Genomic DNA, 56,239 nt, shown 5'->3' on the forward strand with positions numbered 1-56,239 from the left:
AACGCCGAGTTCGCCGACCAGGCCAGCGACCACGACCCGCAGATCGTGCGGTTCCGGCCGTCGACGGGGAACAAGCTGCAGGACCTGGCTTACGACCTGCTGGACTACCTGGACCAGCTGCTGGGGCGGACTGCTCCGCGTAAGTAGTTCTCTCGTAACGCTGAAGGCCACCATTCTCCGCGAATGGTGGCCTTCAGCGTGTCCGGGGACGCGGTGATCTGGAACAAGTAGCCGATCGGCGCGATGCCCGTAGCCGAAAGGCGTACGTGGTGATCACTCCGGCGAGCGTTGTCCGGAGTGGGCCGGGATTCGTACGTTCGGACCAACCGATGAGGAGGTCCGAATGCGCAGGATGGTGACCGTGGCCGCGGCTGTTCTGGTGGCCGGCACGGTGGTGGCGGCGCCCGCCATGGCGGTGTCCGGTGGTGAGCCCACGCCCGAGGGTGCGGCGCCGTGGATGGCGACGGTCGTGTTCAAGGGCGACGAGCCCCTGGTGCAGCGGGAAAGCTGCGGTGGGGCGTTGATCGCGCCGGATCGGGTGGCGACGGCGGCGCACTGCCTCGACCACGTGGACCCGACGCATTTCGAGGTGCACCTCGGGGGTGGGACGCTGTCGACCGATCCCGGGCGGATCGTGCCGATCGACGGGTGGTCGATCGACCCGGGGTTTCGGCTGATCCCGTCGCCGCTGGCGCCGGAGGATTACTCGAAGGCCAGTGCGGCCGACGACGTCGCCGTGATCAAGCTGGCGCGTCCGGTGTTCGACGTCCCGACGTTGCCGGTGGCCACCCGGGCGCCGAAGCCGGGGTCCGCTGTGGACGTGTACGGGCACGGGCTCACCAAAACACCGGACCCGAAGGATCCGTTGCCCGCGCTCGGTGACCAGCTCGCGCACGCGCAGCTCAAGGTCATCGACGACCAGGCGTGCGGACGGTCGTTCGGGAGCTCGGACGTGGTCGACGGCCCGTCGGTGCTGTGTACGCAGGCCGCGGCCACGGTCTGTCCCGGCGACAGCGGTGGCCCGCTGGTTCAGGACGGCCGGCTCGTCGGCGTCGTCAGCTTCGCCGGTGAGGTCGCGGGCAAGCAGTGCGGTGAGCCGACCGCAAACGGGTTCGCCGATGCGGTCGCGTTGCGGAAATTCCTGACGCAGCCGAGGCCGCCGCTGGCGCCGATGACTGAGCACGAGCCGACGATCACCGGCACCAAAGCCGCAGGCAACACGCTCACCTGTGACGCTCCGAAGTGGACGAACGGCGAACCGGCCAAGGTGGACTACGCTTGGTACTCCAACCGGGTCGACCCCGCCAACGGCTTCGAGTTCTACGTCCCGGTCGAGGGCGCCACGAACCCGCAGCTCACGATCACCCCGGACCTCGCGGCCCACAAGCTGAACTGCGGCGTCACCGCCAGTACCGCGGGCGGCACCGTCGTGCTCTACACCGACGTCGTCTGACGCATCAGCGTTTCGCTCGCCACCCCAGCGCCAGCACCGCCTGCACCAGCTCCTGGTACGACGGCTTCACTTCCTCGAGATACCGGTCCAGGTACTGCGGCCGCGCCGTCGACACCGGCTGCGGATCGTCGGCCGGCTCGAGGAAGTTCAGCCGGGCGACGTTGTGCAGGGCCATCTTCCACCAGCGCGACGCGCGTTCCGCCGCCTTCTCCTCGCGTTCCTTCGCGGCGGAGACGGCGGCGTGCGCGTCGGCGAGCTGGTGGTCGATCTCGTCGGCGCGGGCGAGCTCCCAGGCCCGCAGGTTGTCGGCGGAGCCGCGGGCCAGGCCGACGATCTCCTTGTAGCGCATGGCCGCGCTGGCATCGTCCGTCATGACGGGTCTCCGGAGGTTTCGGGGCGCTGGAAGGGGATGATCACTTCGGGGGCGCCGTGCGTGGTGCGGTCGAAGAACAACGCGCGGCCCTGGCGCGGCGACCAGTGCACGACCTGGCCGGCGGCGAACGGCGAAAGCTCGTTGCCCTGCACGTCGAGCGCCGCCCACGTGCCGATGTCGTCGGTGCCGCCGAAGCCGAGCGTGTCCTTGAGCCGCGCGATGCTGCGCCACCAGCCGATGGTGTGCACGCCGTGGCCCGGGCCGGTCTTGAGCACCGTGCGCAGGTGGTCGAGGCCGCTCTTGAGCTGGCCGGGTGCCTTGGTCTCCAACGCGGGCAACGCGGCGTCCACCCCGTACAGCAGCAGGATCCGCGACGGACCGCCGAGCTCCCCTTCGACGATCGAGGTCAGCAGAGCCGACAGGTCGTCGATCAGGTCCGCGATGTGCCCCTCGGCGCGCAGCCGCTCCGTCAGCTCCAGCACGGCCGGTGCGCACGCCTCGATCGGGCAGAACAGCACGAACTCGACCTCGCCGATCTCGTACTGCCGCGCGAGCGACCGAGCCGCGGAGTCCATGATGGACAGTGCCTCGGCCGACGCGCCGCCCAGCACGGCGACGTTGCGACCCGGCGCACGCGGCAGCTCGACGCCCTGCGCGGCCTCCGTCACGTCGATCGACTGGCCCAGCAGCGCGCGCGGGCGCGAGGTGGGCTTGAGCTCCGTGTACGCCGGGAACTGTTCCAGTACCGGCGAATGTGCGCCGTCGAACAGCCGGGGGCGCGGGAAGCGTCCGGAGTAGAGCTCCCACAGCTTGTGCTGCAGGTCGACGAACACGTTGCGGCTGCTCGCGTCCGGGATGTGCGCGAGCAGGTTTCCGTGCGCCACACCGGAGTCGTGGTTGATCACGGCGTGCCACTTCGGCGCGGACACGGCCGCGTTGTTCGTCTCCGCCAGCACGCGCCGGGCCTTCGGCATGGCGATGCGCAGCGTGCACTGCTCGAACACCGCCGGCTTGCCCCAGAACGCCTCGATGCCCGCGACGTCCTGGCTCGCGAGCACGAGGTGGATGCCCTGCGAACGCCCGCGCCGCGCGATGTCTTCCAGCAGCTGCGTGGCCGTGGCCGTGACCTGGTCGCGCCCGGCGAACAGGTACTGGAACTCGTCGATCACGGCGACGATCCGCGGCCAGTGCCCGCCCGGGTCCTGCTCGCGCAGGTCGGCCAGGTTCGTGACCTCGTGTTCCTTGGCGGCGGCCGAACGCCGGCGCAGCTCGTCGGCGAGGAACCGCAGCAGCGCCAGGCCGAACTCGCGGTCGGTGTTCACGTTGACACCCACGAGCTTCGCGTGCGGCAGCCAGCTCGCGTCCTTGCGGCCGGGCGCCAGGCCCGCGAACGACACGCCTTCCTTGAAGTCCAGGAGGTACAGCGCCAGCTCGTCCGGTGTGTAGCGCGCGGCGAGGCTGCCCAGCAGCGCGTACAGGAAGTTCGTCTTGCCGGACCCGCTCGGCCCGCCGATCAGCGCGTGCGGGCTGGCGTCGCCGATCACGACCTCGACGGCCTCGCCCTCGTAGAACCCGACGGGCGCGCGCAGCTCCCGCGCCGAGCTCTCCTGGCCGAACTCCGTGGGCAGCAGGTCGGCGAACGACCGCGGCCCGCCCTGCTTGGCGATCAACGCTTCCGCGATCCGCCCGGCCGCGCGGATGACCTGCCCGGACGGCAGCGGCGGGTCGAGGTCGACGACGAGGTCGGTGCCCGTCATGCTGCTGATCGCGCGCCGTTCGTCGAGCAGGCTCAGCGATTCGACCGACGCGCTCACGGCCGTGGGCACGTCGATCAGGATCAGGCAGATCCCCGCGGCGAGCGCGCCGCTGGCCACGCGCTTGAGGTCGCGCGCGAGCTCGGGTTCCAGCGTTTCGCCGTTGCCGTAGAGCACTGCGATCCGGTACGGCTCCACGCGCTGGTTGCCGGCGCGGCGCAGCTCCCGCAACGACGTGTGCCCGGCCTGCATGCCGGTGGCGTGGATGCGGCGGATGTGGCCGGCGAGCTCGTCGAGGAGGTCTTCCAGCCGCGTCGGGTCGTACAGCGACAGCGCGCTGGTGCGGCTGATCGGGTACAGGTCGGGCAGGATCGCGGTGAGCTGCCCGATGTCCCACAGGTGGATCTTCACGGCGCCGGGCTCGAACGTCGAGAGCACCCGCATCAGCAGGTTCTGCACGATCCCGTCGATCACCGGCCGCGTTTTGGGCGCCGAGGTGATCTGCAGGTGCGACTCGTCGAGCAGGGGCACGGCGACGTCGAACGTCCGCGAGATGTCGCGGCCGGCCGCCGTCGCCGAGCCCACGCGCCACAGCCCCGGCGCGATGATGCCGGGGTTGGTCCCCACCCGGCCGAGCCATTCGCTCGGCGGCCGCCCCGCGGGGCCCGGGGCGTTGGCCGCCACCAGATCCCGCAGGGCGCCCGGGCCCGAGCTCCAGTCGGTGTAGAACGCGTTGCGCACGCCGCCGAGCGAAGCGAACACCTCGTGCGCGGCCGGGTGCCGCGCCCATTCGGTCTGCTGCTCGGCATCGGCGTGGTTCATGCCGACCCGCACGATTTCCTGTTCGAGAGCGAGCCGCGCGACGTCGGCCTCCGCGGCCTCGCGGGCGCCGGCGGCGGCACCGAGCACGAGCCCGATCTGGTGCCGGACCCGGTCCAGCGCCGTCTGAACGCGGTTGCGCTGCTCGGCGGATTTACTGGCCATCGGTGCTGCTCATAGCGCGGTCGTCCCTACAGACGTGACTGATATCCGCTCACCAGGTCGTCGGCGGCGGCTAGGCGGGTGAGGAGGTGGTCGAGTCCCTCGTCGGCCTGGTCCAGTTGCGTCGGCAGCCAAGGATCGGCTTTCGCCTGTGCGTCGACGAGCGCTCTGCGGGCGTCCCCGAGCAGGGACTTGGCCCGCTCGGCGTGGGCGCGCCCGTCGGTGAGGCCCGTCATCGCGGCGGTGAGCAACTGGTGGATCTCGGCGAGTCCCGACATGCGGTTACAACCGGGCCGAGTAGGAGTCGGCCGACGAAATACTGGCCTGGATGGTGCTTTGCATCCCGGTGATTCCGTTCAGCGCTTCGGCCAGCAGACCGTGGGCCTGGTTGACCTCGTGCTGACTGCTGCCCTGCGTCGCCTGGGAAAGCGACAACTGGGCTTCTTCGAGAGATTGCGCTGCCTGCTGCAGGGCGGCGATGCTCGCGGACGCCTTCTCGTTCGCGAGCGCGATGCCAGCGCGGATCTCTTCCACTCCGGGCATGGGGGCGGACTCCTCGGTGCGTCGGGGCTGGAACGACCACGTACAAACTTAGCGTGATCAGGTGTCTTCGGTAAGTGAGGAACTGGGGGAGAATCGACAAGGCCCCGGACGTGGGTGACGTCCGGGGCCTCGCGGGCAGCGGTCGGTAACGGGACCCCCGAACCGTGTTCCAGCCATGGTGACCTGCGGTTTTCGAGGCTCGCGCGCGAGTGGCCGCGCCCAGGTCAGGCCGGTATTCGTGACACCGATGAACCTCTCCGAACTTCTACGATCGAGTCTGCGGAGGAGACTAGCGCGTGGGTTCGGGGTGGGTTCCGGAGGTCCTCGGCTAGCCCCGTGGCCTGCACGGGTGTCGATCAGCAACGCTTCGGCAACGGCCCAACGGGCCGTAGACCGACCAGCCGAGCGCGGCGCGAACCGGCGAAATCGGGGATGTGGAAGGAAATTCGGGTTTTCGGACGGGCGTGCCGCGGCGGGCCCGGAGGCGACGCGATGGTGGGCCGGTTCGGGGCCTTCGACCGGGCCGCGTCGCACCGGGCGCTCGACGCGCAGCGCGCCGGGCGCCGGCGCGGCCTGAGCCGGACCGCGGGGGCCGCGCAGTTCTGGACCTCGACGCCGACCTCGACCACAGCCGCCCCGGCGACCACCTGTTCGCGGCAACCATCCGGAGCGTCCGGTGGACGGGCCATCCGTTGTCGCAGTTCCTGCGTCTTGCGCGTGGTGAGTCTCGGGATGGCAATTGAGACGGGAATTGAGACTGCAATGACAAAACGCCGGGCTGCTCGTGAAAGCTGCCCGGCGTTTCGCCTGCTATTGCGGCGGAGGATACAGGATTCGAACCTGCGAGGGCGTGAACCCAACACGCTTTCCAAGCGTGCGCCTTAGGCCGCTCGGCCAATCCTCCGTGGAGAAGGGTACCGGATGGGGTGGTGTGGTCCCGCAGGTGGGCCGGGGGTGGGGATCAGGCCGGGACGACGTCGGCGACGACGATGGTGATGTTGTCGGGGCCGCCGCCGTCGTTGGCGAGGGTGATGAGGGCGGGGACGGCTTCGTCGGGGGTGCCGGCGGCCAGGGTTTCGGCGATGGCGGGTTCGCCGGCGCCGGCGGTGAGGCCGTCGGAGCAGAGCAGGAGGCGGTCGCCGGCCAGCGGGGTGAACTCCCAGACGTCGGGGTCGCCCGAGCCGGTGCTCTGGAGGGCCTTCATGAGCAGCGAGCGGCGCGGGTGGTCGATGGCGTCGGCCTGGGAGATGCGGCCGTCTTCGACCAGGGCCTGCACGAGGGTGTGGTCACGGGTGATGCGGTGCAGCTCGCCGTCGCGCAGGAGGTAGCCGCGGGAGTCGCCGATGTGGGCGGCGGCGAAGCGGACGCCGTCGAAGAGCAGGCTGGTGAGCGTGGTGCCCATGCCGTGGGTGGCGGGGTCCTGCTCGGCGACCTCGGTGAGGCGTTCGCCGATGCGCCGGACGCCGTCCGCGAGGGTGCTCTGGAGGTCGATCGAGGTGAGGTCGAGCGAGCGCAGCTCGGAGTCCAGGCTCGCGAGCACGCCGACCGCGGTGGCACTGGCCACTTCCCCGTGGGGCTGACCACCGATACCGTCGGCCACGGCGAGCAGGCGTCCGCTGGCGTAGACGGAGTCCTCGTTGATCGAGCGTCGTCGCCCGGTGTCGGAGCCCGCGGCGTAGCGCAGGGTGAACCGGGTCTGGTTGGTGGCCATGCCACCATGTAACCATTGGTTGACTGAGTTAACAAGCAAAACGATGGAAACTCCAGTCATCAGCTATCGTGCTGGCCATGGACGACACCGCGACGGTCACCGCCGCCGACATCGCCCGGCTCGCGGGGGTGCGCCGCGCCGCGGTGAGCAACTGGCGGCGGCGCCACGACGACTTCCCGCGCCCGGTGGGCGGCACCGCGTCCAGCCCGCTGTTCTCGCTGCCCGAGGTGCAGGCGTGGCTGGCCGGCCGCGGCCGGCCCGTGGAGCTCGCGCCGATCGACCTGGCGTGGCAACGGCTGCGCGCCCTCGGAGACGACCTGGAGCTGGGCACCCGCGTCGCCGACGCCGGTGAGTACCTCACCCACGCCACCGAACGTCCGACGGACGACCCCGAGCTGCTCACCCTCCTCGCCCAGGCGGCCACGGTGAACGGGGCGACCTGGACCTTCGAGCAGCTCTGCGAACGCTACTTCGAAGCCCACGCGCGGCGCGTCTCGCCGACGACGCCCGCGTACGCGAGCCTGATGGTCCGCCTCACCGGCGCGAAAGAGACCACCGTGCTCGACCCGGCGTGCGGCTTCGGCTCCCTGCTCCTCGCCGCCGACGCCGCCCGCGCCCAGGGCCAGGACAGCGACCTCACCACCGCCCGCATCGCCGCCCTGCGCCTGCGTCTCCACGGCGCCGACACCGAGATCCACGCCGGAGACTCCCTGCGTGAAGACGCCTTCACCGGTCAGCAGGCCGACGTCGTCCTCTGCGACCCGCCGTTCAACGAACGCGCCTGGGGCCACGAAGAGCTGGTCGGCGACCCGCGCTGGGAGTACGGCCTGCCGCCGCGCGGCGAGTCGGAGCTGGCGTGGGTGCAGCACTGCCTGGCGCGCGTGAAGCCCGGCGGCACCGTCGCCGTCCTGATGCCCGGCGCCGCGGCCGGCCGGCGCAGCGGCAAACGCATCCGCGCCAACCTCCTGCGCGCGGGCGCGCTTCGCGCCGTGCTCACCCTCGCCCCGGGCACCGACCTCTGGCTGCTCACCAGACCCGAGCCCGGCACCCGCGCGCCCGCCACCGCGCTGATCGCCGAGACGACCGTCGACGACGCCGAAGCCCTCTGGCACGACCACCTCGACAACGGCACCGGCGAACGCATCATCGACCTCCTCGACGACGACGTCGACCTCACGCCCGCCCAGCGGCGCACCGCCCGGGAAGACCTCGGCGAGGCTTTCCTTGCCGCACAACGGCTTTTCAGCCGCGTCGGCCTCGATCTCCCGCCCCTGCAGCCGACGGGCGAGGAACCGGCGCACACCACCGTCGGCGAGCTGGTGAAGGCCGGCGCGCTGGAGATCCACCACGCGCCCACGCGGACCGGCGACGGCGACGAACCCGTCCTGACCCCCGACGACGTCCTGGCCGGCCGCGCCCCCACCGGCTACGCGGCCCCCGACGGCGCGGCCGTGATCGCGCACGAAGGCGACGTGATCGCGTCCGTCACCGGCGCCGTCAAGGTCCACAGTGGACCGCCCGTGCGGCTCGGCCCCGCGCTTTCCCTCTACCGCGTCGATCCGGACCGCCTGGACGCCGATTTCCTCGCCGGCTGCCTGCGCGCCGCCGATTTCCCCGTGCACAGCGCCTCCACCCGCATCGACGCGCGGCGCCTCAAAGTGCCGCGCTACCCGCTCGCCGAGCAACGCTCGTACGGCGCCGCCTTCCGTGCCCTCGCCGAGTTCGACCGGGCGCTGCGGGAGACGGCGGAAATCGGCCGTGACCTGGTCCGGCTAGGCTTTGCGGCGCTCGCCGAAGGACGGCTGCGGCCCGGCGCCTGAAGGGAAACCATGCTCATCGCCGATCGCTACGAGGTCGACGAGCTGCCGCTGGGCCGGGGCGGGATGGGCGCGGTGCACCGCGGGCACGACCGGCGGCTCGACCGGCGCGTCGCCATCAAGCTGCTGCGCCTGCCCGGCCGCGACGAAGAGCTCGAAGAACGCTTCGCCCGCGAAGCCCGCATCCTCGCGACGCTCGACCACGCCGGCGTACCCACGCTGTACGACTTCGGCACGTACGACGACCGGTTGTTCCAGGTCATGCAGTTCGTCGACGGCGTCACCGTCGCCGATCTCCTCGCCGAGCACGGTCCGCTGCCGGTCCCCTGGGCGGCGGCCATCGCGGCCCAGACCGCCGCCGTGCTCGCGGCGGCCCACGCCCGGTCCGTCTGCCACCGCGACCTCAAGCCCGCCAACCTCATGCTCTGCCCCGACGGCAGCGTGAAGGTGATGGACTTCGGCCTCGCCGTGCTGCGTGAAGCCGACGTCGCCCGCTTCACGCGGGCCGGCCAGCTGCTGGGTACGCCGTCGTACATGGCGCCGGAGCAGATCCAGCGCGGCCTCGCGGAGCCGCGAAGCGACCTGTACGCGCTGGGCTGCGCGTTGCACGAGATGCTCACCGGCCGTCAGCTCTTCACCGGTCCCACCGCGTACGCCGTGTTCGAGAAGCAGGTGAAGGACGCGCCCGCCGCCGTGCCGGGGGTCCCCGCCGCGCTCAACGCCCTGCTCGCCGCGACCCTCGCCAAAGACCCGGCCAACCGACCCTCCGGCGCCGACGCGTTGTACGCGGCGCTGGGCCCGTTCGTCCGTGATCTGCCGCCGTTGCCGGGGTTCCTGCATGCGCTGCCGAGTCCCGCGCGGATGTACGCGCGCGTGGTGGCGCAGGTCCGGGGATGACTAAGTCCTCCCGACCGGGTGCGGTCGGGAGGACTTCGCGGTGGATCGTCAGGCGCGCACCGCCGGCCGGCTCTGCTCGGCCAGCGGGAGGCCGCGCTGCTGGATGCGGTAGTAGGTCAGCGCGTTCTGGACCCCGATGCTCAGGCCCAGCGTCAGCAGGATCGACGCCGAGGTCAGGCCGCTGCCGAAGCCCAGGTAGCCGCCGAGGAAACCGAAGCCGACGCGGGCGCCGATGGTCGCGAGCCACAGCACCAGCGTCAGCGCCGAGCCCTTCTGGAACGTCGTGGTGCCGCGCGCCGTGAGCGTGGTGCTCGCGCTGCGGGCGAGGCCGAGCACGATCAGCACCGCGATGTCCGCGCCGAGCAGCACCAGCTCGCCGGTGCTCGCCTTCGGCAGCGCCTGGGCCGCGGTGAACACGCCGATGGCGGTGAGCACGAGCGGCATCGTGACCAGCGACTTCCGGCTCAGCAGCGTGCCGCGCAGCTGCTTGTAGACCACTCGGTAGAGGACGAGGGCCGCGATGGCGAAGTAGGCGAGGAGGGTCAGCGGGTTCATCGGGGGCTCCTTGGTCGGTGGTGACACCCAGATTCGTCCTTTCGACCTGCCGTTTCGTCGGCTCACGGGCGGGTTCCGGGTGGATTCTCGCGTCCACCCGGGGGTGGAGCCGCGCCGAAATCGTGACCTTCGGGCCGCAACCACCACCGGGGGACGGTCGTCTATCCCCGTGACAAGTTCGACCTGATCGAGTTCCCTGGGGGTACCGGATCGTGAAGAGGCTTCTGGTGGGGATCGCGGCCGTGGCCAGCGCGTTCGTGCTCGCCGCGTGTTCCGGCGGTGGTGCGTCGCCCGCCAACGTGACCGGTGGTGGCGCGGTGGAGGCGGGTGCCGGCGGCGGTGCGCCGACGACCTCGGCGACGACCTCCGCGGCGACGTCGAGCAGCGCGCCCGCGACCACGAGCAGCGCCCCGGCCACCACCAGCTCGCCGGCCACGAGCACGTCGAAGCCCAAGCCGACGACCACCAAGCCGAAGCCCACCACGACCAAGCCGAAGCCGCCGGTGACCGCGGCCGCCGACGTGCCGTGCGCCAAGGCCGCCGCCGCGTCGGGCACGGCCGCGTGCGTGGACATCTCGGCGCACAAGGCGTGGCTGCTGCAGGACGGCAAGGTGATCTACGGCCCCGTCTCGATGCTGCCGGGCCGCAAGGGCAACGCCACGCCGACGGGCTCGTTCCACGTGCTGTCGAAGGAGAAGATGCACTACAGCCGCGAGTTCGACAACGCACCCATGCCGAACTCCGTGTTCTTCTACCCCGGCGACGCCTTCCACACCGGCAGCCTGAAGACGTACTCGCACGGCTGCGTGCACCTCTCGGCGACGTCGTCGCTGAAGTTCTTCAACACCCTCCACGTCGGCGACGTCGTGCAGGTCGTGCCCTGACGCCCTGACGGGTGGGTGAAACGCGAAGTGGGGGCGCCGGTCGGAACCGGCGCCCCCACTTCTTTTTCGTCCTTACGCAGGTTGAGGTCGTGCCCCCGGTGCCCGGGATCGCGCCGAGGGAGAGCTTGTCGTAGCGGTTGATGAGCCCTCGCATCAACCATCCGGGGTGGGCTCAGGTGTTCGAATGTGCACAGCGTTCGCAGGTCCGGGTGACATCCGCCGGTGCTTAACGAAATTCACCCGGATGCGGTAACAACGTCCTCTTCGTGAGCGATAACCGATCACTCACGAAGGGGCACACCGCATGGCCTGGAACAAACTCCGCTCGCTGCTGACGGCCGCCGTGCTGGCCGTGGCGCTGGTCCCGATCACCGCGTCCGCCGCGGCGGCCGATGACGCGGCGCCGACGTTGCCCGCCGGCTTCGTGCTGCGGGACACGCCCACCGGGCTCTCGCCCTACGACTTCACCGACTTCGCGTGGCTGCCCGACGACAGCGTGCTGGCGCTGGGCAAGAGCGGTGCCGTCAACTGGGTCCCGGCCAACGGCTCGGGCGAACCCGTGCGGATCGCGAACTTCCCGGTCGAGACACAGGGCGACATGGGGCTCACGAGCGTCGCGCTCGCCCCGGACTACACGACCTCGCACCAGATCTACCTCAACCGCGCCGTGAGCACGGGCGGCGGCCAGTACGTGCTGCGCGCCGCGCGCTTCACCGTGACCATCGACGGTTCGGGCCACCCCTCCGGCCTCGCCGACGAGAAGGTGATCTTCGAGCTGCCCGGCAGCCAGTACTACATCCACGGCCTCGACACCGTGATCCCCGCGCCCGACGGCACGCTGTGGTACTCGGTGGGCGACAACGGTGACGCGGGCAAGACCAACGAGGTCGCTTTCGTGGCGCTCGACCTCGACTCGCCCCACGGCAAGATCCTGCACATCACGCCGGACGGCAAGGGCGTGCCGAGCAATCCGTTCTACGACCCTTCGGCCCCGGACTCCACGCGCAGCAAGGTGTTCGCGAGCGGCTTCCGCAACCCGTTCCGCTTCACGCTCGATCCGAAGAGCGGCCTGCCGGTGGTGGGCGACGTCGGCTGGTACCTGTGGGAAGAGATCGACGTGGTGCAGCCCGGCGCGAACCTCGCGTGGCCGTGCTGGGAAGGCAACCACCCGACGCCCGGCTACAGCACCGACGCGCGCTGCGCCCACGTCGTGAACACGCCGCCGCTGTGGGAACACCAGCACGGCGACGGGCCGGCGAACGGCAACAGCGTCACCGGTGGCGTTGTCTACAGTGGAACGACCTACCCGGCCGCGTACCAGGGCGCGTACTTCTTCGGTGACTACGCGGGCCAGAAGATGTGGACGCTCAAGTACAACGCACAGGGCGCCCTCACTCAGGCTCCGGTGAACCCGCCGCCGTTCGCGAATATCGGCGGCGTCACGCGGATCTCCTCGGCGCCCAACGGCGACATCGTGTTCGCCGACCTCAACGGCAGCCGCCTGCGCCGCCTGAGCTACTCGACGAACAACGCGGCGCCGGTCGCGGTGGCGACATCGTCGACCGACCCCGGCACGCGCACGGTTTCCTTCGACGCCAGCGGTTCCTACGACTTCGACGGCGACGCGCTCACCTACACCTGGGACTTCGGCGACGGCACCACGGCGACGGGCGTGACGGCGAGTCACCAGTACGGCACCGGCGCGTCGTTCACGACCACCCTCACCGCCCAGGACCCCTTGGGCGCCAAGGGGACCACGACGGTCGCGGTGGCTCCGGGCAACCACTCGCCCGACCTCGAACTGTCCACTCCGGACAAGACCTTCGCCGTCGGCGAGCCGGTTTCGCTGACCGCCACGGCCACCGACGAAGAGGACGGCACGCTGCCCGTCACGTGGACGTCGCTGATCCGGCACTGCCCCGACCTCGGCGCGTGCCACGTGCACCCCGACGACGGCGCGACCGGCCCGTCGCTGTCCGTGCCGTTCACCGACCACACCGACTCGCGCATGGAGTTCACCGCGACGGTCACCGACAGCGCCGGTGTGAAGGCGAGCAAGACCTACGTCGCCCTGCCGCGCCAGCACCGGCTCACGCTCGTGAGCACGCAGCCGGCCGCGTTGAGCATCCCCAGCGAGGGCGGCGTGAGCAGCGCGATGGTCACCGAGGGCGCGACGTTCGACGTGACGGCGTCGACGCTGGGCAGCGACGGCGCGTCGAAGTTCACCGGCTGGCAGGACGGGCCGGCCACCGCGTCGTGGTCGATCACCGTCGGCGCGAGCGACACGACGCTGACCGCGAACTACGCCACCGCGATCGACCAGCGCTACGCCGCCGAACCCGCGCTGCGCACACTCGCCGGCGCGGCGACCGGTCCCGAGGTGGTCGACGGCCCGGTGCACTACCGCCCGTACGCCAACGCCCGCCTGTACTGGACCGCGGCGACCGGCGTGCGCGAGATCGGCGGCCAGATCCTCGCCGAGTACCTCGCGATCGGCGGGCACCAGGCCTACGGGCCGCCGGTGACCGACGAGACGCCGACTCCGGACGGCGTCGGCCGCTACAACCACCTGCAGGGCACGCCGGGCACGCAGGCGGCGTCGATCTACTGGACGCCGTCGACGGGCGCGCATTCGATCCAGGGCCAGATCCGGGCGAAGTGGGCGGCGCTGGGCTGGGAAAAGACCATGGGCTACCCGATCAACGACGAGGCCGGCACCCCCGACGGCGTCGGCCGCTACAACCACTTCAGCGGCGGCGGCTCGATCTACTACACCGTGGCCACGGGCGCGCACCAGATCGGCGGGGCGATCAAGCAGAAGTGGGCCGCGTACGGCTGGGAACGGGGCCTCGGTTATCCGACCACCGACGAATCGGTGACCCCGGACGGCGTCGGCCGGTACAACCACTTCACCGGCGGCGCTTCGATCTACTGGACACCATCGACCGGTGCGCACGAGATCGGCGGGGCGATCAAGCAGAAGTGGGCGGCGTACGGCTGGGAACGCGGCCTCGGCTACCCGACCACGGACGAAACCGCCACGCCCAACGGGGCCGCGCGCTACAACCACTTCAGCGGCAATGCGTCGATCTACTGGAGCCCGGCGACGGGCGCGCACAACGTGAAGGGCGAGATCCGCAAGCGCTGGGCCGCGCTCGGGTGGGAGAAGTCTTACCTGGGGCTGCCGACGTCGGACGAGTACCGCTACGGCGCCAACGGGTTCCGCAGCGACTTCCAGGGCGGCTACATCGTGTGGACGCCGGCGGGGGCGGTCGACCACCGCTGGTGAGTGGCCCGGGTCACCCACGTCGGCTCCGGCGTGGGTGATCTGTCCATTGTGGGCGTTCCCGGCGGGTGAGAAGTGCCCGTGTGGACGGTAAGTCGGGAACTTTCAGACAACCGTTAGTGGGGTAACTTCACGGAAGATCATCGAGAAAGGTCTTCCATGCGCAAGCTCGCCACGGTCGCCGTCGCCGGCGTTGCCACTCTCGCCACCCTGCTCGTGCCGTCCGTCGCGTCGGCCACGCCCGGTCGTGGCGTCAGCGCGACCCTGATCTCCCAGTGGACGGCCGGCAACACCGACTTCGTCCTGCGCGAGATCACCCTCGCCCCGGGCGGCTCCACCGGCTGGCACACCCACGAGGGCAACCTCTACGGCTGGGTCCGCTCCGGCACGCTCACCCACTACGAATCCGACTGCGCCGTCGACGGGGTCTACCACCAGGGCGCCCCCATCATGGAACCGGCAGGCGCCGACCACGTCCACATCGGCCGCAACGAGGGCACCACGCCGATGGTCCTCGACGTCCTCTACGTCCTGCCCCACGGCGCGCCGCTGTCGGACGACGCGCCGAACCCGGGCTGCAGCTTCGACTGACGCTTTCGGAGCCGGGGGCGCCGCGGTCGGGGCGGCACCCCCGCGGTTCCGGTGGCGTCAGAGCAGATCGGCGGGCCGCGTGCCCTTCGCGGTGAGCGGCAGGCCGAGCGCGACGCGTTCCACGAGCCAGCTGCTCGGCCGGTAGCGCGGGTCCCCTGTGGACTGGTGCAGGCCCGTGAGGACGCGCAGCACCTTGTCCGCGCCGACGAGGTCGCCCCATTCCAGGGGGCCGCGCGGGTAGCCGAGGCCGAGGCGGACGGCGGTGTCGATGTCGGCCGGCTCGGCGAGGTTCTGGGCGGCGATGTAGCACGCCGTGTTGACGATCGAGGCCAGCAGGCGCTGCGCGACGGGCGCGGGGCCGTCCTGCACGATGGTCACCGGGCGGCCCGTGGCGGCCAGCGCGCCCCACGCGGCGCGGCCCGCGGCGGGGTCGAGTCCCGGGTGGACGGACAGGGTGAGGCGGCCTTCGTAGCCGCCCAGGGCGTCGACGCCGCAGACGCGCGAGGCGGGCAGGCCGGCGCGCGCGGCGGCGTCCAAAGTGGACTCGCCGCGCAGTGACACCAGCAGCACGGCGTCGGGGTACGCGTCGGCGACGACCTGCACGCCGGCGGCGGTGAGCAGGCGGCCGAGGCGTTCCTCGGCGGTGAACACGGGCTTGTCCGGGGCCGGCGGCGCGGCCGGCTCGGGCGCGACCTCCTGCTTGCCGTCGACGTAGCGGTAGAAGCCCTCGCCGTTCTTGCGCCCGAACAGCCCCGCCGCCACTCGCGGGCGCGTCAGCCACGACGGGCGCAGCCGCGGCTCGGAGTGGAAGCCGCTCCAGATGCTTTCGAGCACGGCGTGGGAGACGTCGAGACCGGTGAGGTCGAGCAGCTCGAACGGTCCGAGCTTGAGCCCCAGCACGTCTCGCGCGATGCGGTCGACGTCCGCAGGCTCGGCGACCGACTCGGACAGGATCTGCAGCGCCTCGGTGTTCAGGCCGCGCCCGGCGTGGTTGACCAGGAAGCCCGGCGCGTCCTTCGCGAGCACGGGTTCGTGGCCCCAGCGGCGCACCAGTTTCAGCGCCTCTTCGGGCAGCCATTCGACCGTGCGGACGCCGGGGACGACCTCGACCAGCCGCATCAGCGGCACGGGGTTGAAGAAGTGCAGGCCGACCACGCGCGTCGGGTCGGTCAGGCCCGCGGCGATCTCCGTGACCGACAGCGAGCTCGTGTTGGTTGCGAAAACCGTGTCGGGCCGGCAGACCTGCTCGAGCTTGCCGAACAGCACGCGCTTGGCCTCGAGGTCCTCGCGCACGGCCTCGATCACGAGGTCCACGTCCTGGGCCGGCGCGGACGGCGCGTCCACCATCACCAGGCGCTCCTTGGCGGCGCGCCCCTCGGCCTCGGACAGGCGGCCCTTCGCGACCAGCTTGTCGAGCATGCCGTGCACGTAGTCGAGCGCGGAGCGCACCGCGTCGAGGTCGAGGTCGGCCAGCTCGACCGTGACCCCGCCGGTCGCGGCGAGCTGGGCGATGCCGCGCCCCATCACGCCGGTCCCGACCACCCGGACCCTGCTGACCCGCTCGGCCCATCCCGCCACGTCGAACCACCTTCCCCGCGAAGTCGTCACGCGCGAACGTACCGTCTCTCCGCCGTCGGTGAACCGTCCCGAGAGGGCTAGTTCACAGCCCCACGAAGTCGGCCATCTGTCCGGTCAGGTGCTCGAAGTAGGCGTCGGACGGGTCGACGCTGCCCACGTACTGCCCGAACAGCTCGAAGCTGATCGCGCCGAACAGCTGCGTCCACGCGCCGATCAGCCGCGTCACGACCTCGGCCGGCGCGTTCGCACCCAGGGCCCGGGCCAGCCGCTCGGCCTGTCCGCGCAGCTCGGCGGACATCGGGGCCGTGACGGCCGGCTCGTGCGGATCGGCCTCCAGCAGCACCTTCGCCATCGCCTGCGCCACGCGCGCGGCGGGCACGATCGTGTCCTGCGGCGCCTGGTAGCCGGGGATCGGCGAGCCGTAGATCAGCGCGTACTCGTGCGGGTGCGCCTTGGCCCACGCGCGGGTGGCCTGCCAGACGGCGTGCCAGCGCTCGCGCGGGTCGCCGGTGCCCGGGTCGGCCTTCTCCGCGGCCTCGCCGACGGCGTCGTAGGCGTCGATGATCAGCTCGGTGAACAGGCGGTCGCGGCTGGGGAAGTAGCGGTAGAGCGCCGAGGACACCATGCCCAGCTCGCGCGCGACCGCGCGCAGCGACAACCCGTGCGCGCCGACCTCGGCCAGCTGGCGGCGGGCTTCGTCCTTGATCTCCTGCGTCAGTTCGGCGCGGGCACGTTCGCGGGCGGTCCTGGTGGCGGTCATGGGGACCAGTGTGCCACTTCGAGAGCGTTGCACAAAATGGAGAGCACTGCTCTTGACTCTAAGTGCGGATTGGTGTTCACTGATCTCAACGGAGAGCAGTGCTCTCGAAGAACCTGGAGGTCCTGAGATGAACACCGAGAAGCGCTACATCAAGCCCGCCAAGGCCACCAACTCGTTCAACAACTTCGTGCAGTGGCTGACCAAGCGGGGCGTGAGCGTGGTCGGCAGCCGCGTGCTGATGGTCCGCGGCCGCAAGACCGGCGAGATCCGCGAGGTGCCGGTGAACCTGCTGCCGTTCGAGGGCGGCCGCTACCTGGTCGCGCCGCGCGGCGAGACGCAGTGGGTGCGCAACCTGCGCGTGGCCGGCAAGGGGCAGCTGCGCGTCGGCAAGCGCGTGGAGGGTTTCACCTACCGCGAGCTGGCCGACGACGAGAAGCCCGTGCTGCTGCGCGCGTACCTCAAGCGCTGGAAGTTCGAGGTCGGCGTGTTCTTCGACGGCGTGGACGCCAAGGCGCCGGAGGAGAAGCTGCGCGAGATCGCGCCGGGCTACCCCATTTTCGAGCTGATGCCCGCCTGAGCTACTTCTTCGTGGACCGCCGAGCTGTGGCGGCGACGGCCACGACCCCGACGAGGACCGCGACCAGCCCGATCAGGAACCACAGCTTCTGACCGGTCATGAAACTGCCGGTGATGACGCCGGCGCCCTGCAGGACCCAGACGGCCCCCACCAGCACCAGCACCGCGCCGATGGCCAGCGTGATCCAGCGTTTCACGGGGGTTCCTCCTAGGTGGCCTCTTTCGCGACCAGGTCGTTGCGGTAGGCGTAGACGACGGCGTGCACGCGGTCGCGCAGGCCGAGCTTCGCGAGCACGCGCGAGACGTGCGTCTTCACAGTCTCCTCGCCGACGTGAAGCTGGCGTGCGATCTCCGCGTTGCTGCGCGCGTCGGCTATGAGAAGCAGCACCTCGCGCTCGCGGGACGTGAGCCGCGCCAGCTCTGGCGGCTCGGCCGCGCGGGGCTCGAGGCTGGTGGCGAAGCTGGCCACGAGCCGGCGCGTGACCGACGGGTCGATCAACGCGTCACCCCGCGCCGCGACGCGCATGGCTGCCACGAGCTCTTCGGGGGCGAGGCTCTTGAGCAGGAAGCCGCTGGCGCCGGCGCGCAGGGCGCGGTAGACGTACTCGTCGGCGTCGTAGGTGGTCAGGACCAGTACGCGGGTGTCGTTGCCGGGGGTCGCGAGGATGGCCTCGGTCGCGGCGAGGCCGTCGAGGCGGGGCATGCGGACGTCGAGGACCGCGACGTCCGGCTTGAGGCGCCGGGTTTCCGCCACGGCTTCGCGCCCGTCGGCCGCTTCGCCGACGCACTCGAAGTCGGGCTGCGTGTCGAGGAGGGCGCGCATGCCGGAGCGGAACATGGCGTGGTCGTCGGCGAGCAGCACGCGGATCATGCGACCTCCTGTTTCTTGCGGGGCGATTGGCCGGCGGGGTGAGCGGGCGGGCGCGATGGTGTGCTCATGCCACCTCCAGGGGGAAGCCGGCCTTGACCTGCCAGGTGTTGTCCTTTTGGCCGTACGTGACTTCGCCGCCGAAGAGCGTCACGCGCTGGCGGATCCCGGCGAGGCCGCGGTGGGCTCCGTCGCGCTGCGGGACCGGGCGGCCGGCCTCGTTGGTGACGGTCAGGATGATCTCCGTGCGCCGGTGGTCCAGCTCCAGCTCCACGGGTCCGGTGCCGTGGCGCAACGCGTTCGTGAGGGCTTCCTGCGCGATGCGGTAGAGGGCGACGTCGAGCGAGCCGGGGACTTCGCGGACGTCGCCGTGCACCGTGAGACGCACGGGCAGGCCCGCGGCGCGGACGGTGTCGAGCAGCTCGTCGAGGTTGTCCAGCCCGGGCTGGGCGGCTTCGTCGCCGCGCGCGTGCAGCAGATCCAGCAGGCGGCGCAGATCGGCCATCGCGGAGCGGCTCGCCGACTCGACCGCTCCGAGGGACTTGTGGACCTGGCTTTCCCCCTTGGGCAGCCCGAGCCGCGCGGCGCCGGCGTGGACGCCGATCGCGCTGACGTGATGGGAGATCACGTCGTGCAGATCGCGCGCGATGGTCTCGCGCTCTTCGAGAACGGCCCGCCGCACTGCTTCGGCTTCGTGCCTTCGGCGCTCTTCGGCTTCCCGCTCGAGGTCGGCAATGTAGGCGCCCCGGGCCGTCGTGTACCGGCCGACGAGCCACGGCAGCACCGCCGACACGGCCATGCTGATCGCGACGAGCGCCGGATTCGCGCCCCGGCCCCCGCCCAGCAGCTCGCCCGCCCCGACCCCCGCCAGCATCGCGACGAGCGCCACCACCGCCGGCCCCACCCGCAACCACGCCCCGGCCCGATACCCGGCGACGAGGATGCCCGCGTTGTTGCCGACTACGAAGCCGGTGCAGGTGCAGAGCAACAGCGGGGCCGCGACGAAGAGTGCGGCGTGTCCGGCCGCCACCCAGCCCGAATACCGGGCCGCCCCGGCCAGGGCTGCGTCCACGATGACCGCTCCGGCGAGCACCACCCAGCCCCGCCACCCGGCCTCGGGCAGCGGCCCGCGCAGGGTGAACAGGGCGACGTCGCACACCAGACAGACGAGCGCCACCAGCAGCGACTGACGCGCCAGCGACCCGTTGATGTCCCGCACCCGGCCAACCTACGCACCGACGGCGGGGTTTTGGTGCGCTTTGGGAAGGGGGCGCACGTTTGGTTGAGCGGGGCGGCGGTGAGCCGTTTCGGTGTGGGCCGGGGTTGGCCGCGCGAGGGGACCGGTGGGTTCGGGTGGGTCGCGCGAGGGGACCGATGGGTTCGGGTGGGCTGCGCGAGGGGACCGGTGGGTTCGGGTGGGCTGCGCGAGGGGACCGATGGGTTCGGGTGGGCTGCGCGAGGGGACCGATGGGTTCGGGTGGGCTGCGCGAGGGGACCGATGGGTTCAGGTGGGCTGCGCGAGGGGACCGGGCCGGACCTCGCGAGTGGACCGATGGTGCCTAATTTGCTGCGCGAGTGGACCGGTCGTGCCGAGCTGGTTTCGTGAGAGGGCCGGTCGGGCTCGGAGGCTGGTGGGGCTTCACCTCGCGAGTGGACTGGTCGTGCCGTCGCAGTGGCGCGAGGGGACCGGTCGTGCCAATTCGCGCAGGCGAGTGGGCTGGCCGGGTCGGGTCGGCGACGCGGCTGGACCGGTCGTCGTGTGCTGGCGCGTCGCGATGGGACCGATCGTGCCGAGCCGGCTCCTGCGATGGGACCGATCGTGCTGCGCGGTGGTGCGACTGAACCTGTGATGCCGGGCTTGCCGCACGAGGTGTCATGGTGTGGTCGTCGCGCGAGTGAACCTTTCGCGCCGTGCGTCGCGAAGGGACCCGTCGCCCGGGGCGCGGTGATACGAGGGGTCCAGTCGCGCACAACTTCTGCGGAAGAGGACCCGTGGGTGGGGTTGTTCGCGTTGGAGTCGGAGGCGCGAGTGGACCGGTCGTGCGCGGTCGGCGGGGCGAACGGGCAAGAGGGGCGAAGCCCAGCACCGCGAGTGGACCGGTCGTGCCCGAAACGACGACGCCGGCGTCACCGTCCAATGGTGGTCGGGGCGACGACGCCGGCGTCGGGGGAGCCCGGTCAGTTGCCGTAGCGGCGGCGGCCCTGGCCGGGCTGGCCGGTGCCGCCGGGGGCGCGTTGGGTGGCGGTGGCGGACTGCAGGGAGGTGGCGGTGGCGGTGGTGCCGTTGAGTTTGGCGATGACGGTGACGTTGTCGCCGGTCTTGGGGGTCGTCGCGGATTTCTGGGTGGACGAGTCGAGGACGTAGGTCTGTTTGTAGCCGTCCTTGCTGGTCAGGGTGACGGAGGTCGCGCTGATCTCGGTGATGGCGCCGGTCTGGAGGCGTTCGGTGACGTAGCCGCCGTTGGGGTCGGTGACGACGAAGTCGCCGTGGAGGGCGTCGCGGAGGGCGGCGCCGCCGCCGCCGAAGCCGCCGAAACCACCGCGGCCGGCGAAACCGCCAGGGCCGCCCTGACCGCCAGGGCCGCCGAAGCCGCCGGGGCCGCCGGGGCCCTGCTGCGCCGAGGCGTCGTTGGAGCTGGTCCCCGCCCAGATCGCGAGGCCGCCGCCCACGGCGATGACCACCGCGACGCCCGCGGCGATCGCCGTTTTGCGGCCCGACCACGACTTCTTCGGGGCCGCCGGTGGCTCGCCGCCAGGGGCGCCCCACGTGGCGCCCTGTGCTGGATCGGTCGTCATGGTGTTTTCCTCCGGGTCTTGACTGTCGGACCGAGAGTCGCGGCCGCCGCTGTGCGGGAGCTGTGTCCGGAGTGGGTTGAGGCTGTGCAAGAAGGCCACGAACGGCTGACCACCGCACAGGAAACGCACAGTCGCCGCACAGCTCGGCCTGAACACCGGCCCCGAGGATGGCACCATGAGCAGTATGAACGCGACGTCGCCCGGCCGGGGCAAGGACGAGTTGCGCCGCGCCGACGGCAGCCCGGTGCGGGTGCTGGTGGTGGACGACGAGTCGACGCTGGCCGAACTCGTCGCCATGGCGCTGCGCATGGAGGGCTGGGAGGTGCGCAGCGCGGGCGACGGCACGGAAGCCGTCCGCGTGGCGCGCGACTTCCGGCCCGACGCCGTGGTGCTCGACGTGATGCTGCCCGACTTCGACGGCCTCGAGGTGCTGCGCCGCATGCGCGCCGAGGCGCCGTTCCTGCCGGTGCTGTTCCTCACCGCGAAGGACGCCGTCGAAGACCGCATCGCCGGACTCACCGCGGGCGGCGACGACTACGTCACCAAACCCTTCAGCCTCGAAGAAGTCGCGCTCCGTCTGCGCGCCCTCCTCCGGCGTGCCAACGGGGTGACGGGCGCCAGCGGTTCGCAGCTCGTGGTCGGCGACCTGACCCTCGACGAGGACAGCCGCGAGGTCCACCGCGGCGGCGACCTCGTGCCGCTCACCGCCACGGAGTTCGAGCTGCTGCGCTACCTCATGCGCAACCCCAAGCGCGTGCTGAGCAAGGCGCAGATCCTCGACCGCGTGTGGAGCTACGACTTCGGCGGCCAGGCCAACATCGTCGAGCTCTACATCTCCTACCTGCGCAAGAAGATCGACGCCGACCGCGAGCCCATGATCCACACGATGCGCGGCGCGGGGTATGTCCTCAAGCCCGCCGGCTGAGGTGCCCGCGCGCCGGCCGTGGTCGCTGCGGCGCCGGCTGATCGTGCAGCTGGCGGCGCTGCTGGCGCTCGTCTGCCTGGTCGTCGGCGTGGTCACGGAGTTCGCGCTGCAGGACTTCCTCGTCGGCCAGGTCGACAAGCGCCTCGCCGCGGCGACCGACCGCGGCTTCCGCAGCGGCGACCGGCCACCGTGGATCTACGGCGACAAACCGCCCCCCGACCCGCTGCGCGTGCTCGGCCAGGGCGACGGCACGCTCGCCGTCCAGGTCCACAACGGAGCCGTGCGCGCGGCCGTGCTCAACTTCGGCTCCGCGACGCCGTCGAAGGTCAAGCCGCCGCTGCAGTCGGTCTCCACCGCGCAGCAGAAGCTCCTGCTCGGCCTCCCGCCCGACGGCCACCGCCGCACCATCGACCTCGGCGGCGACCTCGGCGACTACCGGGTGATCGCGTCGTTCTCCCCGTCCGGCGACTTCTCCGTGGTCGGCCTGCCGCTCTCGGACGTCACGGACACGTTGTGGCGCTTGGGATTCATCTTCGGCGGGGTCGCGCTCGGCGGCATCATCGTGGCCGGCGTCGCGGGCGCGGTGACGATCCGGCGCACCATGGCGCCGCTCGACCGGCTGGCCGCAACCGCGTCGCGCGTGTCGGAACTGCAGCTCGACCGCGGCGAGGTGGCGCTGTCGGAGCGGGTGCCCGAAGTGGACACCGACCCGCGCACCGAGGTCGGCAAGGTCGGCTTCGCGCTCAACCGCATGCTCGGCCACATCGCCAACGCGCTGAAAGCCCGCCAGGCCAGCGAAAGCCGCGTGCGCCAGTTCGTCGCCGACGCGAGCCACGAGCTGCGCACGCCGCTGGCCGCCATCCGCGGCTACGCGGAGCTCACGCGGCGCAGCAAAGAGCAGGTGCCGCCCGACGTCGCGTTCGCCATGAACCGCGTCGAGTCGGAGTCGGCACGCATGACGACGCTGGTGGAGGACCTGCTGCTGCTCGCCCGGCTCGACTCCGGCCGCCCCGTCGTGCCCGAGCCGGTGGACCTCTCGCGCCTGGTGGCCGACGCCGTCGCCGACTCCCACGTGGCCGGCCCCGACCACAAGTGGCGGCTCGAGGCTCCCGGCGAGCCGATCAGCGTGCTCGGCGACGCCGGCCAGCTGCACCAGGTCGTGCTCAATCTCCTGGGCAACGCCCGTACCCACACCCCGCCCGGCACCACCGTGACCACGGCACTGTCCACACAGGACGGCTGGGTGCGGCTCTCGGTGCTCGACGACGGCCCCGGCATCCCGCCGGAAATCCTGCCGGACGTGTTCGAACGCTTCGCCCGCGGCGACAACTCGCGCTCGCGCGCGGCCGGCAGCACGGGCCTCGGTCTTGCCATCGTCGCCGCAGTCGTGGCCGCGCACAGCGGCCGCGTTTCGGTGTTCAGCGAGCCTGGTCGAACCGAGTTCGTCGCCATGTTCCCGGAATACCGTGACCCGGCTATCACCCGGTCGTGAATGTCTCACAGGACGCGCACAGGAAGCGCACAAGGAGCCCACAAACCGCGTCGTGAGCATGGCCGCATGACGAGTGCCCTCACCGCGCCCGGACCGACCACAGTGGACCCGACACCCGCGGCCCCGCCGACGGAGCGGCCCAGATGGGTACGGCCGGCGGTCGCGGTGCTCCTGATCGCGACGGCTGCGCTGTATGTCACCGATGTCGCGATTTCGGGCTGGGGCAACGACTTCTACGCCATGGCTGTGCAGGCCGGCACCGAGAGCTGGAAGGCGTGGTTCTTCGGCTCGCTCGATCCGGGCAACGTGGTCACGGTCGACAAACCGCCGTTCTCGCTGTGGGTCATGGGGCTCTCCGGCCGGATCTTCGGCTTCTCCAGCTGGAGCATGCTGGTGCCCGACGCGCTGGCGGGCGTCGCGTCCGTCGGCCTGCTCTACCTCGCGGTGCGGCGCCTCTCCGGGCCGGGCGCCGGGTTGCTCGCGGGCTCCGCGCTCGCGTTGACGCCGGTGGAGGCCCTGATGTTCCGCTTCAACAACCCCGACGCGTTCCTCGTGCTGCTCCTGGTCGCCGGTGGCTACTGCGTGGTGCGCGCGCTGGAGCACGCGAGCACGAAGTGGCTGCTGCTCGCGGGCGTCGCGATCGGGTTCGGGTTCCTCGACAAGATGCTGCAGGCCTTCCTGGTGCTGCCGGCGTTCGTGCTCGCCTACGCGGTGGCGGCGCCGACGTCGCTCGGCCGGCGCGTGTGGCAGCTGCTCGCCGCGGCCGGTGCGGTGCTCGTGTCGGCGGGGTGGTGGGTGCTGGCCGTCGCGCTGTGGCCCGCCGCCGACCGCCCGTACATCAGCGGTTCCACGAACAACAGCGTGCTGGAGCTGGCCTTCGGCTACAACGGGCTGGGCCGGATCTTCGGCCAGGGCCACGGCGGGGGCGGTGGCGCCCGGCCCGAGCTGCCCGCCGGCTTCGAGCTGCCGGACCGGGCCGCCGCCGGCGGCGGTGGCGGTGGCGGTTTCCGCGGCTTCGGCGGCGGAACGGGCCTCACGCGGCTGTTCACCGAGCAGTTCGGCGGCGAGGCGTCTTGGCTGCTGCCCGCCGCATTGATCGGGCTCGTCGCCGGGCTGTGGTTCACCCGCCGCGCCCCGCGCACCGACCGCACGCGCGCCGCGCTGCTGCTGTGGGGCGGCTGGATGGTCGTCTCGGTTGTGGTCTTCAGCTACATGAGCGGGATCATCCACCCGTACTACACGGTCGCGCTCGCGCCCGGCATCGCGGCGACGATCGCCATCGCGGCCCGCGAGCTGTGGCGCGGCCGCGCGCACTTCGCCCCGCGCGCGGTGCTCGCCCTGATGCTCGCGGCCACGGCCGTGTGGGCCTTCATCCTGCTCGCCCACACGCCGGAGTGGCAGCCGTGGCTGCGCTACACCGTGCTCGTGCTGGGCGCGCTCGGCACGGCGGCCGTGCTCTTCGGCGCCGGCTCCCTGCGCCGCGCGGCCCCGGTGGTCGCCGTGCTCGGGCTCGTGGCGGCGCTGCTCGGCACGGCGTCCTTCACCGTCGTCACGGCCGCGACCGCGCACACCGGCGGCCAGCCGTCGTCGGGGCCGGCGAACCAGCGTGGCGGGGGATTCCGCGGCGGCTTCGGCGGGACGACCGCGTCCACAGTGGATCTTGATCGACTTCTCCAGGCGACCACCACGAAGTGGGCTGCCGCGCAGACCGGCGCCATGCAGTCGGCCGGCCTCGCGCTCAGCAGCGGCAAGCCCGTGATGGCCATCGGCGGCTTCAGCGGCAGCGACCCGGCGCCGACGCTCGCGCAGTTCCAGCAGTACGTCGGCGCCGGCGAGGTGCACTACTTCGTGGCCGGCCGAGCCGGTGGTCGCGGCGGGTTCGGTGGCTTCGGCGGCAGCCGTGGCACGGCCGGGCAGATCACCACCTGGGTCGAGCAGAACTTCCCCGCGACGACCGTCGACGGCACGACCGTCTACGACCTCACGCGAAAGTAACGCTCGTGTTCGCTCCACAGAGGACGAAACAGGGCCGCGCGGCGGGCACGCGACCGGCGAGCCACGCCGCGAGCGGGACCGCCGCGGCCGGCTCCACGGCCAGGCGGAACTCGGCCCACAACCGGTCGCGCGCGGAGAGCAGCTCGGCGTCGCTGACCAGCACGGACGTGACGTTCGGGGCGTTCAGGATCCGGAAGGGCACTTCGCCCACGCGGGTCGCGCCGAGTGCCGACGCGGCCACGGAGTCGAGCGTGACGTCCACCGGCTGACCGGCTTCGAGCGCGGCGTGCAGCGCCTGGCAGCGCTCCGGCTCGACGGCGAACACGCGCCGCCGGTCGGCCGCCAGCGCCGTGCCCGCGGCGAGCCCGCCCCCGCCGACGGCGACCACCACGGCGTCGACGTCCGGGTCGTCCGCGACGATCTCGGCGGTCACCGTGCCCTGGCCGGCGACCACGTCGGGGTCGTCGTAGGCCGGCAGGTAACGCGTGCCGGGTTCATCGCCGACGGCCAGCGCGGCGGCCGCCGCCTCCGCGTACGTGGCGCCGTGGCGGATCAGCTTCGCGCCGGCGGCCTCGATCCCGGCGGCCTTCGCGGGCGGCACGGACTCGGGCACGTACACGACGGCAGGCAGGCCGAGCGCCTGCGCGGCCGTCGCGACACCGAGGCCGTGGTTGCCGCCCGAAGCCGTGACGACACGGCGTGGAGCGGGGCCGGCGAGCAGTGCGTTGACGGCGCCGCGCAGCTTGAACGAACCACTGCGCTGCAGGTGCTCCAGCTTGAACACCACGGGCCGACCGTCGATTTCGGTCCGTAGCTGCGGCGTCCTCCGAACGTGTGGCCGGATGCGGTTCGCGGCTGCGGCCACGTCGGCGGGCGTCGGTGTACGCGGTGGTGTGCTCATACCGTCCATCTTTGTCGTGGGACACGCGGTCTTGAAGCGTTGTCGGGATCTTGTGCCAGTCGCTAAGCTCTCGCGCGGAAGAGCCAGGGGCCGGCCACCCTTGTCCGTTACGGTACGGGTCTCACTGTGCGTGTCGGGTTCTCTGTATGGGTCCCCCTTCGTGGTGTCATCCGTTCGGTCTTGCTCCTTTGTGTACAGATGTCCGCCCGCGGTGCCGTGAGCGGAGGAACGGGAAGGTGACGCTGATGCGCCACGGCAGGACCCGGCCCCGGTGGGCCGGTGCGCGGGTGCTGTCGAGACTCGGCATCCGCGGCAAGCTCAACCTGTTGCTCCTGCCGCCGCTGGCCGCCGTGCTGCTGGTCTCCGTGCCCTTCGTGGTCAAGCAGACCGGCAGCGTCGCCTCGGCCGACGACACCGTCCGCGCCGCGTGGAACACCCAGGAGCTCAGCGGGCTCGTCTGGCAGGTGCAGCGCGAGGGCGTGCTCGCCGCCGCGTTCGTGGCCGCGCCCTCGACGCCCGACTCCGACCTCGTGCACCAGCAGCAGACCGTCGACGCGACCGTCGGCCAGCTCCGCACCACGCTCGGCGCCGGGGCGCCGGCCGAGCTGAAGACGGCGCTCACGCGCGTCGCCTCCCTCGGTGACGAGCGGCAGAACACCTTGCACCGCAGCATTTCCGCCGAACGCATCGCCCGCACGTACGACACCGTGGTGAGCGCCCTGATCGACGGGCTGCAGCTCGTGCCGCGCACGGCCGCCGACGCCGAGGGCGCTCGTCAGCTCTCCGCGCTCGAAGCGCTCCTGCGCGCCGACGAAGAGGAGTCGCTGCGCGTCACCGCGCTGGTCGTGGCGGCCCAGTCGCAGTCGGCCGGACAGTCCCTCCTGGACGAAGCGACGCAGCGGGCGCAGGTGCACGCCGACCGCTTCACGCAGCTCGCCGGCCACGACCAGGCCGCGATCCTGGCGGACGTCGACTCCGGCGAGGCCGCCCACCGCGTCGACCAGCTCGCCACGCAGCTGCCCGAGCCGGACGCGGCGCCCGAGCCCTACGTCCACGACGTCGTGGCGGCCGGTCAGCAGCAGGCCGCCGAACGCCGCACCGCGCAGGACCGCGTGACGGCCGAGATCAACGCCGCGGCCGGCGACCGCGCGGCCGCCGCGACGCGGCTGGCCTGGCTGGTCGGCGGCGGCGCGGCCGTCCTCTTCGGACTCGTCGCGTTCCTCGCCATCGCCGTGAGCCGCTCGATCGCCGAGCCGCTGCGCCGCCTCACGTCGGCCGCCACCTCCGTCGCCGACCTGGCCGACGCCGAGCTCGTCCGCGTCGGCGACACCGAGACCGACGACGACCAGACACCCCGCCTGGCGACCATCGACGTCGCCTCCGACGACGAGCTGGGCGAGCTCGCCACCGCGTTCAACCGGGTCCAGACCACCGCCGCTGCCCTGGTCGAGCGGCAGACGCTGACGCGGCGCAACACGAGCCTGATGTTCGCGAACGTCGCGAAGCGCACGCAGAACCTCGTTGGCCGCCAGCTCGCGCTCGTCGACGAGCTCGAACGCCACGAGCAGGATTCGCGCGCGCTCGCGGGGCTGTTCCGGCTCGACCACCTGTCCGCGCGCCTGCGCCGCACCGCCGACAACCTCCTCGTCATCTCCGGCACCCACGACGAGAACCCGATCGCCGGCCCGATCCAGCTGTCCACCGCCGTGCGCGCGGCGCTGGCCGAGATCGAGGACTTCCCCCGCGTGCGGCTGGGGGAGCTGCCCGACGTGCAGCTGACGTCCTCGCTCGGCGCCGACCTCGTCCGGCTTTTCGCGGAGCTGCTGGAGAACGCGACGTCGTTCTCCGCACCGACCACGAGCGTCGAGGTCGAGACGGAGTTCCTGGAGTCCGGCGACCTCGTCGTCGCGATCGTCGACCACGGCATCGGCATGGCCGAGGAAACACTGGCGCAGGAGAACCGCCGCCTGCTGGAACGCGAACGCCTCGAGCTCGCGCCGACGAGCGTGCTCGGCCTGTTCGTGGCCGGCCGGCTCGCGCGGCGGCATTCGCTGGGAGTCGAACTCACCTCCACTCCGGACACGGGCGGGGTCACCGCGCGCGTCACTGTGCCGGCCGCGCAGTTCGACCGCATGGACGCGCCGGTCGAGGACAAGCCGGTGGAATCGGCGCCGGCGGCCGAAGCCGCGGGCCTGTTCGACGCGGGCCGCGCGCCCGAACCCCTGCCGGCGCCCGCGATCGCGGTCCTGGAAACGGCGTCGCTCGGCTTCACGTGGTTCCGCGACCCGGAACCCGAGCCCGAGCCGGAACCCGGGCCCGAGTGGCCCGACGCCGAACCCGACGAGCCGCCCGCGTCCGGCTTCATCCTCGACGGCGACGACCTCGCCACCTCGCTGTCCGCCGACCCGCCGGTGCCGGCTCAGCAGACGGTGGAGACCGCCGTCGCCCGCGCGAAGGAGCTGGCGGCGAAGCTGGAACGCACGAAGTCCGCCGTGCACGCCCTCACCACGCAGCGGTTCGCGCCGCTGGACCAGGAGCTGACCCGCCGCGTCCCCGGCGCTCAGCTGGCCCCGGGCCTCAAGGCGCAGCAGACCATCCGCACCCCGCTGCGCGCCGTCCGCCGCGGTTTGCGTGATCCGGCCGCGGAACGGGCAGTCTTCGATTCGTACTCCGACGGCGTGGCCAAGGCAGACGCGTCGCGAGCCACCGCCACCGCCAACGCAGGAGGAGAGACATGACGATCCCGGAAGTCAGCGCCGAAGCCCAGAACTTCAACTGGCTGGTCAACCGCTTCGCGCTCCACACCGCCGGCGCGATCGCCGCCCTCGCGGTGTCGTCCGACGGCCTGCTCATCGCCATGTCCCAGGAGCTCGAACGCGCCAACGCCGACCGTCTCGCCGCCATCTCGTCCGCGATGCTGGGCCTCGCCCAGGGCGTCGCCGACAGCCACCCGCTGGGCTCGCCGGACAAGGTGATCGTCGAGCTCGAGCGCGGTTACCTGCTGGTCTGCACCATCAGCGTCGGTTGCTCGCTCGGCGTGCTGGCCAACAAACAGGCCAGCCTGGGCACCATCGCGTACGAGATGGCGATGTTCGCCAACCGTGCCACCGAGGTCCTGACGCCGGCGCTCATCGAGGAGCTCAAACAAGCGGTCGGCAGCTAGGCGCCGGGTCGCCTCCGCTACACTGGACAACGGACCCCGCGCGGCGTCCACCCTGTGAACCTCCCCAGGGCCGGAAGGCAGCAAGGATAAGCAGGCTCTGACGGGTGCGCGGGGTCCCCTTTGTTTTCGGGGCTGTTTTCGGGGGCCGGTTTCCGGGCCGGTTCAGAACAGCCCGAGCACGTCCTCCGGCGGCACCGGCGACGCGACCGGCTCGGCGTCCCGCACCGGCAGCGCCTTCCCGCGAAGCTTCCCCAGCTCGTCGCCGGACACGCAGCGCGCCGGGTACGCCGACGAAGCCGCCCTGCGCGTCAGGACGTCCACCGGCAGCTCGGCGCGCGAAGCCGCCACCACGACGTTGCCGAACCGCCGCCCGCGCAGCACCCCGGGCTCGGCCAGCAGCACGACGTGCGGGAACACCTCGCCGACCGTCGCCAGGAATCGGCGCACGAACGCCAGCCCGGGCCCGTCGGTGATGTTCGCCAGCATCACGCCGCCGCCGCGCAGCACGCGCGCCACATCGGTCACGAACTCCACCGTCGCCAGGCCGCCCGCGAACGACGCCCGCTCGAACGCGTCCACCACCACGAGGTCCGCCGACGCGTCGTAGCGGGACGCCACGCCCTCGCGCCCGCCCTCGATCCGCACCTTCAACCGCGGCACGCTGCGCAGGTCGAGCTGCTCGCGCACCAGCTCGATCAACGGCCCGTCGGCGTCGAACACCAGCTGGCGCGACCCCGCCCGCGTCGCCGCCACGTACCGGGCAAGGGTGCACCCGGCGCCGCCCACGTGCAGCGCGTCGAGCGGCCCTTCGGGCAGGCAGTCGACGACATCGCCGAGCCGCCGCACGTAGTCGAACTCCAGGTTCGTCGGATCGTCGAGGTCGACGTACGACTGCGCCACCCCGTCGACCGAGATGAGCCACGCGCCTGCCCGATCGGCGTCGGCGAGCAGCTCGGCCGTGCCGAACCGCACCGGGTACTTCCCCGGCCGCGGCCCACCCTTGTCACGGCTGCGGGCAGAACGGCTCACGGGGTTCCTCTCTTCGGACGAGTCTGTCCGAGCGTACTTGTGACGGTTTCGGGTGAACCTGAAACGCCTTCGCGTCCCCGGCGATAAGGGCTCGGAAGATCCTTTACCGATGTGGGGGAAACCGTTGAACGGGACAAGACTGCTCGTCGCCGGCGCTGTGCTGGCGCTCGGGCTGGGGATCGCCACGCCGGCGAGCGCCGACGTGTTGAGCGACCGCGCGCAGGCCGTGGCGCTGTACGAGACCGGCGGCCCGACGATGACGAGCGAGGCCCGCAAGGCCCTGCTCGGCACCGCCGACGAGTTGCGTGAGTTCCTCGCCACCGGCCGGCAGAACGCGCAGGACAACGACGAGCGCCTGCTCGTCGACCAGGCGATGGCCGCGGGTGGGCCGATCGTGAAGCGGGACGCGCAGAAGGCGCTCGACGGCACGCCCGACGACATCCGGGCGTTCCTGGCCACCGGGCTGCAGGTTTCGCGTGAGATCGACGAGGACCTGCTGGTCAACCAGGCCATGTCCGCGGGCGGCCCCGGCGTGAAGCGGGCGGCGCAGATCGCGCTCGACGGCACCCCGGCCGACCGGCACGAGTTCCTGCAGACCGGCCTCGCCCAGGCCCAGGCCGACGACGACCGTGTGCGCGCCACGCAGGTCATGTCCGCCGGCGGGCCCGAGGTCCACGCGGCCGGCCAGCAGGCCCTGAACGGCACGATCGAGGACGTTCGCTACTTCCTGTCCCTGTGGAGCGGGGTCGCCGCGGCGGGCGACACCGAGATCGCGGCCGTGACGCACCAGCGCGACCTCGCGCGCAAGGCCGCGGACTTCCACTTCAAGGCCCAGGCGCAGGCGGCGGCCGACTCGGCGGCGAAGCTCGCGAGCGACGCCCGCAAGGCGAACGCCGACCGGCTGGCCAATCAGCTCGCCGCGGGGCAGGCGGCCGGGCAGAAGGCGGCGGCTGACGCCGCGAAGGCCGAGGCCGACGCCCAAGCGAAGGCCGACGAAGCGGCGAAGCTCGCGGCGGAGAAGGACCGGCAGCTCGCCGAGGCCGTCGCGCCGGGCACCGACCCGGCGCTCGCGCTGACCGACGGCCGCTCGGCCGCGCTGTACCTGCTGCGCAACGCCAGCACCGCCGTCCGCACCGCGGCCCGCGCGGCGCTGAGCGGCACGGACGAGAACCTCACCGCGTTCGTCCGCACCGGCCTCGACACCGCGCAGGAGGCCGACGACCGCGCGGCCGTCACGGCGATCGCCAACGGCGACGGGAAGCCCGCGCTGAAGCAGGCCGCGGCCGACGCGCTGGCCGGCACCTGGGCTCAGGTCAAGGAGTTCCTGCGCACCAAGAACTACCCGGGCAAGGACGTGGACGAACGCGTGGCCGTGGACCAGATCATGGCCGCCGGTGGTCCCGCGACGAAGGTACGGGCACAGGAAGCGCTCGACGGCACGCCGGCGGACATCACCGCGTTCCTCGAGAAGGGGCAGTACCAGGCGAAGGAGATCGACGCCCGCATCTTCGTCGGCCGGGCCATGTCCGCCCCCGGGGCCGACGAGGTCAACGCGGTCGCGCAGGGTGCGCTCGACGGCCCGGACTCGGCGCTCGAGGCGTTCTTCGCCAACGAGGTGCCGCGCGCCCAGCAGCGTGACGCCACGACCGCCGCACACGTCGCCGCGGTGAACGCGCTGGTCGCGGACGCGGCGAAGGCGGCCGCCTCGGTGCGCTGACCTGGCCAGGCGAAGGTTGTCGGTCGGTGCCGGTACTCTCGCGGAGTGGCTCTCGCGCTGTACCGCAAGTACCGTCCGGCGACCTTCGCCGAGGTCGTCGGCCAGGAGCATGTGACCGAACCGCTGCGGACCGCTCTCGCGGCGGGCCGCATCAACCACGCGTACCTCTTCTCCGGGCCGCGCGGCTGCGGCAAGACGTCGAGCGCGCGCATCATGGCGCGCTCGCTCAACTGCGTCGAAGGACCGACGCCGGACCCGTGCGGCAAGTGCAACTCGTGCCGCGCGCTGGCACCCGAGGGGCCCGGCAGCGTCGACGTCACGGAGCTCGACGCGGCCAGCCACGGTGGTGTCGACGACGCCCGCGAGCTGCGCGACAAGGCCTTCTACGCGCCCGCCGAGTCGCGCTACCGCGTGTTCATCATCGACGAGGCGCACATGGTCACCACGCAGGGCTTCAACGCCCTGCTGAAGATCGTGGAAGAGCCGCCCGAGCACCTGATCTTCATCTTCGCGACGACCGAGCCGGACAAGGTGCTCACCACCATCCGCTCGCGCACGCACCACTACCCGTTCCGCCTGATCCCGCCGAGTTCGATGCGCGCGCTGCTGGAGCGCAACGTCGCGGCCGAGGGCGCGCAGGTCGAGCCCGCCGTGTACCCGCTGGTGATCCGCGCGGGCGGCGGCTCGGCGCGTGACACGCAGTCGGTGCTCGACCAGCTGCTGGCCGGTGCGGGGCCCGAGGGCGTCACGTACTCGCGCGCGGTGTCGCTGCTGGGCGTCACCGACGTCGCGCTGATCGACGACATGGTCGACGCGCTGTCGGCCGAAGACGCGGCCACGGTGTTCAGCACGGTCGAGAAGCTCGCCGACGCCGGCCACGACCCGCGCCGCTTCGCGACCGACCTGCTCGACCGCCTGCGTGACCTCGTGCTGATGCGCTCGGTGCCCGAGGCCGGCGAGCGCGGTCTGGTGTCCGCGCCCGCCGAGGAGCTGGGCCGGATGAGCGCGCAGTCCGAACGCATCGGTCTCGGCACGCTGTCGCGCTACGCCGACATCGTCCACAATGGACTTCTCGAGATGCGCGGCGCGACTTCGCCGCGGCTCGTGCTCGAACTGCTGTGCGCGCGGATGCTGCTGCCTTCGGTCACGGAGTCAGAAAAGGCTTTGCTGGCAAGGATCGAGCGGCTCGAACGCCGTGCCGTCGTCGCCGGTGGTGGCGGTGAGGCGGGGGTCGAGCCGCAGCTGCGGTCGGCTCCCGCGCCGGAGCGAGAGTTCCAGCGCCCTTCGCAGCGCCCGGCTTCCGCGGCGCCTGCTGCTCCGGCCGCCGAGCCGCCGGTGCGGGCTCAAGCGCCCGCGGCGGCACCGTCGCGGCCTGCGGCTCAGCCGCCGGCTCCGGCGCGTCCGGCGGAAGAGCCCGTCGCATCCGCGGCCCCGGCCCCGTCCGACGACGGCTGGGGCACCCCGCGCCCGCCGGGCGGCACCGCGGCGCCCGCGCCCGCCGCCGCCCCCGAACCGGCTCCCGAACCGTCGGCCCCCGCCGCCGCGTCCGAAGGCGGCCTCGACGCCGCCGCGATCCGCAACGTCTGGCCGCAGCTGCTGGCCGCGCTGCGCAAGCTGGCCGGCGGCCGCAGCCTCGAAGCGATGCTCACGCAGGCGACTGTCGCCGACGTCGACGGCACGAGCGTCACCCTCACGCACAAGTCCGAGCCCCTCGCCCGGCGCCTGTCCGACCAGGACAACGCGCGCAAGATCGCCGGCGCGTTGTCCGACGTGCTGGGTGGCGAGTGGCAGGTTCGCTGCGTCCACGGCGCCGCCGCGGCCGCCGCTCCGTCCCGCGCCGCCGCGCCCCAGCGTCAGCAGGCCGCGCCCGCGCCGGAGCGCTCGTTCACGCGCCCATCAGCCGCTCCGTCCGCCCCCGCCGCCGCGGCCCCCGCGCCGCAGCAGCAACAGGCCGCACCCGAGCCCCCGCGCGCCCCGGAACCGCCGGCGCGCCCGAAGGTCACCACCGCCGAGCCGGACATCCCGCTCCCGCCCGAACCCTCGGACGAGGACGACGACATCTACTCGGAGGACTCGAGCCCCGTCCCGCCGCCGCCCCCGCCGGCTCCGGACGAGGACCCGGACGAGATCGCCCGCAAGCTCATCTCCGACCACCTGGGCGCGCGTCCGCTCGACTAGCCTCACCCGCGCGTCACGCGAGATAGGCCTCGATCGCTTCGGCGATGGTGGCCGCGTACTTCACGCGCCCCGCGGCCGACGACATCAGCGCCGCCTCCGCGGCGTTGCGCATGTTGCCGCACTCCACCAGCACTGTCGGGCGGGTCGAGAGGTTCAGCCCGCCGAGGTCGGAGCGCGCGGACAGGCCCGCGCTGCCGATGTAAGTGGACGTGGTGAACCCGTCGGCGCGCAGCCCGTCGCGCAGGGCGCGGGCCAGCCGCGTCGACGGGGCGCCCTGGGCCGCGTTCAGCGGCGGCGACGAGTACGCGACGTGGAACCCGTGCGCGCCGGCGGAGGTGGAGCCGTCGGCGTGGATGGAGACGACCGCGTCGGCCTCGGCTTCGTTGCCGATTTCCGCCCGGCGGTCGACGCACGGGCCCACGCCGGTGTCGTTCGTGCGGGTGTAGACGACCTTGATCCCCTTGGCCGCCAACGCGTTCCCGACTTCCTGCGCCACCGCGAAGTTGAACGCGTGCTCGGAGTACCCCGCGTTGGTGGCCGTGCCGGTCGTGTTGCACGGCTTCATCTCGCCGCGTCCGGCCGGGACGCTGCGGTTGATGTCCTTCGGGTGCGACGCGTTGCCGCCGTTGTGCCCGGGGTCGAGCACCACGACCTTGCCCGTCACCGCGGGCCCGGCGGGCTTGGCCGAGGACGTCGACGGCACCGGTGGGGGCGAAGTCGCCGAGGAGGAAGCCGCCGAAGACGTCGTGGTCACGGGCGCCGACGTACTCGGCGCCGGAGCCGCGGCCGGCGTCCCGCCGCCACCGGAACACGCCGTGAGCAGCACCAGGCCGGCCAGCAGCGGGAGAGGGTTCACGCGCACGGCGACCACCGTGCCACAGGCGTGCGCGTGGCGCTTGGGCAGGCAGCGCGGCGACGCGGCTACGCTGGGGAGGAACACCCAGTGGCGGAAGGATCGAGAGCGATCATGGTGCAACCCGGCGGCGGCTTCGACCTGTCGCAGATCATGCAGCAGGCGCAGCAGATGCAGCAGAAGCTGGTCGAGGCGCAGGAGGAGCTCGCGAACACCGAGGTCACGGGCACTGCGGGCGGCGGCCTGGTCACCGCGACGGTGTCCGGCGACAGCCAGCTCAAGAACCTCGTGATCGACCCCAAGGTGGTCGACCCGGACGACGTCGAGACCCTGGCCGACCTCGTGGTCGCCGCGGTGCGCGACGCGTCGGCGAACGCGCAGAAGCTCACCGAGCAGAAGCTCGGCCCCCTGGCCGGCGGCCTCGGCGGTGGCGGTGGGATGCCGGACCTCGGCGCCCTCGGGTTCGGCGGCTGACCCTTGTACGAGGGTGTGGTCCAGGACCTGATCGACGAGCTCGGGCGGCTGCCCGGGGTCGGGCCGAAGAGCGCCCAGCGCATCGCTTTCCACCTCCTGGCAACGGATCCCGCCGACATCGGGCGGTTGCAGGACGTGCTCGGCAAGGTCAAGGAAGGCGTGCAGTTCTGCGAGATCTGCGGCAACGTCTCCGAGCAGCAGACCTGCCGCATCTGCCGGGACGAGCGCCGCGACCTCACGGTGATCTGCGTGGTCGAGGAGCCGAAAGACGTCCTGGCCGTGGAGCGCACGCGCGAGTTCAAGGGCCGCTACCACGTCCTGGGCGGGGCGCTCGACCCGTTGTCGGGCATCGGGCCGGAGCAGCTGCGCATGCGTGAGCTGCTCAAGCGCATCGGTGAGGCGGACGTCAAGGAGATCATCATCGCGACGGACCCGAACACCGAGGGCGAGGCCACGGCCACCTACCTGGTCCGCATGCTGCGCGACTTCCCCGGCCTGTCCGTCACGCGGCTGGCCTCGGGCCTGCCCATGGGCGGCGACCTGGAGTTCGCCGACGAGCTGACCCTCGGCCGCGCGCTGTCCGGCCGGCGAGCGCTGTAGCCGACAAACGCTGTAGCGACAAAAACGGCCCCTTCACCGCGGTGAGGGGGCCGTTTCGCGTTGCCGTGGTTCAGCAGTAGCCGAGCTGCGCCAGCGTGTCGACGATGATGTCGGACGGGTGGTACTTGTCCATCCAGGACTCACCGCGGCGGTTCTGGTACGTGTCCAGGAAGTTCTGCAGCTTGTCGCCGCGCATCTCCGTCAGCACCACGGTTTCGCCCAGGTGCTGCGGGGTTTCCGTGCGCTCGCGGTGCACCGCGCAGGGCAGGCCGAGGTAGTAGCACTCGGCCGAGAGGCCGCCGGAGTCGGTGACGACGTACTCGGCCTTCGCGACCAGCGGCAGAAACTTCAGGTACCGCATCTTGGGCTGCGCGATGAACTTGTCGTCGAACAGGTTGTCCAGGCCCAGCGACCGGATCTTCTCCCGCTCCGGCGCGCCCGCCATGTACAGGATCGGCATCTTGCGGCTCTGCTCGCGCAGGATCTCCAGCGCCTCGCGGTACTTGTCCGCGCGCGAGACGAGCTCGAAGCGGTGCAGCGTGGCGAGGCCGAACTTCTCCGGCAGGTTCGGCACGTCCAGCGGTTGGTTGATCGCCAGGCGCATCGCGTCGATCGCGGTGTTCGCCTCGGTGTCGACGACGACGCCGCGCGCGTGGCGCAGGTTGTTGACCTCACGCGAAGTGGGCGCGAAGTGAATGTCGACGATCTTCGCGGCGATCTTGCGGTTCAGCTCCTCGGGCAGCGGCGACAGGATGCTGCCCGACCGCGCGCCCGCCTCGACGTGCCCGACGCGCGACTTCAGGATGCGCTTGCCGATCAGCGACCCGTACGGCGTGGTGAACGTGTCGCCGTGCACCAGCACCAGCGGCGGCCGCCCGTCCTCGACGAGCGCGGCGCGCAACTCGGCCCGCCGGCCCCACGCGGTGCGCAGCACCTGCGCCGCCCAGCCCGGCACCTGCGCCGGCGACTCCAGGTTGTGGGCCTTGTCCCGCGGCATGAGCCAGACGTCGGGCTCCGGCAGCTTCAGGTCGGACAGCGCGTCCGCGACCTCGTCCACGTGCTGCGCGGTGAACCAGATCTTCGGCCGCACCCCGCGCTCCGCGATCCCGTGGTAGACCGGCGCGATCTTGATCAGTTCCGCGGTGGTGCCGAGAATAAAGGAAATCACCGGAAGGCCCGTTTCTGGTCGGTATGCGGTGTCCGAAGGATACTGGGCACGTCCGGCCCCGGGGCACAGGGTAGCCTCGCCCCGTGAGTGCGAACCCGCTCCTCCCCTCGCTCAGCGTCGTGATTCCGGTCTACAACGAGCAGGACTGGATCGAACGCAGCGTCGGCGCACTGGTCGCGGCCGCGGAGGCCGCGGGCTGGCCGGCGGAGATCGTCGTGGTCGACGACGGCAGCACCGACGGAACGCCCGAGAAGCTGGCCGCACTCCAGCGGCGCCACGGCATCACCGTGCTGGCCCAGCCCAACAGCGGGCGCTTCGAGGCCCGTCGCGCGGGGCTCGCCAAGGCCTCCGGGCAGCAGGTCGTGCTGGTCGACAGCCGGGTGATCGTCGACGAGACCGCACTCGTGTTCCTGCGCGACCAGCTCGTGGCGCATCCCGAGCGCACGGTGTGGAACGGCCACATCAACGTCGACTCCGAGCGCAATCCCTACGCCGGCTTCCTCGCCGGCATGGTGAAGATTCCGTGGCGGCGCTACTGCGCGAATCCGCGACTGATGTCGTTCGGGATCGACGAATTCGACGTGTTCCCCAAGGGCACGGGATTCTTTTCCGCGCCGCGCGAAGTTCTGGAGAACGCGAGCGCCGCATTCGAATCGTTGTTCGACGATTCCCGCTTCGCGAGCGACGACACCGGCGTGCTGCGCTGGATCGCCGAGCGCCACCGCATCTTCCTCGCGCCGGACTTCTCCGCGACCTACCACGGGCGCGACTCCTTCAAGAAGTTCACGGCGCAGTCGTACTTCCGCGGCACCACGTTCGTGGACTCCTACCTCGCCTCGCCCGGCCCCGCGCGCAACGGCCTCTTCGCCGCTTTCGCCGTCGGCCTCGTCGGTGTCGGGTTGGCCGCGCGCCGCCCGAAGACGGCCGTGGCGCTCGCCGCCGCCGGTTCGGTCGCCGCGGGCGCCGCCGTGACGCGCTTCGGCGCCACGAAGTCCGAAGCACGCGCAGTCGCCCTGCTCGCACCGGTGTTCGGCGCCGGGTTCGGTGCCGGCGCCGTGCGCGGTCTGGTCATGGCACTGCGCTCCCGCCGCCGGTCCGCCCGATGAGCACACCGAGCACACCGGTGACCGACGAGGGACAGCGCGAGCTGGCCAAGGAAACCGGCAAGTCGGCGGGCAAGATCGGCGTCTCCCTGCTGGTCGCCATCGCCCTGGGCTACGTCTTCTCCTTCCTCACCCCGCGCCTGCTGGGTCCGGTCGACAACGCGGTGTTCGCCTCGTTCTGGGGCATCCTCATGGGACTCGGCAGCGCGCTTTCACCGCTGGAGCAGGAACTTTCCCGTCAGTCCGCGGTTGCGTCGATGGACGGCGGACGGGTCGGCAAGCCGGCGCTGCGCGCGCTCGCCGTCGGCGCCGCGGCGATCGCGGTGGTGGCCGCGGTGACGATCGCCGTTCCGGTGCTCAACCAGCGGCTGTACTCCGGGCACCTCGAGCTCGGGGTGATCGCGCTGTGCGGCGGCATCGCCTTCGCCTGCCAGTTCGCCATGCGCGGCCTGCTGGTCGGGCACAACCGCATCCGGCCCTATTCCTGGCTGGTCGTCGCCGAAGCGGCCGTGCGCGCGGTGCTGCTGGGTCTCGTCGTCGTCGCCGGGCTCACCGGTGTGGTGTCGTTCGCGATCGCGGCGGCGGTCGGGTCGTTCGCCTGGCTGCTGTTCGTGCGTTCGGCGCGCGGGATGATCGACACCAGTGTCGAAGGCGACGGCTGGCGGCCGATCACCTCTCGCATCCTCTTGCTGCTGCTCAGCGCGGGTCTCACGGCCAGCGTGATCACGGGTTACCCGGCGCTGGTCAACGTGCTCGCGCCCGGCGGCGACGCCACCCGGGTGGGCGTGCTGTTCGCAACGCTGCAGGTTTCGCGGGTCCCGCTGCTGCTGCTCTCGCCGTTGCAGGCGCTCGCGGTGCCGACGGTCGTGCGGCTCTCCGGCTCTGCCGACGGCATGCACCGCCTGCGGCGGCTGCTGGTGCTGGGCACGCTCGGCACGCTCGTGCTCGGCGTCGTCGGCGCCCTGGTCGGCCTGGTGATCGGGCCCTGGGTGGTGCAGCTGCTCTTCGGCTCGAACTACGCGCTGGCCCAGGGCTGGTGGGTCGCCGGCATGGTGTGGGGTGCCGTGCTGCTCACCGCGATGCAGTTGATGACCGCGGTCCTCGTCGCCAGGACGCAGGCGAACAAGGTGCTCGTCACCTGGGCCGTGGTCGCCGTTTCGACGGCGTTGGTGCTGTTGTTGCTGCCGGGTGACACGATCCTGCGGGCTGTGGTCGGGCTGGCCGTCGGGCCGACCGTGGGTCTCGTGGTCGCGGCGGCGTTCGTTTTGCGACGGCCGGGCAACGTGCAGGGCACCCCGGGCGTCTGAGTACTGTGCAGGCGAGCTCAGGCCGGCGACGAAGTCGGTGTGAAGAGCCGGTAAGGGTTGGACAGCGAATCCGATGAACGTAGTACTGATCTTGCTCGCCTTCTGGGTGCCTGGGCTGGTGTTCGGCACCGCCATCGGGCTGCGCGGGTGGACGCTCGCCGCGGCGGGGCCGCTGCTGACGTTCGGCATCGTCGCGCTCGGTGTGCCGGTGCTGGGTGACCTCGGCATCCGCTGGAACCTGCTCGACGTGGCACTGTGGACGGTGGTGCTGGCCCTCGTCGGCTTCGCGATCGGCTTCGGCGTCCGCCGCTTCACCGCGCGCCGCCACCCGGAGCGCGAGCCCGAGGAGAAGCCGGCGCGCTCGGTGCGCGACCACGTGCTGATCGGCCTGGGCGTGTTCGTCGGCATGGCCGTGGGCACGGTCACGTTCTTCCGCGGGACCAACGGCATCGACCGCGTGCAGCAGGGCTGGGACGCGCCGTTCCACGCGAACCTGGTGCGCTGGATCGCCGAGCACGGCGATGCGCGGCCGTCCACTGTGGGCACCATCGCCAACCTGCCCAACCAGACCGACTACTTCTACCCCGACACCTACCACGCGCTGCTCGCCCTCGTGTTCGACAAGGCCGGGCTCACGATGATGCCCACGCTGAACCTCGCGGTGCTCGCCGTGATCCTCAGCGTGCCGCTCGGCGTCGCCGCGATGTGCCGGGCCTGGAACATGCCGCCGCTGGGCATCGCGGCCGCCGCGGCCGTGACGACGTGGTTCACCGCTTTCCCGTACGACTCGCTGTGGCGTGGTCCGTTGTGGCCGTACGTGGCGGGCGTCGCGATGATCCCCGCGATGCTGGCCATCGCCAAGCTGCTGCTCAAGCCGATGGGCATCGCCGGTCCCGTGGCGATCGGTGTCGGTGTGGCCGGGCTCACGGGCCTGCACACGAGCATCGTGTTCGTGATCGCCGTCTACTTCATCCTCATCCTGCTCGCGGTGCTGTTCCGCTGGGAGAAGATCGACTGGCGCCGCTCCGGCCCGTCGCTCATCGCGACCGTGGTGCTCGCCGCCGTGCTGGGCGTGCCGCTCGTGCTGCCGTCGCTCTACAACGTCGGCGGCGTGACCAGCGCCACGTGGTCTTCGGAAGCCACGGTCAGCGGCGGCCTGGGCGAGACCATCACGTTCTCCCCGATGGCCGACTTCCCGCAGTGGTGGATCGGCATCCCGGCCCTCATCGGCATCTTCCTGATGGTGCGCCACCGCCGCATGATGTGGATGGTCGGCGCGTACATCGTGTTCGGTGGCCTGTTCGCGGCCACCGTCTCGCTCGAGACGCCGCTGATCCACACGATCACCGGCATCTTCTACAACGACCACTGGCGTATCGCGGCCCTCGTGCCGCTGGCGGGCAGCGTCGCTTTCGGCGAGTTCACCCACACGGTTTCGGGCTGGTTCGCGCGCAAGGTCGGCTCGCGCGTGAAGCTGCAGCCCGCCACGCTCGGCCTGATCGGGGCGGTCCTGATCGCCATCGTCGTGGGCGGGCTGAGCCGCGGTGGCTACATCGGACGCAACACCGCGCGCCTCGAGATCAACTACGGCGACGGCCCCACCGTCTCGAAGGCCGAGGAAGCCGCCTACCAGTGGCTGGGCCAGCACACCGCGCCCGGCGAGCGCGTGATGAACGACAAGGCCGACGGTTCCGTGTGGATGTACGCCCTGGCCGGGGTCACCCCGGTGGAGTGGACCTTCTACGGCGCCGACCCGGACACCGAGGCCGGCTACCTGTCCGTGTGGCTGGACGACATCGAGCAGTACCCGCAGGTGCGCAAGGACCTCACCGACCTGCACGTGCGCTACGTCATCGTGGGCAAGGGCAAGGCGACGCCCACGGCCGAGCAGTCCGTCGGAGTCGCGGACATCGTCGCTGGTCCGGACTTTCACGAGGTCTTCCACAACGACGGGGCCACGATCTACCAGATCGAAGGCCAGCAGGGCGTCGTCGCGGCGGGTGCCTCTCCCGGGTCCGCCGCTCCTCACGGTCAGTGAGAAGTTAGAGTGATCTCCGTGTCCACCACCTCCGTGAGCACCCGACGCGTTCTGATCGTGATGCCCGCCCTCAACGAGCAGGCCAGCGTCGGCTCCGTCATCAGCCAGGTCAAGACCTCCCTGCCGGGGATGGACATCCTCGTCGTCGACGACGGTTCGGTGGACGCAACGGCGCAGCTCGCGCGGGCCGCGGGTGCCGAAGTCGCCCGGCTCGCCGTGAACCTCGGCGTCGGCGGCGCGATGCGCACCGGCTTCCGGTACGCCGCCGCTCGCGGCTACGACGTCGTGGTGCAGGTGGACGCCGACGGTCAGCACGACCCCGAAGAGGTCGGTGCGCTCCTCGCGGCCCTCGACGAAGGTGCCGACATCGCGATCGGCTCGCGCTTCGCCGGCAAGGGCGCCTACCGCGCCGTCGGCCCGCGCAAGTACGCGATGGTGGCTCTCTCACTCGTCTTCTCGCGCCTGGCGAGGCGGAAGATCACCGACGTCACGTCGGGCTTCAAAGCCATGGGACCGCGGGCGATCCGCATGTTCGCGAACTACTACCCGGCCGAGTACCTCGGCGACACCGTGGAATCGCTCGTGATGGCGATCCGGGGCAAGCTCACGATCGCCGAGGTGCCGGTCGTGATGCGCGAGCGTGTCGCCGGCACGCCCAGCCACTCGCCGGTGAAATCGGCTGTGTACCTCTCCCGCGCCGGGCTCGCGCTGCTGCTGGCGCTGGTCCGCCGCCGTCCGTCCGTCGACTCGTCCGACGCAGCGTAAGGGGAATTCATGGCCGGCTGGCGCGTACTGAGCATCGTCGTCGCGTGCCTGGTGCTGTTCGTCGTCCTCGAGATGATGCGGCGCAGGAAGCTTCGGGAGAAGTACGCGGGCGTGTGGCTCGTGGTCGCCGTGGGTGTCGTGGTGCTCGCGGTGATCCCGCAGGCCGCGGAGTTCCTGGCGAAGATCACCGGGGTCCAGACCCCGTCGAACTTCGTGTTCCTCCTGGCCGGCGTCGTCCTCGCGCTCGTCGCGCTGCATCTGTCCACCGAGGTCGGGCACCTGGAGGAAGAGGTCCGGACCTCTGTCGAGGAGACGGCGCTGCTGCGCTGCGAGCTCGAGGACGCCAAGCGGGAGCTGCAGGCCCGCATCGAGGCGCTGGAGGCCAAGACGGCCACGCCCGACGACGTGAAGGGCCTGCCCGAAGTGAGTCCCGCACGCGTTCGCTGATCTCCGCACTGCTCGCCGCCCCGCCTCGGCTGGGCGGCGTTCGTGTGCTCGCGGTCGATGGGCCCAGCGGGGCCGGTAAGTCGACGCTCGCCGGGGCCGTGGTGGCCGAGCTGGGAGCACGGGCCGCATTGGTCAGTACCGATGCGTTCGCGACCTGGGACAACCCCGTGGCGTGGTGGCCGCAGCTCGAGCGTGGCGTGCTGGAACCGCTTTCAGCCGGGCGCGCCGGCGAGTACCGGCGGGTGGACTGGACCTCCGGGGAACCACGACCGGGTGAGCTCGTGACCGTTGAGGTGCCTGGGGTTCTGGTGCTGGAGGGCGTGTCGAGCGGCCGCCGTTCGATGCGGTCGCGGTTGTCGCACCTGTGCTGGATCCAGGGCGGCACGCAGGCCGAACGGCTGGAGCGAGCCGTGGCCCGGGACGGTGAGGCTTCGCGCGCGGATCTGCGTCGCTGGCAGTTGTTCGAACAAGGTTGGTTCGCCGTCGACGGCACACCCGAATCGGCACAAACCAGACTGCCTTGATCGTCACCCCGCGTCCGAAACGACCCGAAAACCTGCTTCGGTACTAGGCCATTAGAGTGGCCCTAGTGCCACTCTCCGTACCAATGCGACAAAATTCGTCACGTTGCGTACACAATTCTCGACACATTGCGGTGACTTTGGCCCTTACGTAGCGCGATCGTAACCTCACGTGCTTAAGTGCAAGCCGAGTTCCCGCTAGTGTCGGCGAGCACACCGACCGTCCGAGAGTTCCTGACCGACCGGACGGTTCTTGACACCGAACATCTCCCAAGGGGTGCCAGATGCAGCAATTGCGCCTGACCCGAACACGTCGAGCGGCCCTGATCGGGCTTGCCGGGGTGCTCGCGGTCTCGCTCACCGCGTGCGCCGAGTCGAAGCGCGACGAGGCCGGAGGCGGTGGCACCGGAGGCACGATGGTCTTCGGCGACACCGGCAACCCGAAGATGTTCGACCCGGTGTTCAACGACGACGGCGAGACCTTCCGGATCACGCGGCAGATGCTCGACACGCTGATCCAGAACAAGCAGGGCACCGCGGAGCTGGAGCCCTCGCTCGCCACGAAGTGGGAGTCGAGCAACGACGGCAAGACCTGGACCTTCACCCTCAAGCAGGGCGTGAAGTTCAGTGACGGCACGGACTTCAACGCCGACGCGGTCTGCTACAACTTCAACCGCTGGTACAACATGAAGGGCGCCGCCGCCCAGAGCCAGATGATCTACTACGGCGACGTCTTCGAGGGCTTCGCCCACAACGAGGGCGACGCCGCCGGCGACCCCGTCTTCAAGAGCTGCGAGGCGAAGGACCCGTCGACCGCGGTCATCAACCTGAACAAGGCCAAGGGTGCGTTCCCCGCCGCCTTCACGCTGCCGTCGTTCGCGATGCAGAGCCCGACCGCGATGAAGCAGCACGACGCGGACAAGGTCACGCAGTCCGGTGACTCCTTCACCTACAGCGACTACGCGTACAAGTTCGTGACCGGCACCGGCCCGTTCAAGTTCGACAGCTGGGACCAGGGCAAGGGCGAGATCACGCTGGTGCGCAACGACTCCAGCTACGCGCCGGCGAAGCTCGACAAGCTCGTCTTCAAGGTCATCCCCGACGAGAACGCCCGCAAGCAGGCCCTGAAGGCCGGCGACATCCAGGGTTACGACTTCCCGGCGCCGGCCGACTACGGGCTGCTGCGCAACGAGGGTGAGCAGGTCCTCATCCGCCCGTCGTTCAACGTCCTGTACCTGGGCATCAACCAGTCGGGCAACCCGAAGCTCAAGGACGTGCGCGTCCGCCAGGCCCTGGCCTACGGCATCAACCGCGAGCAGTTCGTGAAGTCGAAGCTGGCCGAGGGTTCCGAGGTCGCCACCGAGTTCGTGCCGAAGGCCATCTCGGGTTACACCGACGACGTCACCAAGTACCCGTACGACCCGGCGAAGGCCAAGCAGCTGCTCGCCGAGGCCGGCGCCAGCAACCTGACGCTGAAGTTCTACTACCCGACCGAGGTCACCCGGCCCTACATGCCGAACCCGGCCGACACGTTCACCTCGATCTCCGAGGACCTGAAGAACATCGGCATCACGATCCAGCCGGTGGCCGAGCCGTGGAACGGCGGTTACAAGGACGACGTGCAGAAGTTCGGCAAGCAGGACCTGCACCTGCTCGGCTGGACCGGTGACTACAACGACGCCGGCAACTTCGTCGGCACGTTCTTCGGCCGCGAGAAGAAGGAGTTCGGGTTCAACAACCCCGAGCTGTTCAACGCGCTCGCCGCGGCGGACGCCTCGCCGGCCGGCGACGCGCACGCCCAGGCCTACCAGGGCGTGAACAAGCAGATCATGGACTACCTGCCCGCGATCCCGATCGCCTACCCGACGCCGGCGATCGTGGTCGGACCGAAGATCAAGGGTGTGGTGGCGAGCCCGCTCACCGACGAACGCTTCAACAACGTCACGATCGGCTGACGTGCTCCGCTGAGCAGCCGGGCTGGGGGGCAGGCGCTACCGCGCCTGCCCCCTTTGCCCACGTTCCCGGGCTGTACACAAAGGACTACAAGTGCTCCGTTTCCTAGTGCGTCGGGTGCTACAAGCGATTCCGACGCTCCTCATCCTGTCCATCCTGGTCTTCGCCTGGTTGCGCTCCCTGCCCGGCGGCCCCGCGGCCGCGCTCCTGGGTGACAAGGCGACGCCGGAGAAGATCGCCAGCCTCAACCACGTGCTCGGTCTGGACCAGCCGATCATCCTGCAGTACTTCAAGTTCCTCGGCCGCGCCGTCACCGGCGACTTCGGCAACTCGCTCGTTTCGGCCCAGCCGGTGATGGGCGAGATCGGCACGTTCCTCCCCGCCACCATCGAACTCGGGCTTTCCGCGATGCTCATCGCGATCGTCCTCGGGGTGCCCTTCGGCTACCTGGCCGCGCGCTACCGCGGCGGTATCCCGGACAACATCATCATCGTGCTGACGCTGGTCGGCGTCGCGGTGCCGGTGTTCTTCCTCGGCTACACGATGCAGGACCTGCTGGCCGCTCCGCTCGGCCTGCCGTCGCAGGGCCGCCAGGCCCCGGGCATCGACGCCACGAGCATCACCAACTTCGCCATCCTCGACGGCATCATGACGAGCGAGTGGGACGCCGTCTGGGACGCGATCAAGCACCTGATCCTGCCGGCGTTCGCGCTGGCGACCATCCCGCTCGCGGTGATCACCCGCATCACGCGCGCGTCGGTGCTCGACGTGTTCAACGAAGACTTCCTCCGCACGGCCAACTCCAAGGGCCTGACGCAGTCGGTGATCCGGCGCCGGCACGTGCTGCGCAACGCGTTGCTGCCGGTGGTCACCACCATCGGCCTGCAAACCGGCGCGCTGCTCGGCGGCGCGGTGCTGACCGAGCGGGTCTTCAACTTCCGCGGCCTCGGCTTCCTGCTGGCCGAAGGCATCGAACGGCGTGACTACCCCCGCCTGCAGGCGCTGCTGCTGTTCGGGGCTCTGGTGTACGTGCTGGTGAACATGCTGGTCGACATCTCGTACGGGATCATCGACCCGAGGGTGCGTGTGCGATGAACACTCTGCTTGCCAAGAAGAAAGAACCGATCGACAAGCTCGCCGCCGCGTCGGCGGGCGGGCGCAGCCTCGGGGCCGAAGCGTTCCGGCGCATGCTCCGCAGCCCGGTCGCCATCACGGGTGGCGTGATCACGCTGCTGTTCCTGCTGCTGGCCATCTTCGCGCCGCTGATCGCGCCGAAGGACCCGCAGATCCGCTACCTGCAGGACCAGGTCGAGCTAGGCAAGGGCATCATCCCCGGCCCGAGCCCGGGCTTCCCGCTCGGCGTCGACGACTTCGGGCGCGACTTCCTGTCGCGGCTCATCGTCGGTGCCCAGCAGACGCTGCTGGTCGGCGTGCTCGCGACCGTGATCGGGGTGCTGATCGGGGTCATCATCGGCGGCCTCGCCGGTGCGTTCGGCGGCTGGGTCGACACCGTCCTCATGCGACTGGTCGACGTGCTGCTGTCGTTCCCCTCGCTGCTGCTGGCGATCTCGATCGCGGCGCTGTTCGCGAAGCCGAGCCAGTGGACGGTGATCCTGGCCGTGTCGATCATCGGCGTGCCGATCTTCGCGCGGCTGCTGCGCGGTTCCATGCTGGCGCAACGGGAAGCCGACCACGTGCTGGCCGCGACGTCGCTCGGCGTCAAACGCGGCACGATCGTCTTCCGCCACATGCTGCCCAACTCGCTGGGCCCCGTGATCGTGCAGGCGACGCTCACGCTGGCCACCGCGATCCTGGAGGCCGCGGCGCTGTCGTTCCTCGGCCTGGGCGACCCGGACCCGACGCGTGCGGAGTGGGGGCTGATGCTGGGCAACGCCTCGCGCCAGTTCCTCGACATCCGCCCGGAGCTCGCGTACTACCCGGCCATCGCGATCATCGTGGTGGCGCTCGGGTTCACGCTGCTCGGCGAGTCCCTGCGTGAAGCCCTCGACCCGAAGAACCGGCGGTAACCCATGGCACTCCTCGAAGTCCGCGACCTCACGGTCGTGTTCCAGCGCCGCGGTGAGAAGCCGTTCACCGCGGTCGACGGCGTCAGCTTCGACGTCGAACCCGGCCAGACGGTGGGGCTCGTGGGCGAGTCCGGCTGCGGCAAGTCCGTGACGTCGCTGGCGATCATGCGGCTGCTGGCCAAGCGTGGCAACAAGGTCAGCGGTTCGGTGTCGTTCGAGGGCACCGACCTGCTGAAGATCTCCGACCGCGACATGCGTGACCGGCGCGGGCGCGATCTGGGCATGGTGTTTCAGGACCCGCTGTCCTCGCTCAACCCCGTGATCCCGATCGGGCTGCAGATCACCGAGGTGCTCGAACGCCACCGCGGGATGTCGCGCAGCAAAGCCAAAGTCGAGGCCGCGGACCTGCTCGACAAGGTCGGCATCCCCGACCCGACGCGGCGGCTTTCCGAGTACCCGCACCAGCTTTCGGGCGGGATGCGCCAGCGCGCGCTCATCGCGATCGCGCTCGCGTGCCGGCCGCGGCTGCTCATCGCCGACGAGCCGACGACCGCGCTCGACGTGACCATCCAGGCGCAGATCCTCGCGCTGCTGCGGGAACTGGTGCAGGACACCGGCACCGCGCTGATCATGATCACGCACGACCTCGGTGTCGTCGCCGGTCTGTGCGACGAGGTCAACGTGCTCTACGGCGGCAAGATCGTGGAGCGCGCCGAGCGCCACGCGCTGTTCGCCGAGCCGAGGCACCCGTACACCCACGGGCTGCTGGCCTCGATCCCGCGCCTCGACGTGGGCCGGGGCGAGAAGCTCGTGCCGATCCCCGGCTCCGTGTCCGACAACATCCCGTGGGACGGCGGGTGCGCCTTCGCGCCGCGCTGCCCCAACGCGCTGGACGTCTGCCAGGAGCGTTCGCCGCAGCTCGTGTCCGACCGCAACGGCCTGCTGCGCTGCCACAACCCGGTGAAGCCCGCCGTGGCCACCGCAGGAGGAACCCGATGACCGAGGTGATCAACGAGCCGCAGGACGAGGTCCTGCTGGAGGTCACCGACCTCAAGGTGCACTTCCCGATCAAGCGCGGTGTCGTGGTCGACCGCACCGTCGGCCACGTGTACGCGGTGGACGGCGTCGACCTGTCGATCCGCCGCGGCGAGACCTACGGCCTGGTCGGCGAGTCCGGCTGCGGCAAGTCCACGCTGGGCCGCGCGATCCTGCGGCTCAACGAGCCGACGGCCGGCAAGGTCGTGTTCGACGGCACGGACGTCGCTCAGCTCAAGGGCGAAAAGCTGCGCAAGGCGCGGCGGCGCATGCAGATGATCTTCCAGGACCCGATGTCCAGTTTGGACCCTCGGCAGCCGGTGGAGTCCATCCTGCTCGAAGGCATGCGCGCGCACGGGCTGGCCAAGGACAAGGCCGCCACGGACCAGCGGCTGCGTGAGCTGCTGGGCGCGGTCGGCCTGCCCGAGACGGCGCTGCGCAAGTACCCGCACGAGTTCTCGGGCGGGCAGCGCCAGCGCATCGGCATCGCGCGGGCGCTGGCCGTGGAGCCGGACCTGATCGTGGCCGACGAGCCGGTGTCCGCGCTCGACGTGTCGGTGCAGGCGCAGGTGGTGAACCTGCTGGAGGACCTGCAGAACGAGCTGGGCCTCACGTACGTGGTGATCGCCCACGACCTCGCCGTCGTCCGGCACATCTCCGACCGCATCGGCGTGATGTACCTGGGCGCGCTGGTGGAGGAGACGACGTCGGCCGAGCTGTACGAGAACCCGCTGCACCCGTACACCCGGGCGCTGCTCTCGGCGATTCCCGTGCCGGACCCGCTCGTGGAGGACACCCGGGAGCAGATCCTGCTCGCGGGCGACCTGCCTTCGCCGGCCAACCCGCCTTCGGGCTGCCGGTTCCACACCCGCTGCCCGTGGCGACAGGCAAGCCTGTGCGACACCGACCGCCCCGAGCTGCGCGAGATCGGCGCCGGCCACCGCGTCGCCTGCCACTACGCCGAAGACATCCGCGACGGCCGAATCCAGCCGCACGACGTCGAGCCGGAACTGGTGGAGCTCACCGGCGTCCTGAACCCGGACGCGGCGCCGGACATCGGTTCGGTGACGGAGATCTTGTAACCGCTGGGCGATGAAGGGCACCTCGATCTCCTCGAGGTGCCCTTCATCGCGTTTACGGCCGCAGGTCGATGGCGGCCCGGAACGAACCGTCCATGTGGAACGGCGTCGAGCTGTGCTCGTGCACGATCCGCCACGCACCGTCGACGCGGCGGAAGGCCAGCGTCGAGCGGAACCACAGCGTGAACGGTTCGCTCATCCCCACCGGCACGGCCGACATCTTCGCCAGCGCCGTGGTGAAGGCCAGGTCGCCGGACTCGGTCACCTCGACGTCGGTGTACTCGTAGGTCACCGGGCCGTCGAACGTGCCGAACCACTTCGTGAGGAACTCCTCCGACGCGCCGGTGGTGCGCAGGGGCGGCGCGAGGTCGAACTTCACCGCGCCTTCCGCGTAGCCCGCGACCAGGCGCCCGGGGTCCTTGGCGTACATCGCGGCGGTGCGCTCGGCCAGCAGGTCGCGGATCTCGTTTTCGGACATTCTGTGCTCTCCTTGCCTGGTCGGGTTTCACGGGGGACGTCGAAGCCGTCCGCGTGGCTTCGACATCCCGGGTGACGACGATTTCGAGGAGGCACCCGATGAAGTACCTGGTCCTGATCTACGGCAACCCGGCGTCCCGGTCGGCGTGGGCGGGGATGAGCGATGCGCAGAAGGCCGCGGGCCTGCGGGCGTACGTCGAGTTCAACGACGGCCTGGACGGCTCCGGCGAGCGCATCGTGTCCGAGCGGCTGGCCGCGCCGGAGCTCACGAAGCAGGTCATCGTGCGCGACGACCAGGTGAGCACCACCGACGGGCCCTTCGCGGAGATCAAGGAGCAGCTCGCCGGGTTCTACCTGCTGGATTGCGACTCCGAGGACCGCGCGCTGGAGATCGCGGCGCGGATCCCGGAGGCGCCATACGCGACGATCGAGGTCCGGCCCGTGATGGGCCTGACCGGCGACGTGGACTTCGACCTGGGCGACCTGTGATCGAGGGCCTCCTGCGCGAGCTGGCGCCGCAGGTCCTCACCGCGCTCGTGCGCCGCTACGGCGGGTTCGACACGTGTGAGGACGCCGTGCAGGAGGCCTTGCTCGCCGCGGCTGTGCAGTGGCCGCGCGACGGCGTGCCGGACAACCCCAAGGCGTGGCTCATCACCACGGCTTCGCGGCGGCGGATCGAGCTGTGGCGCAGCGACTCCGCCCGGCACCGGCGTGAGGAGACCGTGGCCGCGCTGGCGCCACCCGACCCGGACCCGGCGCCGGCCGTGGACGACACGCTCACCTTGCTCCTGCTCTGCTGCCACCCGGCGCTGACGCGGCCCTCGCAGGTCGCGCTGACGTTGCGCGCGGTCGGCGGCCTGACGACGGCCGAGATCGCGCGGGCGTTCCTCGTGCCGGAGCCGACGATCGGCCAGCGCATCAGCCGCGCGAAGCAGAAGGTGAAAGGCACGTCGTTCAGCCTGCCGCCGGAGCACGAACGGCCCGCTCGCGTCGCCGCGGTGCTGCAGGTGCTGTACCTGATCTTCACGGAGGGCCACACGGCCAGCGCCGGCTCGGCCGTCGACCGCGTGGAGCTCACCGCCGAGGCCATCCGGCTCACGCGGCAGCTGCACGCCGAGCTCCCCGACGATGGCGAGGTCACCGGCCTGCTGGCGTTGATGCTGCTCACCGGCGCACGCCGGGCCGCGCGGCTCGGCGAGAACGGCACGATGGTCCCCCTCGCGGAGCAGGACCGGTCGCGGTGGGACGCCGACGCCATCGCCGAGGGCACCGCGCTGATCACCCACGCGCTCGCGACCGCGCCCGTCGGTCCGTACCAGCTGCAGGCCGCGATCGCCGCCGTCCACGACGAGGCGCCTTCGGCCGAGGACACCGACTGGCCGCAGATCCTGCTGCTCTACGACCTGCTGTGCCAGGTCGCGCCCGGACCGATGGTGACGCTCAACCGGCTCGTGGCGCTCGCGATGGTCGAGGGCCCGGCCGTCGCGCTGGCCGAGCTCGACGCGTCGGAGCCGCCGGATCACTACCGCGTCGACGTCGTCCGCGCGCACCTGCTGGAGCTCGCGGGTGATCTCGACGCCGCCCGGGAGTACTACGCCGCGGCGGCACGGCGGACGTTGAGCTTGCCTGAGCGCCGGCACCTCGAAGCGCGCGCTTCGTCCGATATGTACGGAAAACCCTGACTCAAGTCGGACCCCACCCCCGACTGAAGGGTGACGCCCGCGCACGAGGGCCCCGGTAGTCTGCGAAGTGCAGGCACAAAACCGGCAAGCCGCAGGGGGTAGGGGCAGTGAACATCGACCACGTGCTGGAGGCGATCCCTCCGCTGTCGGTCTACCTCCTGGTGGGGCTCGTCGTGATGGTCGAGAGCCTCGGCATCCCGCTGCCCGGCGAGATCGTGCTCGTGAGTGCCGCGCTGCTCGCGTCTTCGCACAGCGGTCTCAACCCGCTGTGGATCGGCGTCCTGGCCAGCGCGGGCGCCATCATCGGCGACAGCATCGGGTACCTGATCGGCCGCAAGGGCGGGAAACGCCTCTTCGACTGGGCCGGCCGGAAGTTCCCCAAACACTTCGGTCCACAGCACATCGCGAACGCGGAACGGATGTTCCACAAACGCGGCATGTGGGCCGTGTTCTTCGGCCGCTTCGTCGCCGTGCTGCGCATCCTCGCCGGCCCGCTCGCGGGGTCGCTGAACATGCACTACCCGCGTTTCCTCATCGCCAACGCGCTCGGCGGCATCGTCTGGGCCGGCGGCACCACCGCGTTGATCTACTACCTCGGTGTGGTCGCGGACAAGTGGCTCAAGGGCTTCCAGTGGGCGGGCCTCGGCGCGGCGGTGGTGATCGGCGTGGTCGTGACGCTGGTTCTGAAGCGGCGCATGTCGCGTAACCACGAGGCCCAGGCGGAGCAGAAGGACGACGCGGTCGCCTAGTTCGCCGGCGGTGAGATCAGCGTCGCCGCGAGCCGCTTCGCCGTGTGGAACGGCCGGGAGGCCTGGGTGACCACGGACGTGACGGCGGCACCCTCCAGCAACAGCATCAGCTCGTCGGCCAGGGTTTCGGCGTGCTCCGCCCTGATGCGGTGGAGTTGCGTCAGCAGGTAGCCGTGCAGCGCAGTCTTGTGGTGACGGACGACTTCGCGCACCGGATCGGCCGGGTCGGGGAACTCCGAGGTGGCGTTGAGGAAGCCGCAGCCGCGGTAGCCGTCGCGGGAGAGCCAGGCTTCGTAGGCGTCGAACACCGCCGGCACCCGCTGCGCCGGATCCGTGTGCGCGGCCGTGATGCGGTCGATCTCCTCCTGCCACTGCCGGTCCCGTTCCCGCAGGTAGGCGACGACCAGCCGGCTCTTCGACCCGAAGTTGCCGTAGAGCGCGGCCTTCGTCACGCCGGCTTCGGCCGCCACGGTGTCGACGCCCACGGCGTGGATGCCGTCGCGGTAGAACAACGTCGACGCCGCCTTGAGCACTTTGGCTCCCGCGTCGCCGGGCCGGGTCCGGCTCACGTCTCCTCCAGACTGTTCAGTCTCTGCTTTGACCAGTCCAGACTCTAGCATCGGTTGACAACAGACAGACCTGTCTGTTTGGTTGCGCTGATGGTCAGTGAGCAGACAACCGCACGGTGGTGGTCCACCGCCGCGGTCGGCGCCGGCGTGATCGCGCTCTGCTACGGCTTCGCGCGTTATGCCTACGGGCTGTTCGTGCCCCGGTTCGGCGTGACGTTCGGGCTCACGACCGTCGGCGTCGGCGTGCTGGGCGGACTGTCCACCGCGGGTTACGGCGTCGGGCTCCTGTTGTCCCTGCGCACGGCCACGCGGTCCGCGCGCGGCACCGTGCTGCTGGCCGGGGCGGTGGCGGCGGTGGGGCTCGGACTGATGGCGGCTGCACCGAACGTGGGCGTGTTCGGCGCCGGGATCGTGCTCGCGGGCGGCAGCGCGGGTCTGGTCTCGCCCGGTGTCGCGCAGCTGATCGGGGAAACGGTCGGGGCGCGCCACCGGGTCCGGGCCCAGACCTGGGCCAACACCGGGACCGGGCTCGGGCTGGCCGCGTCGGCGTTCACGCCGTTGCTGGCCGTCGGCTGGCCCTCGATCTGGGCCGGCTTCGCCGTGCTCGCCGCGGCGATGACGGTGCTGGCCTGGCGGACGTTGCCGCGAACGCCCGCAGCCGCCGCCGAGATCCCCGTGCCGGTCCACGGCCTGGTCCCGCTCGTGGTCGACTCCGTCCTCATCGGGGTGACGAGCGCGCCGTACTGGACGTTCTCCAGCTCCCGCCTCACCGCGTCGGGCCTGAGCCCGACCGCGGCGACCTGGTGCTGGTTCACCATCGGCGTGGCCGGGCTGCTCGGCGGCCTGGCCGGGCGGGCCGCCGAGCGCGTCGGGCTGCGGACCGCCAACCTGGTCACGTGGACGCTGGCGGCGGCCGGCCTCGCCCTCTTGGCCCTGCCTACGCCGGGTCTCGCCGGCGCACTCGTCTCCAGTGCGTTGTTCGGCAGCACCTACATGGCGCTGACCGGGCTGTGCATCCTGTGGGCCGCCCGGCTGTTCCCCACGCGCCCGGCGCGGGGCGTGACCTGGTCGTTCGTCGGCCTCGGCGTCGGCCAGACCGCCGCGTCGCCGCTGGCCGGTGCGGCGGCGTCCGGGATCGGCCTGGCGGCGGTGTTCGGGCTGGCCGGGCTGGTGGCGCTCGTCGCGTGGAGCCAGCTCGACGCGCGCCTCGCCCCGCCGGGCTCAGGTCCCCGCGGGTAGCAGGTCTTCGTCGGGCAGCTCGACGGGTTTGCGCCGCAGGCTTCCCAGCAGCACCCCGCCGATCACCACGGCCGCGGCGACGATCTCGAGCACGGTGGGCACCTCGTCGAGCACGAAGTACGACGCGGTGAGCCCGACCACCGGCACGAGCAGCGAGAACGGCGCGACGACGCCGGCGGGATGGTGCTTCATCAGCGTCGTCCAGATGCCGGAGCCGACGACGGTGCCGAACGCGATCACGTACGCCATGCCCGCGACGCCGATCAGGCCGGTGGTGGTGCCGAGTGTCGTGAGGGAGTGCCAGCCGGCCGTCGGGCCCTCGAAGACGAACGACAGCGCCAGCATCGGCAGCGGCGGCACCACGGACATCCACAGCATGAGGTGCAGCGGGTTGTCGGGCGTCGCGCGGCGCACCGCGAGGTTGCCGAACGCCCAGCTCAGCGCGGCCAGCAGCGTCAGGATCACCGGCAGCAGCGCGGCGTGGGACGACTGCTGCCACGCGATCGCCGTCATGCCGGCGACGGCCAGCAGGATGCCGGTGAGCTGGCGCCCGGACACGCGTTCGCGCAGGAGCACGGCGCCGAGCAGCACGGTGAACGGCGCGGACGCCTGCAGCACCAGCGAAGCCAGGCCCGTCGGCATGCCGAGATCCATGGCGACGAACAGGAACGCGAACTGGCCCGTGCCGAACCCGAGGCCGTAGCCGAGCAGGTAGCGCAGCTTCACCTTGGGCCACGGCACGAACAGGATCGTCGGGATCGCGATCAGCGCGAACCGCAGCGCGCCGGCGAACATCGGCGGGAACTGGCCCAGGGCGGCGTGGATGGCGAGGAAGTTGCAGCCCCACAGCACGGCGACGAGCACGGCGAGGAGACGGTCACGTGCGGGCATGACCTCCACTGTGCAACCGCGGACCGTGAAGGACCAGCGAGAAAAACTGCACTGACCCTGTAGCCGTGCTTCACATAAGCTGGACATCGTGGACCTCGGAAGACTCCGGACATTGCGGGAGTTCGCGGACCGCGGCAGCGTGACTGCGGCGGCGAGGGCGCTGCACTGCACCCCTTCGGCGGTGTCGCAGCAGCTGCGGGCGCTCCAGTCGGAGGTCGGCCTGCCGCTGACCGAGCCGGACGGCCGCGGCCTGCGGCTCACCGACGCCGGCCGGGCGCTCGTCGCACGCGCCGACGAGGTGCTGGCGGCGCTGGATCGCGCGGAATCCGAGCTCGACACGTACCGAAGTGCGCCGCGCGGGCGGGTGCGGATCGCGATCTTCCAGTCGGCGGGGCTGATGCTGCTGCCGGGGCTGCTCACGCGCGTCGCGGAGTTCGAC

Annotated in this window: 52 protein-coding genes, 1 tRNA gene and 1 other RNA gene (2 of these 54 running past the window's edge); 34 read left to right on the top strand and 20 right to left on the bottom strand. The window is 71.2% G+C overall.

Annotated elements, in window-relative coordinates; genetic code table 11:
- Together ACFY1H_RS04490 and ACFY1H_RS04495 are read left to right on the top strand one after the other, a co-directional pair.
- A protein-coding gene (locus ACFY1H_RS04490) for an endonuclease/exonuclease/phosphatase family protein (RefSeq protein WP_386944566.1) crosses the window boundary here: on the top strand, positions 1 to 147 show its 3' end. The gene continues 2,352 nt to the left of window position 1, outside the view; 147 of the gene's 2,499 nt are visible here — the last part of the coding sequence; the start codon falls outside the window, past its left edge; the stop codon is at positions 145 to 147.
- Between the two features lie 196 nt (positions 148 to 343).
- Positions 344 to 1,453, top strand: a complete 1,110-nt coding sequence (locus tag ACFY1H_RS04495; RefSeq protein ID WP_386944568.1) for a S1 family peptidase — start codon at positions 344 to 346, stop codon at positions 1,451 to 1,453.
- Between the two features lie 4 nt (positions 1,454 to 1,457).
- On the opposite strand, the gene ACFY1H_RS04500 is transcribed toward ACFY1H_RS04495, so the two are convergent.
- From ACFY1H_RS04500 to ACFY1H_RS04525, 6 genes are all read right to left on the bottom strand, one after another.
- Positions 1,458 to 1,826, bottom strand: coding sequence for a hypothetical protein (locus ACFY1H_RS04500; protein ID WP_360601296.1), 369 nt, complete (start codon positions 1,824 to 1,826; stop codon positions 1,458 to 1,460).
- Positions 1,823 to 4,564: an FtsK/SpoIIIE domain-containing protein gene (locus tag ACFY1H_RS04505; protein WP_366584074.1), complete on the bottom strand. Its 2,742-nt coding sequence runs from the start codon at positions 4,562 to 4,564 to the stop codon at positions 1,823 to 1,825. The genes ACFY1H_RS04500 and ACFY1H_RS04505 overlap by 4 nt, the downstream gene beginning before the upstream one ends.
- A gap of 26 nt (positions 4,565 to 4,590) precedes the next feature.
- Positions 4,591 to 4,839, bottom strand: coding sequence for a hypothetical protein (locus ACFY1H_RS04510; RefSeq protein WP_285971769.1), 249 nt, complete (start codon positions 4,837 to 4,839; stop codon positions 4,591 to 4,593).
- Between the two features lie 4 nt (positions 4,840 to 4,843).
- Positions 4,844 to 5,104, bottom strand: a complete 261-nt coding sequence (locus ACFY1H_RS04515; RefSeq protein ID WP_220244957.1) for a hypothetical protein — start codon at positions 5,102 to 5,104, stop codon at positions 4,844 to 4,846.
- 819 nt (positions 5,105 to 5,923) lie between these two features.
- Positions 5,924 to 6,008 (bottom strand) — tRNA-Ser (locus ACFY1H_RS04520).
- Positions 6,009 to 6,065: 57 nt separating this feature from the next.
- Positions 6,066 to 6,815, bottom strand: coding sequence for a PP2C family protein-serine/threonine phosphatase (locus ACFY1H_RS04525; protein WP_386944572.1), 750 nt, complete (start codon positions 6,813 to 6,815; stop codon positions 6,066 to 6,068).
- A 77-nt stretch (positions 6,816 to 6,892) separates the two neighbouring features.
- Here ACFY1H_RS04525 and ACFY1H_RS04530 point away from each other — a divergent pair, with 77 nt between their 5' ends.
- Both ACFY1H_RS04530 and ACFY1H_RS04535 read left to right on the top strand, forming a co-directional pair.
- Positions 6,893 to 8,635: an N-6 DNA methylase gene (locus tag ACFY1H_RS04530; RefSeq protein WP_386944574.1), complete on the top strand. Its 1,743-nt coding sequence runs from the start codon at positions 6,893 to 6,895 to the stop codon at positions 8,633 to 8,635.
- A 9-nt stretch (positions 8,636 to 8,644) separates the two neighbouring features.
- A complete protein-coding gene (locus ACFY1H_RS04535) occupies positions 8,645 to 9,529 on the top strand; it encodes a serine/threonine-protein kinase (RefSeq protein ID WP_386944576.1) in 885 nt (294 codons plus the stop codon).
- 48 nt (positions 9,530 to 9,577) lie between these two features.
- Here the strand turns inward: ACFY1H_RS04535 and ACFY1H_RS04540 are convergent, their stop codons facing one another.
- Positions 9,578 to 10,084: a hypothetical protein gene (locus tag ACFY1H_RS04540; RefSeq protein WP_386944578.1), complete on the bottom strand. Its 507-nt coding sequence runs from the start codon at positions 10,082 to 10,084 to the stop codon at positions 9,578 to 9,580.
- A 212-nt stretch (positions 10,085 to 10,296) separates the two neighbouring features.
- Between ACFY1H_RS04540 and ACFY1H_RS04545 the strand changes: the two genes are divergently transcribed.
- From ACFY1H_RS04545 to ACFY1H_RS04555, 3 genes are all read left to right on the top strand, one after another.
- A complete protein-coding gene (locus tag ACFY1H_RS04545) occupies positions 10,297 to 10,968 on the top strand; it encodes a L,D-transpeptidase (protein WP_366584069.1) in 672 nt (223 codons plus the stop codon).
- A 304-nt stretch (positions 10,969 to 11,272) separates the two neighbouring features.
- Entirely contained in the window at positions 11,273 to 14,257 is a 2,985-nt protein-coding gene (locus tag ACFY1H_RS04550) for a PQQ-dependent sugar dehydrogenase (protein ID WP_386944580.1), read from the top strand.
- Between the two features lie 156 nt (positions 14,258 to 14,413).
- Positions 14,414 to 14,845: a cupin domain-containing protein gene (locus ACFY1H_RS04555; RefSeq protein WP_366584067.1), complete on the top strand. Its 432-nt coding sequence runs from the start codon at positions 14,414 to 14,416 to the stop codon at positions 14,843 to 14,845.
- Positions 14,846 to 14,902: 57 nt separating this feature from the next.
- Here ACFY1H_RS04555 and ACFY1H_RS04560 read toward each other — a convergent pair whose 3' ends face one another.
- A complete protein-coding gene (locus ACFY1H_RS04560) occupies positions 14,903 to 16,423 on the bottom strand; it encodes a 3-hydroxyacyl-CoA dehydrogenase (RefSeq protein ID WP_386944582.1) in 1,521 nt (506 codons plus the stop codon).
- Between the two features lie 82 nt (positions 16,424 to 16,505).
- The gene (locus ACFY1H_RS04565) at positions 16,506 to 17,183 is read right to left on the bottom strand and encodes a TetR/AcrR family transcriptional regulator (RefSeq protein ID WP_386944584.1); all 678 of its coding nucleotides are present in this window, start codon (positions 17,181 to 17,183) and stop codon (positions 16,506 to 16,508) included.
- 127 nt (positions 17,184 to 17,310) lie between these two features.
- On the opposite strand from ACFY1H_RS04565, the gene ACFY1H_RS04570 reads away from it, so the two are divergent.
- Positions 17,311 to 17,760 (top strand): nitroreductase family deazaflavin-dependent oxidoreductase, encoded by a 450-nt coding sequence (locus ACFY1H_RS04570; RefSeq protein ID WP_366584064.1) that lies wholly within the window; start codon positions 17,311 to 17,313, stop codon positions 17,758 to 17,760.
- A 1-nt stretch (position 17,761) separates the two neighbouring features.
- Here the strand turns inward: ACFY1H_RS04570 and ACFY1H_RS04575 are convergent, their stop codons facing one another.
- From ACFY1H_RS04575 to ACFY1H_RS04590, 4 genes are all read right to left on the bottom strand, one after another.
- Positions 17,762 to 17,956 carry a hypothetical protein gene (locus ACFY1H_RS04575; protein ID WP_386944586.1) on the bottom strand — a complete coding sequence of 65 codons (195 nt, stop codon included), beginning with the start codon at positions 17,954 to 17,956 and terminating at the stop codon, positions 17,762 to 17,764.
- 11 nt (positions 17,957 to 17,967) lie between these two features.
- A complete protein-coding gene (locus tag ACFY1H_RS04580) occupies positions 17,968 to 18,630 on the bottom strand; it encodes a response regulator (RefSeq protein ID WP_386944588.1) in 663 nt (220 codons plus the stop codon).
- 64 nt (positions 18,631 to 18,694) lie between these two features.
- A complete protein-coding gene (locus ACFY1H_RS04585) occupies positions 18,695 to 19,846 on the bottom strand; it encodes a sensor histidine kinase (protein WP_386944590.1) in 1,152 nt (383 codons plus the stop codon).
- Between the two features lie 959 nt (positions 19,847 to 20,805).
- Positions 20,806 to 21,423 (bottom strand): hypothetical protein, encoded by a 618-nt coding sequence (locus ACFY1H_RS04590; protein ID WP_386944592.1) that lies wholly within the window; start codon positions 21,421 to 21,423, stop codon positions 20,806 to 20,808.
- 175 nt (positions 21,424 to 21,598) lie between these two features.
- Here ACFY1H_RS04590 and ACFY1H_RS04595 point away from each other — a divergent pair, with 175 nt between their 5' ends.
- The 3 genes from ACFY1H_RS04595 to ACFY1H_RS04605 all read left to right on the top strand — a co-directional run bounded on the left by ACFY1H_RS04595 (position 21,599) and on the right by ACFY1H_RS04605 (position 25,835).
- Entirely contained in the window at positions 21,599 to 22,348 is a 750-nt protein-coding gene (locus tag ACFY1H_RS04595; protein WP_285971785.1) for a response regulator transcription factor, read from the top strand.
- Positions 22,326 to 23,840: a sensor histidine kinase gene (locus tag ACFY1H_RS04600; RefSeq protein ID WP_386944595.1), complete on the top strand. Its 1,515-nt coding sequence runs from the start codon at positions 22,326 to 22,328 to the stop codon at positions 23,838 to 23,840. The genes ACFY1H_RS04595 and ACFY1H_RS04600 overlap by 23 nt, the downstream gene beginning before the upstream one ends.
- A 66-nt stretch (positions 23,841 to 23,906) precedes the next feature.
- Positions 23,907 to 25,835, top strand: a complete 1,929-nt coding sequence (locus tag ACFY1H_RS04605; protein ID WP_386944597.1) for an ArnT family glycosyltransferase — start codon at positions 23,907 to 23,909, stop codon at positions 25,833 to 25,835.
- On the opposite strand, the gene ACFY1H_RS04610 is transcribed toward ACFY1H_RS04605, so the two are convergent.
- A complete protein-coding gene (locus tag ACFY1H_RS04610; RefSeq protein WP_366584057.1) occupies positions 25,822 to 26,745 on the bottom strand; it encodes a serine/threonine dehydratase in 924 nt (307 codons plus the stop codon). The genes ACFY1H_RS04605 and ACFY1H_RS04610 overlap by 14 nt on opposite strands.
- Positions 26,746 to 26,981: 236 nt before the next feature.
- On the opposite strand from ACFY1H_RS04610, the gene ACFY1H_RS04615 reads away from it, so the two are divergent.
- The 3 genes from ACFY1H_RS04615 (at position 26,982) to ffs (ending at position 30,022) form a co-directional block, all read left to right on the top strand.
- Entirely contained in the window at positions 26,982 to 29,474 is a 2,493-nt protein-coding gene (locus tag ACFY1H_RS04615; RefSeq protein WP_386944600.1) for a nitrate- and nitrite sensing domain-containing protein, read from the top strand.
- Positions 29,471 to 29,899 carry a roadblock/LC7 domain-containing protein gene (locus tag ACFY1H_RS04620; RefSeq protein WP_364051435.1) on the top strand — a complete coding sequence of 143 codons (429 nt, stop codon included), beginning with the start codon at positions 29,471 to 29,473 and terminating at the stop codon, positions 29,897 to 29,899. Before ACFY1H_RS04615 ends, ACFY1H_RS04620 begins: the two co-directional genes overlap by 4 nt.
- Before the next feature lie 28 nt (positions 29,900 to 29,927).
- An RNA gene (gene ffs / locus ACFY1H_RS04625) (signal recognition particle sRNA small type) lies at positions 29,928 to 30,022 on the top strand.
- Between the two features lie 39 nt (positions 30,023 to 30,061).
- Here the strand turns inward: ffs and ACFY1H_RS04630 are convergent.
- Positions 30,062 to 30,928: a spermidine synthase gene (locus ACFY1H_RS04630; RefSeq protein ID WP_386944602.1), complete on the bottom strand. Its 867-nt coding sequence runs from the start codon at positions 30,926 to 30,928 to the stop codon at positions 30,062 to 30,064.
- 124 nt (positions 30,929 to 31,052) lie between these two features.
- Here ACFY1H_RS04630 and ACFY1H_RS04635 point away from each other — a divergent pair, with 124 nt between their 5' ends.
- On the top strand, positions 31,053 to 32,645 hold the full coding sequence (locus ACFY1H_RS04635) for an ALF repeat-containing protein (protein ID WP_386944604.1): 1,593 nt from the start codon (positions 31,053 to 31,055) through the stop codon (positions 32,643 to 32,645).
- Positions 32,646 to 32,690: 45 nt separating this feature from the next.
- On the top strand, positions 32,691 to 34,823 hold the full coding sequence (locus tag ACFY1H_RS04640; protein WP_366584053.1) for a DNA polymerase III subunit gamma and tau: 2,133 nt from the start codon (positions 32,691 to 32,693) through the stop codon (positions 34,821 to 34,823).
- Positions 34,824 to 34,836: 13 nt separating this feature from the next.
- On the opposite strand, the gene ACFY1H_RS04645 is transcribed toward ACFY1H_RS04640, so the two are convergent.
- Complete coding sequence (locus ACFY1H_RS04645) at positions 34,837 to 35,694, bottom strand: N-acetylmuramoyl-L-alanine amidase (RefSeq protein ID WP_366584096.1); 858 nt, start codon at positions 35,692 to 35,694, stop codon at positions 34,837 to 34,839.
- A 96-nt stretch (positions 35,695 to 35,790) separates the two neighbouring features.
- Between ACFY1H_RS04645 and ACFY1H_RS04650 the strand changes: the two genes are divergently transcribed.
- Complete coding sequence (locus ACFY1H_RS04650; RefSeq protein WP_366584052.1) at positions 35,791 to 36,150, top strand: YbaB/EbfC family nucleoid-associated protein; 360 nt, start codon at positions 35,791 to 35,793, stop codon at positions 36,148 to 36,150.
- Between the two features lie 3 nt (positions 36,151 to 36,153).
- Positions 36,154 to 36,750 (top strand): recombination mediator RecR, encoded by a 597-nt coding sequence (gene recR, locus ACFY1H_RS04655; RefSeq protein WP_360601243.1) that lies wholly within the window; start codon positions 36,154 to 36,156, stop codon positions 36,748 to 36,750.
- Positions 36,751 to 36,820: 70 nt separating this feature from the next.
- On the opposite strand, the gene ACFY1H_RS04660 is transcribed toward recR, so the two are convergent.
- Positions 36,821 to 37,918 (bottom strand): UDP-N-acetylglucosamine 2-epimerase, encoded by a 1,098-nt coding sequence (locus tag ACFY1H_RS04660; RefSeq protein WP_366584051.1) that lies wholly within the window; start codon positions 37,916 to 37,918, stop codon positions 36,821 to 36,823.
- Positions 37,919 to 38,001: 83 nt separating this feature from the next.
- Here ACFY1H_RS04660 and ACFY1H_RS04665 point away from each other — a divergent pair, with 83 nt between their 5' ends.
- The 11 genes from ACFY1H_RS04665 (at position 38,002) to ACFY1H_RS04715 (ending at position 50,196) form a co-directional block, all read left to right on the top strand.
- The gene (locus tag ACFY1H_RS04665) at positions 38,002 to 39,024 is read left to right on the top strand and encodes a glycosyltransferase family 2 protein (RefSeq protein ID WP_366584050.1); all 1,023 of its coding nucleotides are present in this window, start codon (positions 38,002 to 38,004) and stop codon (positions 39,022 to 39,024) included.
- Positions 39,021 to 40,328: a hypothetical protein gene (locus ACFY1H_RS04670; RefSeq protein ID WP_366584049.1), complete on the top strand. Its 1,308-nt coding sequence runs from the start codon at positions 39,021 to 39,023 to the stop codon at positions 40,326 to 40,328. The genes ACFY1H_RS04665 and ACFY1H_RS04670 overlap by 4 nt, the downstream gene beginning before the upstream one ends.
- A 73-nt stretch (positions 40,329 to 40,401) precedes the next feature.
- Positions 40,402 to 42,366, top strand: coding sequence for a DUF6541 family protein (locus ACFY1H_RS04675; protein WP_366584048.1), 1,965 nt, complete (start codon positions 40,402 to 40,404; stop codon positions 42,364 to 42,366).
- 60 nt (positions 42,367 to 42,426) lie between these two features.
- Positions 42,427 to 43,131 carry a glycosyltransferase family 2 protein gene (locus tag ACFY1H_RS04680; protein WP_386944858.1) on the top strand — a complete coding sequence of 235 codons (705 nt, stop codon included), beginning with the start codon at positions 42,427 to 42,429 and terminating at the stop codon, positions 43,129 to 43,131.
- A 9-nt stretch (positions 43,132 to 43,140) separates the two neighbouring features.
- Positions 43,141 to 43,578, top strand: coding sequence for a DUF2304 domain-containing protein (locus ACFY1H_RS04685; RefSeq protein ID WP_366584046.1), 438 nt, complete (start codon positions 43,141 to 43,143; stop codon positions 43,576 to 43,578).
- The gene (locus ACFY1H_RS04690; protein WP_386944860.1) at positions 43,575 to 44,102 is read left to right on the top strand and encodes a uridine kinase; all 528 of its coding nucleotides are present in this window, start codon (positions 43,575 to 43,577) and stop codon (positions 44,100 to 44,102) included. The genes ACFY1H_RS04685 and ACFY1H_RS04690 overlap by 4 nt, the downstream gene beginning before the upstream one ends.
- Before the next feature lie 281 nt (positions 44,103 to 44,383).
- Positions 44,384 to 46,054, top strand: coding sequence for an ABC transporter substrate-binding protein (locus ACFY1H_RS04695; protein ID WP_366584044.1), 1,671 nt, complete (start codon positions 44,384 to 44,386; stop codon positions 46,052 to 46,054).
- Between the two features lie 91 nt (positions 46,055 to 46,145).
- Positions 46,146 to 47,147 (top strand): ABC transporter permease, encoded by a 1,002-nt coding sequence (locus tag ACFY1H_RS04700; protein ID WP_366584043.1) that lies wholly within the window; start codon positions 46,146 to 46,148, stop codon positions 47,145 to 47,147.
- Complete coding sequence (locus ACFY1H_RS04705; protein ID WP_366584042.1) at positions 47,144 to 48,079, top strand: ABC transporter permease; 936 nt, start codon at positions 47,144 to 47,146, stop codon at positions 48,077 to 48,079. The genes ACFY1H_RS04700 and ACFY1H_RS04705 overlap by 4 nt, the downstream gene beginning before the upstream one ends.
- 3 nt (positions 48,080 to 48,082) lie before the next feature.
- Entirely contained in the window at positions 48,083 to 49,078 is a 996-nt protein-coding gene (locus ACFY1H_RS04710; RefSeq protein ID WP_386944609.1) for an ABC transporter ATP-binding protein, read from the top strand.
- The gene (locus tag ACFY1H_RS04715) at positions 49,075 to 50,196 is read left to right on the top strand and encodes an oligopeptide/dipeptide ABC transporter ATP-binding protein (protein ID WP_366584040.1); all 1,122 of its coding nucleotides are present in this window, start codon (positions 49,075 to 49,077) and stop codon (positions 50,194 to 50,196) included. Before ACFY1H_RS04710 ends, ACFY1H_RS04715 begins: the two co-directional genes overlap by 4 nt.
- A 52-nt stretch (positions 50,197 to 50,248) precedes the next feature.
- Here the strand turns inward: ACFY1H_RS04715 and ACFY1H_RS04720 are convergent, their stop codons facing one another.
- Entirely contained in the window at positions 50,249 to 50,671 is a 423-nt protein-coding gene (locus tag ACFY1H_RS04720; RefSeq protein WP_386944612.1) for a YybH family protein, read from the bottom strand.
- Positions 50,672 to 50,769: 98 nt separating this feature from the next.
- Between ACFY1H_RS04720 and ACFY1H_RS04725 the strand changes: the two genes are divergently transcribed.
- From ACFY1H_RS04725 to ACFY1H_RS04735, 3 genes are all read left to right on the top strand, one after another.
- Entirely contained in the window at positions 50,770 to 51,159 is a 390-nt protein-coding gene (locus ACFY1H_RS04725; RefSeq protein ID WP_366584038.1) for a YciI family protein, read from the top strand.
- Positions 51,156 to 52,352, top strand: coding sequence for an RNA polymerase sigma factor (locus ACFY1H_RS04730; protein WP_386944614.1), 1,197 nt, complete (start codon positions 51,156 to 51,158; stop codon positions 52,350 to 52,352). Before ACFY1H_RS04725 ends, ACFY1H_RS04730 begins: the two co-directional genes overlap by 4 nt.
- 107 nt (positions 52,353 to 52,459) lie before the next feature.
- Entirely contained in the window at positions 52,460 to 53,101 is a 642-nt protein-coding gene (locus ACFY1H_RS04735; RefSeq protein ID WP_366584036.1) for a DedA family protein, read from the top strand.
- On the opposite strand, the gene ACFY1H_RS04740 is transcribed toward ACFY1H_RS04735, so the two are convergent.
- A complete protein-coding gene (locus tag ACFY1H_RS04740; RefSeq protein ID WP_366584035.1) occupies positions 53,098 to 53,670 on the bottom strand; it encodes a TetR/AcrR family transcriptional regulator in 573 nt (190 codons plus the stop codon). The genes ACFY1H_RS04735 and ACFY1H_RS04740 overlap by 4 nt on opposite strands.
- 90 nt (positions 53,671 to 53,760) lie before the next feature.
- On the opposite strand from ACFY1H_RS04740, the gene ACFY1H_RS04745 reads away from it, so the two are divergent.
- Positions 53,761 to 54,909 carry a YbfB/YjiJ family MFS transporter gene (locus ACFY1H_RS04745; protein ID WP_386944617.1) on the top strand — a complete coding sequence of 383 codons (1,149 nt, stop codon included), beginning with the start codon at positions 53,761 to 53,763 and terminating at the stop codon, positions 54,907 to 54,909.
- On the opposite strand, the gene ACFY1H_RS04750 is transcribed toward ACFY1H_RS04745, so the two are convergent.
- Complete coding sequence (locus ACFY1H_RS04750; RefSeq protein WP_366584033.1) at positions 54,892 to 55,800, bottom strand: EamA family transporter; 909 nt, start codon at positions 55,798 to 55,800, stop codon at positions 54,892 to 54,894. The genes ACFY1H_RS04745 and ACFY1H_RS04750 overlap by 18 nt on opposite strands.
- A gap of 88 nt (positions 55,801 to 55,888) precedes the next feature.
- On the opposite strand from ACFY1H_RS04750, the gene ACFY1H_RS04755 reads away from it, so the two are divergent.
- Positions 55,889 to 56,239: the start of a LysR family transcriptional regulator gene (locus tag ACFY1H_RS04755; protein ID WP_366584032.1), read on the top strand. The gene runs 555 nt beyond the window's last position; 351 of the gene's 906 nt are visible here — the first part of the coding sequence; it begins with the start codon at positions 55,889 to 55,891; its stop codon lies beyond the right edge, outside the window.

This window comes from Amycolatopsis sp. NPDC001319 (assembly GCF_042896185.1).
Taxonomy (GTDB): Bacteria; Actinomycetota; Actinomycetes; order Mycobacteriales; family Pseudonocardiaceae; genus Amycolatopsis.

Coding starts and splice junctions, on each gene's coding strand:
- ACFY1H_RS04495 (WP_386944568.1), top strand. CDS start 344: ATGCGCAGGATGGTGACCGTGGCCGCGGCTGTTCTGGTGGCCGGCACG.
- ACFY1H_RS04500 (WP_360601296.1), bottom strand. CDS start 1,826: ATGACGGACGATGCCAGCGCGGCCATGCGCTACAAGGAGATCGTCGGC.
- ACFY1H_RS04505 (WP_366584074.1), bottom strand. CDS start 4,564: ATGGCCAGTAAATCCGCCGAGCAGCGCAACCGCGTTCAGACGGCGCTG.
- ACFY1H_RS04510 (WP_285971769.1), bottom strand. CDS start 4,839: ATGTCGGGACTCGCCGAGATCCACCAGTTGCTCACCGCCGCGATGACG.
- ACFY1H_RS04515 (WP_220244957.1), bottom strand. CDS start 5,104: ATGCCCGGAGTGGAAGAGATCCGCGCTGGCATCGCGCTCGCGAACGAG.
- ACFY1H_RS04525 (WP_386944572.1), bottom strand. CDS start 6,815: ATGGCCACCAACCAGACCCGGTTCACCCTGCGCTACGCCGCGGGCTCC.
- ACFY1H_RS04530 (WP_386944574.1), top strand. CDS start 6,893: ATGGACGACACCGCGACGGTCACCGCCGCCGACATCGCCCGGCTCGCG.
- ACFY1H_RS04535 (WP_386944576.1), top strand. CDS start 8,645: ATGCTCATCGCCGATCGCTACGAGGTCGACGAGCTGCCGCTGGGCCGG.
- ACFY1H_RS04540 (WP_386944578.1), bottom strand. CDS start 10,084: ATGAACCCGCTGACCCTCCTCGCCTACTTCGCCATCGCGGCCCTCGTC.
- ACFY1H_RS04550 (WP_386944580.1), top strand. CDS start 11,273: ATGGCCTGGAACAAACTCCGCTCGCTGCTGACGGCCGCCGTGCTGGCC.
- ACFY1H_RS04555 (WP_366584067.1), top strand. CDS start 14,414: ATGCGCAAGCTCGCCACGGTCGCCGTCGCCGGCGTTGCCACTCTCGCC.
- ACFY1H_RS04565 (WP_386944584.1), bottom strand. CDS start 17,183: ATGACCGCCACCAGGACCGCCCGCGAACGTGCCCGCGCCGAACTGACG.
- ACFY1H_RS04570 (WP_366584064.1), top strand. CDS start 17,311: ATGAACACCGAGAAGCGCTACATCAAGCCCGCCAAGGCCACCAACTCG.
- ACFY1H_RS04580 (WP_386944588.1), bottom strand. CDS start 18,630: ATGATCCGCGTGCTGCTCGCCGACGACCACGCCATGTTCCGCTCCGGC.
- ACFY1H_RS04590 (WP_386944592.1), bottom strand. CDS start 21,423: ATGACGACCGATCCAGCACAGGGCGCCACGTGGGGCGCCCCTGGCGGC.
- ACFY1H_RS04595 (WP_285971785.1), top strand. CDS start 21,599: ATGAGCAGTATGAACGCGACGTCGCCCGGCCGGGGCAAGGACGAGTTG.
- ACFY1H_RS04600 (WP_386944595.1), top strand. CDS start 22,326: ATGTCCTCAAGCCCGCCGGCTGAGGTGCCCGCGCGCCGGCCGTGGTCG.
- ACFY1H_RS04605 (WP_386944597.1), top strand. CDS start 23,907: ATGACGAGTGCCCTCACCGCGCCCGGACCGACCACAGTGGACCCGACA.
- ACFY1H_RS04610 (WP_366584057.1), bottom strand. CDS start 26,745: ATGGACGGTATGAGCACACCACCGCGTACACCGACGCCCGCCGACGTG.
- ACFY1H_RS04615 (WP_386944600.1), top strand. CDS start 26,982: ATGCGCCACGGCAGGACCCGGCCCCGGTGGGCCGGTGCGCGGGTGCTG.
- ACFY1H_RS04620 (WP_364051435.1), top strand. CDS start 29,471: ATGACGATCCCGGAAGTCAGCGCCGAAGCCCAGAACTTCAACTGGCTG.
- ACFY1H_RS04650 (WP_366584052.1), top strand. CDS start 35,791: ATGGTGCAACCCGGCGGCGGCTTCGACCTGTCGCAGATCATGCAGCAG.
- ACFY1H_RS04670 (WP_366584049.1), top strand. CDS start 39,021: ATGAGCACACCGAGCACACCGGTGACCGACGAGGGACAGCGCGAGCTG.
- ACFY1H_RS04675 (WP_366584048.1), top strand. CDS start 40,402: ATGAACGTAGTACTGATCTTGCTCGCCTTCTGGGTGCCTGGGCTGGTG.
- ACFY1H_RS04680 (WP_386944858.1), top strand. CDS start 42,427: ATGCCCGCCCTCAACGAGCAGGCCAGCGTCGGCTCCGTCATCAGCCAG.
- ACFY1H_RS04685 (WP_366584046.1), top strand. CDS start 43,141: ATGGCCGGCTGGCGCGTACTGAGCATCGTCGTCGCGTGCCTGGTGCTG.
- ACFY1H_RS04695 (WP_366584044.1), top strand. CDS start 44,384: ATGCAGCAATTGCGCCTGACCCGAACACGTCGAGCGGCCCTGATCGGG.
- ACFY1H_RS04705 (WP_366584042.1), top strand. CDS start 47,144: ATGAACACTCTGCTTGCCAAGAAGAAAGAACCGATCGACAAGCTCGCC.
- ACFY1H_RS04710 (WP_386944609.1), top strand. CDS start 48,083: ATGGCACTCCTCGAAGTCCGCGACCTCACGGTCGTGTTCCAGCGCCGC.
- ACFY1H_RS04715 (WP_366584040.1), top strand. CDS start 49,075: ATGACCGAGGTGATCAACGAGCCGCAGGACGAGGTCCTGCTGGAGGTC.
- ACFY1H_RS04720 (WP_386944612.1), bottom strand. CDS start 50,671: ATGTCCGAAAACGAGATCCGCGACCTGCTGGCCGAGCGCACCGCCGCG.
- ACFY1H_RS04725 (WP_366584038.1), top strand. CDS start 50,770: ATGAAGTACCTGGTCCTGATCTACGGCAACCCGGCGTCCCGGTCGGCG.
- ACFY1H_RS04745 (WP_386944617.1), top strand. CDS start 53,761: ATGGTCAGTGAGCAGACAACCGCACGGTGGTGGTCCACCGCCGCGGTC.
- ACFY1H_RS04750 (WP_366584033.1), bottom strand. CDS start 55,800: ATGCCCGCACGTGACCGTCTCCTCGCCGTGCTCGTCGCCGTGCTGTGG.